Genomic DNA, 57,059 nt, shown 5'->3' on the forward strand with positions numbered 1-57,059 from the left:
GCCGAAGCTGCAGAGCCATCCCCCACCTCCAGATAGAGGTTGCGGCGGGTGGCTGGGTTTTGCAGATCGGGAACCATGCGAGCAATGTTGGCGTGTTGCGCCTGTGCCGTCGCCTGGATCAAGGCCGTTGCCGTCTGTGTGTCGATGTCCTTGGCCGAACCGGGGCCACCCACCATCGGGGTATTCACCGACAAGTAGCTAGTGGCCCCTTGCACGCCAATATCATCCGCCGCAGACATGAACCCGAAAGCCAGGATCACAGCAAAAACAGCAATAACGCAGTGAACAAACTTTACAATCCTGTGAATCATCAATCCCCATCATTGCTAACTCATCACCTGGATCCAAGCGATGCCACAACATCAAGCAAGCTGCCCGAGCATCAAGGCAACGGGACACGACGGCATGCCAGGACGTCTCCATGCCTCGCTGTCAAGGCAAACATTTCAATCAGCATAGCCACGGAACTAAAGACCATTGGGACCGTCGAAGTATTTAGCCATCAAGTAGTGTCCCCGATCTGGGCCCCAGTCCTAGCACGCATCCCGCACACATGAAAAACCATCATCCGCTGACCGCCCAAGCACAACAATTCCACAGACACCCTTCACCTATCCGGGACGGTTCACCCCCCGACTTCTCAGCGAATGATCGCGAGGATCGGGATGCACCATTTTCACGAAATTTCGCTGAGCTGGTTGTTGGGAAAAACAAATTGTTACGGCATCACTACGCTGACTCGTCATCGCCTATCTCATCGCACAACAGGACTCTGCCAGTAACTCGTCTCGGTAGAGGTTCCCCAGTGGGCATGACGCGGCTGGCCTCCACGCCTAGAAGTTTGACTGCCAGAACATACTGGAGGGGGGTGGGAATAAGTGAATGTTTGGTCGAGAGGCGTTGGGTAGTCTTGATTGATGACATCCGGCGACCTTTCCCCTCTTCCCGACGACTATGCCCAGGTGCTGGCTTCGTTGAAGGATCGGGTCCGTGAAGCAAGGATTACTGCCCAGCGCAGAGTCAATACGGAACTCATTAGCCTGTACTGGGGCATTGGGCAGCAAATACTTGCGCATCAAGACAACCAAGGATGGGGTGCCGGCGTCATCCGCCGTTTGGCTGAGGACCTACGCACCGAGTTTCCGCTGATGAAGGGTTTTTCCCAACGCAACCTGCAGTACATGCGGACCATGGCCAGCGCTTGGGGACCTGAGTCAAATGTGCCACAGCTTGTGGCGCAATTGCCGTGGGGACACATCCGCACCATTCTTGACAAGGCAGAAACCCCTCAAGCGCGTGATTGGTATGCCGCCGCCACCGTGGAATTCGGATGGTCCCGCAATGTCCTGCTGAACATGATGATGAACCGGTCCATGGAACGCACGGGGACCGCGCCGTCTAACTTCACGCAGCATTTGGCTGCCGCGGACTCGGAACTGGCACAACAAGTGGCCAAGGACCCTTATGCCTTTGAGTTTCTGGGGCTATCGGGCGAGGTGGCAGAAAGAGACCTGGAACAGGCGCTCATGGACCGTATCGTGGAGACACTGCGGGAATTGGGCCCAGGCTTCGCCTTTGTTGGCCGCCAAGTTCATATGGAAGTGGACGGAGACGACTTTTACATTGATCTCTTGTTCTTCCATGTCGAGCAGCTGCGTTACTTCGTCATCGAACTAAAAACGGGGAAGTTCCAACCCGAATTCGCTGGGAAGCTGAATTTTTATGTCGCGTTGGTCGATGACAAACTACGACGCCAAGCTCACGCGCCGACAGTCGGAATTCTCATCTGCGGTAGCAAGAACGATCACACCGTTCGATACGCCCTTGGACGTTCCACCTCGCCCATGGCTGTGGCCGCTTACACCTATGATCAGCTCACCACCGAGGATCGTGCGATACTCCCACCAGAGGAACAGCTCACCGCGGCCCTCGATACCCTCCCGGAGTGAGCAATCCTGAGCACGGGGACAAAACACCCGGCTAGAAACCCTGTTGGTATATAACCAGCGATAAAGAGCGAAGCCTCGACTGTCCCGCAGGAGGTTCCACATACGGACACGTCAGGGCTGTGCAGACGAGTACTGAAATTCGCGCAGGCGACTCTTGAAAATGACAGCTACGCGAGGGTATCGAGCACAAAGCAGGACCTAGGGCGACAGCTGGCCGCGCTAGAGGCCGAAGGCATCCCAACTGAACTAATCCACGTCGATAAGAAGTCTGGGGCCACTACGGACCGCCCTGGGCTTACGGCGGCGCTAGCTCACGCCAGGGCCGGGGATGTCATCGTGGTGCACACACTGGACAGGCTGGGCCGGACGGTACGAGACACCCTGAACATGATTCACGAACTGGACCAGCGCGGCGTAGGTGTCCGCAACCTGGCGGACCCTATCCGGGTTGACTCATCCAATCCAGCGGACCCCATGAGCCAGCTCGCCGTTGTCATGCTGGCCCTGTTCGGACAGATGGAGCGCACTTATGCTGTCGAACGCGCAGCACATGCGCGTTCTGTTGCGGCAGCTGCCGGTAAGAGGACGGGAAGGCCTTCCGTAGTGGCTCCCGACAGCCTGGAACACGCTGTCTTGCTACGGGACAACGGAGCTACCATGGGCGAAATTGTCACCAAAACTAAACTGTCTAGATCAACCCTTTATCGACACTTGCCGCCGCGCCAGTAGCCTACTCATTCACTCAAAAGATCAAATGAGTTTTTACTCATTAGGCAGTGAGTCAATGTAATCGGTAAGAAACTCCTTGATGCTCTGCCCCTTTCGTGCCGCATTGATCTTTAGTTTGGTGTGCTTGCTTTCGGGTACCTCGAAGTTGACCCGGCGTGAGACTTCTTTGCTCGTGTCGTCTTTCAGGCTTTCCAGAAGCTTGGCTTTTGCGGCATTAGTGACGCTGGGGCGGCCGGTGCTCATCCCCGAGAATTTTGAACTCATTTACTCATTACCTCATTTACTCATCAGGCTGAGAATTTCATTCGTCAGCTCTAAGACTTCTTTGGCACCTTCGGACTTGGGGAAGTCTTCCAGGATTGTGGAGCCCGTGGCTGCGGTGCCAGGGTAATCGACCCTTTGGTGGATCTTGGTTTCCAGAACTGGCAGTTCGTAGCCAGCCAAGATGCCCGAGATTTCCTTTCCTATGTTGGTTCCCGTAATGGCCCTCGAAACCACAAACACCGCTTGGAGTTTGCCGTCTGTAATCTCGATGCGCTGCTTGACCAGTTCAACCAGATCGGAGGTGGCCCAAATGTCATAGGGGGAGGGTTGAACGGGAATGAGGATAAAGTCAGATGCCTTGATAGCCGATACGGCCAAATCAGCCGCCTGGGGTGCCCCGTCGATGATGACGAAATCCACGGGAGCAATGCTCTTTAGGTCTCGCTCGATGGTGGGCCGGTCCATGCCGACAACTGAGAGTGGATGGTCATCACGGACGGCAGCCCAGTCACGGGCACTGCCCTGTGGGTCGGAGTCGATCAGGAGGACAGTGTGGCCGGTCAAGCGGAGCGCGGTTGCGAGATGCGTGGCCAGTGTTGTTTTACCGGCTCCGCCCTTTTGGTTTAAAACGGCTATGACTTTCATGGGTCTCCAATGTGTACGAGTAAAAACTCAAATGAAGCTTTGATGCTTTACTCATTTGAGTATGTCATGAGTAAATGAGTAAAGCAAGGGCATTGGTACCTGTCCCGCTAGCCCAAAATTTTGCACTCATTCACAAGCCACCTCCGTTAGCGTGAATTTACGGGCGGATCTTCCTCAGACCCCAGTTCGTTGTCGGCTCCTCGCCATAGCATTGAAGGATGAGTACATATATTGAGCGAGACAGCGAGAATGGTGCCGAATCTTCCGTTTCCGGACGCGCTTGCGAGGCTTGCACCTTTGACGAGTCGGGGTCTGGCCTGCAGAGGAACAGTGGTTGGCGCTAAGGAATCTGTTTGGGCGGCATAGTTCAGGTGTTGTTGGTGGGCAGGTGGCGGTAAATGGATGCCCGGGAGACTCCCAGGGCTTTGGCGATCTGGGTGGGGCTTTCCCCGTTGGCATGTCTGGCTTGGGCTGCTGCGAGGGTGTCGGCATCTATGACGGTGGGGCGACCTCCAGTGCGCCCTTGGGCGCGGGCTGCGGCGAGGCCGGCCATGGTGCGTTCGCGGATCATGTCGCGTTCAAGTTCGGCGAACGCGGCCATCATAACGAAGAAGAATTTCCCTTCCCCCGTCGGACTGTAGGTTCCTGTCAGGGTTCCGGTGAGAATGCGCAGGCCGACCCCTTGGTCGTGGAGACCGTCGGCCATGGTGAGCACTTCCTTCACCGACCGGCCGAGGCGGTCCAATTTCCATACGCACAGGGTGTCTGTCGGACGGAGATGATCGAGCGCTTCCACGAGTCCAGGGCGGGCGGTGGCGCGGCTGGAGATCTTGTCTTCAAAGATCCGTCCGCAGCCCGCCGCTTGAAGGGCGTCGCGTTGGAGCTGGGAGTCTTGCCCGTTGGTGGAGACGCGGGCGTAGCCGATGAGGTTGAAATGCTGGGTTGCCATGAGTCAACTGTCGCACAACCGTCTCACAACACGACTGTCCGCATGGAGTGTTGTGAGACGGGTTGTGGACGACTTTGGGTCGGCGCGCCACTGAGACCCTGGACCGTCTCAGAATCGGTCGTTACCGGACGAAGCGCAGAAGGCTTGCGGAATTGGCGAATGCAACCTCCGTCGCTGGCGCCCTGTCCATCGGTTTGATTCAGCGGTGACGACAATGCCGGCCATCCCGGACAAAAGTGACCTGGCGCGTCTTTCTACTTTCCAGCGGGACCGTATCCGCTTAACACAAGAACCCGCAGAATGGATGCTCTGCGGGTTCTTGCTGGATGGTCCTTCTTTAGTCCGTGGGCGGAAGCGGCTCTTCTTTGCCTTTGACCGCGAGTTGCCAATAGTCAAGGTCAATGACGTTGTTTGGCAGTTCCCGCTCCAGGCAAACCTTTAGTCGGCTTGCTTCCCTGAAATGCCGGTTCAAGAATTCCAAAGATGGCCAGCCTTCGGATGGATCGTAGTTGTTATCAAAGTCCGCCTGCCAAGAACTGAGAGCATCTTTCAGTTCCTCTGACAGATCCCAATCGTTTGATTCAGTACCAGCGACATCTGCATCGCTCCACAGCGGGAACCCGGCGCCCATGGAATATTCAGCCATCAAACGAACTCTTACGGGTGGTGTATTCATGTTCACTACCTACAATTTCCCGCGGGGTACGACGTAATCACGATCTTGTTATTTGACGAGATAATGATCGTTGGCGAAAGCGTCGCCTTGTCCCCGTTGTTGTGATTAATCATGTTGATCGGGGTTGTATAGCAAACTTTCTCGAACCCTGCCCCATAGATTGCTGACGGGGAACTTAAGGCCGCCTTCGTCACGTAGGCCATGAAGTCATCCCACGAAGATCCACCACCGAAACGATTGATCAGATCCTGCCAATTATTCTTGTGTTGGGCACTGATGTGGTTGTACCCACTAGTCGTTGCCTTGCCACACTGCAAGGCAACATTGCCTTGATACTTCGAGGGCCAAGTAGTGATGACATGGAAGGGGTCATTGGGATTGTTACACGACAGCCAATCGAACGGGTTCAGCAGTCTAGGTTGGATGGTACCTGGTTTCGGGACGAAGCCGATCCCTGAAACATACTTGCTGCCGTCTGGAAATTGGGCTTCCCAGTCAGGGGACGCTGACGCGGGTGTGCTCGTGGTCGCTTGATTTGACGGTTCGGACGGTTCGGACGGTGCGGCGTTGGCGGCGATACCGCCACTGAGGGTGAGCCCCATGGATACTGCAGCGATAGCAGCAAAGGACAGTAAGTGCTTTCGAATTTTTTCATTGCTTCCCCAGATTGTTTGCTTTGAAACTCGAGTTCGACGAGATGATGTCGATCCTATTGGAAGCAGGAGAGCTCCGCTCGCGACAACGAAAGCTCGGCGTGTTGGTCGCCCGACAGAACACGCCGAGCTCTTCATCATGGTGACGGCCGTCAGTGCAGCAATATTGGGCCAGGCAAATACCGGCCACTACAGCGCTCGGTAAACCTTAGCGTCGGATATTTCAATCTTTTACTAGCCACCCTCTATTCGTCGTCGGTTGATGTCGCCGGGTCACGCAGTGGCCGGAGGTGGTCATCGAAGGGGGTGGTGAAGGCGTATCGGCCGTGGACATTGATGTGTGCGTCCCCAAGCGGAGAAAGCCGCGCCACGTCGGCGTCATCCACGGGATGTCCCTGCTCCCGCAGGGCGGTCAGTGCCGCGTCAATGTAACGGGTGTTCCACAGGATGACCGCGTTCAAAACGAGCCCGAGGGCGCCGAGCTGGTCCTCCTGGCCCTCACGGTATCGCTGACGTAGTTCCCCGCGCTGGCCATAGAAGATTTTCCGGGCCATGCGGTGGCGGGATTCCTGAACGGTGAGCTGCACGTGGATCGATCGGCGGTAGCTCTCATCGTCCGGGTCATACATGGCCAGCAGATGCAGGGTCTTGGCGGTACGACCATAGTCGGCGAAGGCTGCCCCGAGCGGGGTGGGGTTGCCGTCGCGCCCCAGCATCCGCAACAGGTCGTAGCCGGCGACTGAACCGCTGTGTAGGGACCCCACAACGCGCAGCATGTCCGCCCATTGCGCCCGAATGCGCTCGGCGGAGAGCTTGTTCGTGGCGACGGCGTTCAGGGAACCATAATCGGCGGCCTGCCTGCCGGGAAGAGTGAGGCGCCAGAGACGCTGGTCGGGCATGTCGGCCAGACGCGGGCTGAACTGGTAGCCGAGCAGGCGGAAGAGCCCGAACACGATGTCGGAGTAGGAGGCGGTATCCGTCGCGATCATCTGCGGTGCGGGTCCGCCGTCACGGTTGAGGATCACGTCCAGGACATGCAAGGAGTCACGCATCGTGCCGGTCACTACTACGGCCCCTATGCCGGAGACCTGGTCGTTGATGGCGTTGAGCCAGGTCACGCCACGGCCCTGGCCGAAATAGTGGGGATTTGGGCCGGCGTCCAGGGTGCGGACCGGGACAACGAATCGCAACCCGTCGACGGAGGCGACCAAGCCACCGCCCCATGCCCGGGCCGTTGGAACACCGGCCTGGGCAGCAATCAGGCGGGCATTGGCGGCGGTGAGGGTGTCGCTGCGCAGGTAGTTCTGTGCCACATGTGAGAGCCGGCGACGGCTTAGGGCCGGATGCCCGTGCTTGATCACCGGCGCGAACCCTAGGTTGCAGCCTTCAGCGATTAGTACCGCGGCCATCGAGGTGGCCAGATCGGCGAGTCTGGAACCGGAAGACTGCCCCGTCATACCCATGTGGGTGAAGTCGTTCAAATAGCCGGTCCATGCGTTCACTTCCAGTAGCACGTCAGGAAGATCCACCCGGGGCAGCATTCGTTCGACGGTGTCCCGCAACGCGGTCAGCGTGTCCGGTTCCGGCACCGCTTCCAGCCGCGGCTGATGGATTCGTGTGCGCCCATCGGGGCCCTTTTCCAAACGAAGAGGGGCAGTGCCCAAAGCTACTTCGGCCGGGCGGATCCGGGCGGCCAGACCCGTGTAGGCCGAATCGAGCCGGGCTGCAAGGTCGCTGAGATGGGCGTCAACGGGGTCCTGTAATCGCAGTGCAGTAAGAACATCAGGGCGGGCCCGTTCCCACGCCTCACCGTCGAGAAGGCGGGCCCTCGGGTCGCCCCACCGGACAGAATCAACGGCGTACACATCCCGGCGACGTAACGCCCGATGCAACGCCTCCAGTACGCACAGCGTGTACGCCCGGTGATCTACCAGTTCTTCCGGCGATTCCGGGCTGGGAAACACCAGTCGCCGCCACGACCCGACCACAACCTCGTCCACGAGCTCTGCCCGGGTCACCCGCTTGCGTCCAACCAGGCTCCCCAAGCCCCTCACCGCGTTCAAAAGCGCAGTGCCTGCCGGCGTTGCGTCCAACGGCAGGACCTCAGCGATCACCGCCACAAAGGGGCGGACGGTGGCGTATCGCTTCACCAGTTCCGCCTGCCCCTGGTCCGCGTCGTCCCCTGCGTCTGGTGCCAGTTCCTCAATGGTCGCAACCGCGGCCATCAGCCGTTCCCGAGATATGGCCGCTTGCAATCGGGTCCAAGCCTCTGCCGGGTCCAACCCCAAGCCTTGGTCCTCGACGCATTCAAGGATGACCTTTGCCGCCGCCGCCAAGGTCACCGACGCCCGCCTCAAGTGGGGCAGGGATCGCATCCGGTCCTTGGCTGATGCACGCACAGCGGGCCCGATGAGCTTGGTCGCCATCAGAACGGGGTCTTGGTAGTAACGGGGACGTATTGAGCGCTAAGCCTTGCGAGGTAGCGTGGTGATATGCCGACTGATCAATATTTGACTGAGGAACAAGCGGTGGTGTTCGGGCGGTTCGTAGGCGAACCATCTCAGGCGGAGCTGGAGCAGTTCTTCTATCTCGACGCGGCTGACCTGGGAAGGATTGCTGAGCGCCGCGGTGACCATAACCGGCTCGGTTTCGCGCTTCACGTTGGGACAGTGCGGTTCCTGGGTGCTTTCTTGTCGGATCCGCTAGATGTTCCGTGGTCCGTGGTGGAATATTTGGCGACACAGCTCCGAATCGCTGATCCGTCGGTGATCAAGCGGTACCCCGAGCGCGTTGCGACTCCGAACGCTCATGCGCGGGAGATCCGCCGGTTCTATGGCTACGGGGACTTCACGGGAACTGCGGTCGAGGACCTGAGCGAGTTCGTTTACGGCCTTGGGGACCAGCGGTACAGTGGTTGGCGCTAAGGCCGACTACACACAAAACACTACTTCCAGGCTCTGACATTCAATTACCCTGGCAAATTCATAACCACCACCAGTTGACCCACGACATAGGCGAGCTGACTGCCTGACACCACTTGCAACCCTGCCCCGCAGCTGCTCAGGCAAATATGTCCACACCAAAACCACGGCACCAGATGAGGCACACACAAAAAGCTGCGCAAGATCCCGAACAACTGCTTAAGGGGAGTGGAGGAATACTACAGGCACCTCGATCCTGATTTCCAACTGCAAAAATTTGTGGAGTAGTCAAGCGGATAAGGCCGCGTATCCGGCTCCGCGGAGGTTTTCTATGAGTCAACGCGGAGTCTATCTTTTCCACTGTCCAGCGTGTTGAATGGGGCAGAGTGCACATCACTGAATGTGTACTCAAGTTACCGGTTGTGGATACGCGAGGCGTATCACCGGTAGGGGGATACGTCAGGGGGAGACGATATGAAGGTCGAATATGTACAGCCGGTTGCTGTGCAGGATGATCCCATCTTTCGAGTTCGCTTGTGGACACCGCCTGCTAGGGACGGCTTTGCGTGGAGCGTGGACGATTGGGAGCTCACCGAGTGCGATCTTGATGACGTGCTCGACTGGGCGAGGCAGCACTCGGAAGGTAACCCGTTTGAGCTGTATGTGCGAGCGGGCTCACCGGATTTCTACCATCTTCGAGGTAGACCAGCTGACGGCGGCGGCACTCAAGAGACCATCATTCTTCACACCGATTAATCGGAAAACCAATGAAAGGTGTACTTATGCGTACTAAGAAGACCAACACTGGCAGACGAGATAGTCGTGCCAGACGCTGGAGAGCCGCGATGGTGGGAACGCTGTCGATAGCCTTTGCCCTCACAGGGCTGACGGTCGTCTCGGCTCCGGCGAACGCTGTTGTTGTCGGTGCCTGCACGATGAAGGCCAACGACCCTCATGCGTCCGTGCACGTCAGCGGAACGATCAACTCCGAAGGCACGTTGAAGTGCACGATCGGTATGACCGAGATCTACCTCCGCACATATCTGGAGAAGTCCGGTGGACCCACCTGGGGTGGCAATACGGAGTCGTGGCTGAACGCCACCGCCGGTAAGACTTACAAGAGCGTCGCGAACACCTCATGTTCGCAAGGTCCCGCCACGTTCCGCACTCGTGTGGCATACACTTTGCAGTCGCCTCCAGGCGTAAGCCCCGCATACACGGCGAACAACATCTACTCCCCGTGGTTTGGCCTGGCCTGTGGAGTTGCCTTCCGCAGTACGCAAGCCGAAGAGTCCAATTCCGAATGGACAACGGAGAAGGCTCTCCCACCAGGTGTAGTGATGCAGAGAACACCTGATGGAGTCCAATTGACATTCGGTGCACAGAACTAAAGAAACGAGTAAACGTTGGGGCCGGACAACTTGTCCGGCCCCAACGTTGCGCTTACTCCCAAGGACTCCGAAAACGCTGAAGTCTTCGTCGAAATGACGCCAGTTCTTTGGTTTACTGTCGGCCAGCAGCTCAAAGCTCCCAGTGATAGATCCGCAGGCCCGACCGGGAATCTGGCATGTTGCTGAAAGAACTTCAACAGTACGGCAAACCCTGCTAGGGTCGCTCCTGACTTCCGAGCCAGCAATGCCAGGGGTCTGACCTGCAGCGGAACAGTGGTTGGCGCTAAGCCTTTGAGATTGGCTTTAGGTTGGTGTCATGCCTGTTGAATTTCTTAGTGATGACCAAGTAGCTGTGTATGGCCGGTTCTCAGGGCCGGTCTCGCAGGGCGAGTTGGAACGGTTTTTCTTTCTTGACGACCGGGATCTGGAGTTGGTTGCTCGCCGTCGTGGCGAGGGTAGCCGGCTGGGTTTCGGGGTGCAGCTTGGAACACTGCGGTTCCTGGGGACGTTTCTTGATGACCCGGTGGCGGTACCGAAAGCGGTTGTTGATTTCATCGCGACGCAACTTGGAATCGTTGATGGTTCCGTTCTGGGAGATTATGTGGAGCGGTCAAAGACGCCCTACGAGCATCGCTGGGAGATAGCCCGGGTCTATGGGTACCGACGTTTGTCGGAGCCCGAGACTGCCACGGAATTCAGGGGTTTCCTGACGGCTCGTGCGTGGACGCGGGCCGAGCGGCCGATTCAGCTCTTTGACCAGGGCGTGGCGTGGCTCCGTTCGGAACGGGTGCTGCTTCCGGGTGTGAGCATGTTAGCCAGGCTCATCGCCGAGGTCAGGGGCGCGGCTGGCGATCGATTGTCTTCGGTGTTGGCGGGACGGGTTTCACCGGATCTTGGTCGTAGTCTTGATCGACTGCTGACGGTGCCAGCGGATTCCCGGTCCTCGGGGTTGGAGCGACTGCGCCGTGCCCCTACCCGGGCATCGGGGCCGGAGATGGTCCGTGCCTTGGAACGCGCTGCAGAGATCGCCAAGCTGGGTGCTGGCGGCGTTGATTTGAGCGAGATTCCGGCGGGGCGCGTCCAGATGCTGGCTCGCTACGGACTGTCATCGGATGCGTCGATGCTGAGGCGCATGCCGGAGCATCGCCGGTGGGCGACGTTGGTTGCAACCGCCGGGGCGCTGCAAGTATCGGCGGTCGATGATGCCCTGGATTTGTTCTCCGTTCTGATGGCGACCAAGCTCATCGGGCCCGCTGTGCGTGCATCAGCCAAGGACCGGATGCGATCCCTGCCCCACTTGAGGCGGGCGTCGGTGACCTTGGCGGCGGCGGCAAAGGTCATCCTTGAATGCGTCGAGGACCAAGGCTTGGGGTTGGACCCGGCAGAGGCTTGGACCCGATTGCAAGCGGCCATATCTCGGGAACGGCTGATGGCCGCGGTTGCGACCATTGAGGAACTGGCACCAGACGCAGGGGACGACGCGGACCAGGGGCAGGCGGAACTGGTGAAGCGATACGCCACCGTCCGCCCCTTTGTGGCGGTGATCGCTGAGGTCCTGCCGTTGGACGCAACGCCGGCAGGCACTGCGCTTTTGAACGCGGTGAGGGGCTTGGGGAGCCTGGTTGGACGCAAGCGGGTGACCCGGGCAGAGCTCGTGGACGAGGTTGTGGTCGGGTCGTGGCGGCGACTGGTGTCTCCCAGCCCGGAATCGCCGGAAGAACTGGTAGATCACCGGGCGTACACGCTGTGCGTACTGGAGGCGTTGCATCGGGCGTTACGTGGGGTCTTGGTAGTAATGGGGACGGATTGAGCGCTAAGCCTCCAGGGTCGCTTTGGCGGTGGGGCGCCGTCCGATGCTTGCCTTATTGAGGTGCCCGTAAATGGTGGAGCGCGGGACCTGGAGAAGGTCGGCGATGCGTTGGACCGTATGGGTCCCCGCGTCGTAGAGCTGCTGGGCGTGGTGGGCCTGGTCGGGGGTGAGCTTCGGGCGCCTTCCTCCTGTTCGCCCGCGGGCACGGGCGGCGGCGAGTCCGTCGCGGGTGTTGGCGACGATGAGTTCTCGTTGGAGTTCGGCCAGGACGGAGAGCATTCCGAACATCGCACGTCCTTCCGCGGTCGTGGTGTCGATGCCTTGCTCGAGGACACGTAATCCCACACCACGCTCGCGGAGGGATGCACCGAGGGTCACCAGGTGGAGTACCGAGCGTCCGAGCCTGTCCAGGCGGGTGATGACCAGCTGGTCGCCGGCCCGGTTGGCCGAGGCGAGTGCCTTGTCGAGCTCGGGCCTGCTGGCCTTGGCACCGCTGGCATGGTCGAGGTAGATGTTTGCCGGGTCGACACCGGCGCGGGCCAGGGCATCTGTTTGGTGCTCAGGGTTTTGGTCAGCGGTGGAGACTCGCGCGTATCCGATCAGCATGTGTCGATAATACCGGTGCTGTATGGTTTGACGACGTTGATTTCTGGCACGGGTTTCCGACATGCTTTCCGCAGCGTGTCGCCGACAGGTTCGGGATGTCGTCAAATGACCGTTTATCGACGCTACGTTCAGCCGCAGTGTGTCCCATTTAGCCGTTAGTTGTCATTTTCAGTACTCGTCTGCACAAATTTCAGTACTCGTCTGCACGGCCTTGAGATGCCCGTAGGCGGAACCCTGAGTGGGACAGGCTTGACCATATTCGCTGCCAGGGGTTCCTGCTAGCGCCCCTGTCCGGCGCCTGTTTGACACCCTACGATCCCTGGAATACCGTTTGGGCATGCACCTTTGTGACTGATCGACGAGACCACGCGAGTCTTTTTGCGCGTTCTTACTTTTCTCGTCTCGATCTCACATTGGATACGACATGACTCAATTACCCCAAAATTCCTATCAGGCTGTCCTCTCGCGCCCGCAAGTGCCACTAACTTTCAGTGCCGCACTTGTTGGGCGTTTGGCCTATCCCTTGGTTTTCATTCCCCTTTTGCTTGCGATCGAAGCGAGCACTGGATCTTTCGCGGTTGCCGGTGCGGCAGTTGCCGGCTATGGCGCTACTGCCGGATTCCTTGCACCGCTTCGGGCCAAGGCAATCGATCTGTTTGGTCCGCGCCGGACCTTGCCGGTCCTTACGTTCTTCTTCTCGGCGTTCCTGATGGCCATCAGGGCGATCACCGCTTCGTCTGAGGCCAGCCCCCTCCTATGTACGGTCTTGGCCGGGCTGGCGGGCGCTTTCGCGCCGCCACTCGGGCCTGTGATGAGGGTGCTCTGGAAACGGCTTACGGATGGGCCGGCGATGCTCAAACGCGCTTTGACGCTCGATGCCGTGATCGAAGAGGTTCTCTATCTCATTGGCCCGGCCGTAGCCGGTCTCCTCATCGCGGTAGTGCCGGCCAACACAGTATTACTGCTTCCAGCAGCTCTAGTCTTAATCGGTACGGTCGGCATGGTGGCCTCAGGTTCTCTCAGTGATGCACCCGGCGGCAACGCAAAGAAGTTCTCCTCGCCCATCGAGGCCCGCCAGAAGCTGCTCGCCTCTCGGCCATTTCTGAGCTTGCTCGCCCCTGTTCTTGGGATCGGCGTTGCCCTCGGCATCATCTATGTAGCGGTGCCTGCATTTGGTGAAGTGCAGGGCAATGTCGCAGCAACCGGTTTAATTCTCGCTACCTTCGCTGCTGGTAGCGCGTTGGGCGGAATCCTGTACGGTCGCTTTGCATGGAGTCTGGCACCCATGCGGCAACTGCCACTCCTAGCTGCCGGGGTTGCGGTGGGGTCAATCGCGATGGCCGTTGCTTCCGGCGTTGTTACCTTGGGGATCATCGCAGCATTGACGGGACTCTTTTTATAGCCAGCGATGATTGCCGCGTATTTTGTAGCCAGCAGATTTGGCTCCGATGAGCAGGCGACGGAGGTCAACACATGGGTAAACACGTCTCAAAACATAGGATTAGCAGCGGGCTCCGCCCTGGCAGGCGTGCTGATAGAAACGTCTGGCACAACCATCAGCTTTTTTTCAGCTGGCGTTGCTGCTTTAGCCCTCGTATTGGTAGGACTATTCCTTGCTCGAGCGACAATCTTCCCGATCAAACAATCCATATAGGTCAGACACTGACTAAGAACCGGCCGACGAACAGTCGACCGAACCCCGCCCCGTAAGCCGGTCGGACACCGGCCCGTGGATTCATGCGGGCGCTGGAGCTGAAAAGTCTCTCCATGGCAGTTCCAGAGGGGAAGGGCTAACGGGAATTCCACTCGCAAGAACAGTCGTTCCGCGCACTTCGACTGTCGGTGGCACCGGGTAGGCTAACGACACCTAGCTAAATTGGAGGCCACTGTGGACCACTCTCATCCGAACGACATTTTCATCGGCGCCGATGGGGACAGGGTCGAAAAACCGTCCCTCGTCATCCACGGGGATAAGACTCTGAGCGGAACACACAATGGATCCGTGTGCGTGCACGACGGGACGCTCACGATCGTTCAAGGCGCGAACCACAACGGTTCGCTGACCGTGCTCGCGTCCGCACACGTCACCATCCACGGCGTGCATAATGGGTCCCTGTCAGTTGGTTCCTCAGCGACGAGTGAAGTCCTCGGTGCACAGAACGGGAGTGTGCACGTCGACGACGGTGGCACCCTTCTAGTGGCAAGCGGCGGCCGCCTCGCCGGATCCTTGACTGTGGCCGGTCGAATTGAGAATGCCGGCGTACGAGGCGGGACAGTAAACAATATCGGTGGAGAGATCATTGACCTTCCGGGGTCGAAGGTTATGGAGCCACAGCTCGGTGCAGATGGAGCGAACGTCTTTCGCTGGTAGCTCAGAGCTGCGATGAGCTCTCGAATCGTTACTTACGGTGAGGCGCATCGTCTATTGCGTGGCGTCCACTTAGCGGAACCTCTAACGGCACGACGGAGCTAGTCGTTGTTGCCTCGTGATGCTGGGGCAGTCTTAGTGTTGGGACTCTCGTGTCAGCGGTTACAGGTCAGCGGTTTGCGACGACGTCGAAGACCTCGCGCCCATGCAAACGGCTTCACGGAAGGCGGCTCAGGGTCAAAGCTGCTCTGGTGCACGGACAAGTTTTTCAATGAGGGATTCCAGATGTTATGTCACGGGCTGACTCTGGCGTACCGGCTCCCTGGATACTCTGGCTCCGCCAGGGGATTCGTATTACGATAGTACTCATGGAACGAAAACTACACGGGCAGCCAGTCTCGGAGGCCGAGATCGACCAGTGGGTCGAGGAAGCCGAGGCAGGCTACGACGTCGAAGACCTCAAGGCCCGCATGGGGCGCCCCGCCAGGGGTGCAACCGCTTCGCAGGTTGTGCCCGTGCGCTTGACCACCGAGGAGCTTGCTGCAGTCATGGAACGCGCTGAGCGCGAGCATCTGAACCGCTCCGAGGCGTTCCGCGCTGCGCTGTCGAGCTGGGCGCACACAGACAACACGCTTACCAGCTCATGATCGTTCGCGGCTCCGCGCACAAGCACGGAATCAGCGATGAGGACGGGATCGAGGCAGCCTCTTGGCCGTTCCGGGAGGTGCCGCTGGATGATGAAGATCCGCGGCGTTTCCTTCGTCTGGGATTTGATACCCGAGGCAGGCTGTTGGAACTCGTGGTGCTGGTCTGGGATGACGGGACCGAAGAACTCATCCATGCGATGAAGTGCCGGCCGCAGTACCTATCGATGCTCGACTGACAGCAACAGCTGGCGAGTATACCAACTCGTGCCCGGCTGGCCATAAGCAACACGTCATAGGGGAACGCTGAGCGGGACGCCTTGCGAGGTGAGCTTCAGGAACATGATCTTCTGAGCTGAGTGGCGGTTTCCGTTTGCAAAAAGTTTCAACGAACTCGAGTTCAGCACTCGTTTAGAAAGTCCGGCTGGGTACCAAGAACTCACAGCGATGCGGTAAGAATGAAGTGTGATGAGAAACCAGCAGCATCCCCCGGGGACCCGTAAGAAAGTACTCATATGGATGGTTGCCTTGTTCGTGCTGTTGGGCCTCGTCGTCGGTTGGGCCGTGGATCGCGCAACAAATCGCGGCGATGCACCAATGGGGAAAGCCGCGTCGGGTAACACCGTCCTCAGCGACATCGCGGGTATCTTTGATGAACAGCTTTCCGGATTTCAGGTGAGTTACACGCCGGCATTTGCCGACTACCTTGCGGCGGTTCGCCCAGGGGCACTGAATAGTGAGGCTTGGCCCGAGGCCGACTACGCCCTGTTCCATGTTCCGCGCACCTATGAATCCGATGCCAAAGCTGTCGGCATCGTGGTGTGGGTTGGCGAACTGGGAACCGCGACCGGGAGGGCAATGCTCTGCGCGGAGGTTGGCGTCGATCGTGCTGGGGCACGGATCCACTTGCAGGAGACGCGCTGCCCGGACAACGTGCCGTCCGAACCAGGACAGACCGACGCACCCCAGGAAAGGGCCGCGGTATTGGATCTGCCTGTAAAGATTCGAAGCAGTCTGGTGACGGGGCAGCCGGCGAAACGCGGCATGACCATGGCAGGGGTCCTCCCAGCGAATCCGGCCCGAGCCGGAGGACAGTGCTCCGCAAATGAACTGGACGCAACCTTTGACTCGGGCAATGCGGCAGGGAATACGGATGACTACATCCTTCGCGTGCAAAACGTTTCGGCAGAACCGTGTGAGCTATCGGAAGCGACCGGTATCGAAATCAACCAAGGCACGGAAATCCTTCGTCCACCATGGACTCAGCGTAGCTCCACCGTGACACTGCAACCATGGGAGTCTGCTGCGTCGGCAATATCATACAGGCCCGACGACATCTCATCGGAACACCAGATCATCACACTGCACCTGCCAGACGGCGATGTGATTGTGGGAGCGCCCGCCGGCCCCTCTGGAAGGGTGCTTGCGGTTTCGAAGTCAACCCAGATCAACGCGACACCATGGGAAGTTGTTGGGTACGGCGTAGGCGTTGGAACATGGGAGAACGGGTACGCCTTTGTCCATATTGCACCGCCTTGTCAGTCCCAGCAACTTGCAGTGACCACACCCCGACCGGAGGGCTCCTCGTCAGAGCAGGACGAGGCAGAGGAGCTCCCGTATCGGCTGTTGAACATCAGCACGGGCACGTGCCGCATTGATGCGGGCAGCTTTGCCGGCCTCGATACCGTGCCACCGTTAGACGTTGCAGCCGCGGTCGTGTTGCAGCCAGGAACCGCCGTCGATCTCGGCATCACTGGCGGGGCCCCGAATCTTTTCGACATCTTGGTCGTTGACGGAGTTCAGGTAAGCACAAGCGTTCGATGAGCGTCTTCGAGCTACTGACGTCCTATTTGGGGAACGTTTACCGGACGTCCTAATTCAGACTTGCTCGGCAAGGTAGTCGTAGCTGAACGGCAAGAGGTCGCTGGCAATAACGCTCACAAGTCCATGTGGCGTATCGAGGATTACGCGGATTCCTGGGTAGTAATCAACAAGAATCTGCCGATCCCGCCCGCACGGGCTTTTCACGCCTCGGTCATGATTTCCAACGGCCACAATGTGAGTTAATTCAGCTGCACCTGCGGAGCGCGCTGCTCCGAGCGCGACGAGCTCAGCGCAGGGACCGCCGGTGAAGTGGTACAGATTCACGCCTGAAAAGGTCCGTCCGTCTTTTGCTCGAACCGCAGCGCCCATTGTGTGCACACCATCTTCCCCAGGTCCGGCATCAGTGGTTGCATTGATTGTCTCGCGTGCCAGGCCGATGAGAGACTGCTCGATCTCTGACAAGGGGAGCGCAGAAGCAGGAAGTGGAGTGGGCATACCCCAATAGTACGAGGGCTAGTGTCCGCATCGGCTGTTCCACTGGGGGAATGTCGTACGGGATGCCCTTGACGGATCCTTCAGTGGGCAGATCTCACCCCGGTGAGAAGCAGCTCGAGGCCGGCAATGAACTGGTCGCGATCGTCGTGGCGGCTGAACTCTGCTGCTACGCGGGTGAGGAATGGGAAGCTGGTGGGCTCGAGCTGCTCCCAACGCTTTGCCCGCTTTGCGAGCCATTCTTCTTGAGATTGGCCGGCTGCGACTTGGGCGTTGCGTGTCATTTGAGCTGCGACGGCGATGACGTATGTGAAGATCGCGGTGGCCATGTTGAACTGCTGTTCCAGCGGTGTCCCGAATGCCTCGAGCGCGCTGCCAATCTGTTCGAGGGCTCGGAGTGTGCTGGGCAGAGTCGGCGCTTGTGCGAGGTGCGTTCCGATCCATGGGTGCTGCTCGAGCAGGTCGAACCAGGCCAGCGCGAGTGCGTGAACCGTGTCGAGAGGCTCGACCTCGACGGCGGTTGACGTCTGTCCCGCGGCGGTGAGTACTGCGTCGCAAGCGAGGTCGAGGAGTTCGTTACGATTCGCGACGTGCCAGTAGATGGCACCAGCGCCGGTGTGGAGGCGTTCGGCGAGCACCCGGAATGTGAGCCCGGACTCACCGGAGGCGTCGAGGATGTCGATCGCTGCTTGAGTGACTGCCTCTTGGGAGAGCGCGGTGGCGCTGGGTCTGCGCCCGCCGCCGCGTTCCTTTGCCATGGCTTCATCTTGACACAAATGGAACTATATTCCAATATGTAGTTATGGAACATAATTCCAATCCCGCTGTTGCGGCATCCTCCCGCCCCAAACCCTTCCCGCCCCAAACCCTTCGCGCCGTCTGGCCCGCTCTCGCCGGCCTCACTGCGGTATTCCTGATCGAGATGCTCGATACGTCCGTGTTGAACGTCGCGTTGCCGACGATCGCAAGGAATCTCTCGGCCACGGCTTCTGAGTTGCAGTGGGTAAGCGGCTCCTACTCGCTCGTCTTCGGCGGTCTGATGCTCGCGTTCGGTGCGATCGCCGACCGATTCGGTCGACGCCGCTTCATGCTGATAGGCCTTGTGTTGTTCGGTGTATCGAGCCTGTCGATTCTCTTGGTGTCTTCGGCAAGCGAACTGATTACGGTCCGGGTGCTGATCGGTATCGCCGCAGCGATGACCGCGCCGGGGTCGATGGCGTTGTCGTTTCGCCTGTTCGATGACGATGCCATGCGCGTTCGTGCGACAGCTCTGATCTCTACGGTCGGGCTCATCGGGCTTGCCGTCGGACCTACGGTCGGCGGACTGATTCTCGCTGTTGCTCCATGGCAGGTGCTGCTGCTGATCAACGTCCCGATCGCCGGGCTGGCGATCGTCGGCATCCGATTCGGGATCGCGGCAGATAAGCCCACCGATCTGCACCGCGTGCCCGTCGACCTCCTCGGCGCGGCACTGGGCACCGGAACAATAGTGCTCGTCCTCCTCACACCCACGCTGTTCGTCAACCTCGGCGGACGGAATCCATGGCCCTGGATCGCAGCAACTACCGCTATCGGCAGTGCGTTCGCGTTCATTGCCCGCCAACGGCACGCCGCACATCCACTCCTGGACGCAGCGCTGTTCACACGCCCCTCGGTCATCACCGGGTTGAGTTACCAAGCGGCAATCGGGCTCGCCACCGCGGGCCTCGGATACACAGTCTCCCTGCAACTCCAGCTGGCGTGGGGCTGGCCGCCCGCCCTCGCCGCGCTCGGCGTCCTCCCGCAAGTACTGACCATGATCTTCATCGGCCCATTCGTCGAGATCATCGTCCGAAAATGCGGCATGGACCGCGCCAGCGTGCTCGGCTCCACCGCAGTCATCGCCGGATTGCTGATCTATGCACTCCTGGGGCGCACCCACTACGTGTGGATCGCATTCGCACTCGTTTTCGTCGCCGCGGGAATGCGCGTGGTTATGATCACCGCCACCATCAACGTCATGCGCGGCCTACCCCCAGAGCGTACCTCCATTGCAGCAGCCCTGAACGACACCAGCCAGGAACTCGCAGCAGGCATCGGCATCGCCGTCACCGGAACGATCATCGCAGCTTTCATCGGCCATGCGCTCACCGAAACCCGCTGGAGCACAGCAACCACCAACGCATTCGAGAACGCCGTCACGCTCGGAGTCCTCACCCTCACCGCCGCCGCCATCGCACTCCTGACCGTCGCTCTCATCCGCGCACGGCACGAGCAGCCAGAACAGCACGGGGCGTAGAGCCCAGCGCAATCCCTGCCCGCTAGGGGAACCTCTACCGGGCTGCATGGCGGATACGGACCGGTGAGTGTGGGTGAAAGCTTGAGAGGGTGAAACTCTAGTGCGCCGGTCAGAGTATTGCGGTCAGTACTCCGCCGTCAGCGCGCACGGCAGTTCCGTTTGTCGCGGAGGAAAGGGGACTTGAGAGATACACGGCGAGGTTCGCGATTTCGGCGGGCTCGATAAAGCGCTCAAGGAGAGATGTCTGGTTGCCACCAATGATCATTGCTTTCATCTCATCCGCTGACATTCGCTGCGACTCAGCGATGTCATGGATGGTACCGGCAACACCGTCAGAGTAGGTCGGGCCACCGAGGATCGTGTTGACCGTCACACCGGTACCGCGGGTGAGCTTGGCGAGACCGTTGCTCAAGGCGAGCATCCCTGCTTTCGTCACGCCGTAGTGCATCATGTCAGCGGGTACGTTTACACCTGATTCGCTGCCTACGAAAATGATCCGACCCCAGCCAGCATCGATCATCCCGGGTAGTAGCTCTCTGGAGAGCCGGACTCCGCTCATCACGTTTACCGCGAAGTAGCAAGACCAGTCATCGTCAGATATTTCAGTGAAGGGCTTTAGCCCGAAGAGACCGACGTTATTGACAAGGATGTCGACGGCCCCGAGCGAGCTGAGTAGCCTTTGCACCGCCGAGGCGTCTGTGAAGTCCGCCGCAATGCCGGCAACGACCCCGCCAGGCACTTCGGCTTGAAGGTTCTTCACCGATTGCTGGAGGCGGCTGGCATCGCGGCCGTTGATAACCACCTCGGCCCCCTCCTGGAGGAGAGCCTTCGCGATCGCGTACCCAATCCCTTGCGTTGAACCGCTTATAAAGGCGCGTTTGTTTGACAGCTGCATGTCCATGGTCGTTCTAGCCTCTCATTATTGCTTGCTCAGTCAAGTAAAGATAGTCAAAATTGTTTGCCCAGTCAAGTAAACAGGTAACCTGTATGCATGACTGATTCCAGCGTCCCAAACCTCCTCAAGGGAGATAACCTCATGTCGTGGGCAGCTCTTGCGACGGTATTGGAATGGCTGCCTGCCGCACTCGATGCGCCTTTGGTTCGTAATTTCGACCTCACGCACTTCGAGTACGGCATCCTCTTTGCCTTGGCTGACGCGCCGAACCAGACGCTGGGGATGACTGTCCTGGCCGGCTATGCCAATAGCTCGCTTTCTAGGCTCTCTCGAGCAGTATCGCGGATTGAGGGTCGCGGTTGGGTGCAGCGCAGTCGGGACCCCTTGGATGGGCGGTCCACCTTGGCCTCCCTGACCGAGGCCGGGCTAGCCATGTTCGAAAAAGCCACGCCCGTGCATTCTCGGACCGTCACGAAATTAGTCCTAGAGCCCCTCACAAACGCCCAACGAGATCAGCTGCGCGATATCAGTCTTCGGATCCAACACGCGATTCGGGAGCAGGAGAGTTGGTGGGCAACAAGCACCCACTCTTCCGACACTGACTAACCTCGATATTTCATTGGCACGGGCAAGGGTCGCTGGATCTCGAAAATAAAAGTAAGTTCCGCCGGAACGCCAATGCATTACGGCTTGATGCTGGCGCCCCACAGCCGTCCCGTATTACGGTCTTCCACCCGAGCGGGTGCAGACGACTTCGGAAATTTGCGAAGCTGTGTGCTTCTGCAGGTGTCACATTCGCGTATACCCGGCCCGAGAAAAAGCCCGGTGATGGGGCGGCAGATTCGATCGATAGAATCCCCCGGGCGCTAACTGGGACACACTGCGGCTGAACGTAGCGTCGAGAAACGGTCATTTAACGACATCCCGAACCTGTCGGCGACACGCTGCGGAAAGCATGTCGGAAACCCGTGCCAGAAATCAACGTCGTCAAACCATACAGCACCGGTATTATCGACACATGCTGATCGGATACGCGCGAGTCTCCACCGCTGACCAAAACCCTGAGCACCAAACAGATGCCCTGGCCCGCGCCGGTGTCGACCCGGCAAACATCTACCTCGACCATGCCAGCGGTGCCAAGGCCAGCAGGCCCGAGCTCGACAAGGCACTCGCCTCGGCCAACCGGGCCGGCGACCAGCTGGTCATCACCCGCCTGGACAGGCTCGGACGCTCGGTACTCCACCTGGTGACCCTCGGTGCATCCCTCCGCGAGCGTGGTGTGGGATTACGTGTCCTCGAGCAAGGCATCGACACCACGACCGCGGAAGGACGTGCGATGTTCGGAATGCTCTCCGTCCTGGCCGAACTCCAACGAGAACTCATCGTCGCCAACACCCGCGACGGACTCGCCGCCGCCCGTGCCCGCGGGCGAACAGGAGGAAGGCGCCCGAAGCTCACCCCCGACCAGGCCCACCACGCCCAGCAGCTCTACGACGCGGGGACCCATACGGTCCAACGCATCGCCGACCTCCTCCAGGTCCCGCGCTCCACCATCTACGGGCACCTCAACAAGGCAAGCATCGGACGACGTCCCACCGCCAAAGCGACCCTGGAGGCTTAGCGCTCAATCCGTCCCCATTACTACCAAGACCCCAGATCGGTGTCGCGGTGGCAGCCTTGCCGTCCCGCACATAGCTGACCTCGACGGCGTCGCCGGCCCGCAGCCCGGCGGCGGCGCTGATTCCAAAGAACGTGAAGGCCACCTTGCCGGGGTTGATGGAGGCCTCCGTTTGGAGGGCGCCAACCAGCGTGGCCGTGGTGCCATTGTCGCTGGGAACAGGTACATCGCGTCCCAGGAGGCTGACAATGCCGGCCGTGACAGAGCTGGAGAGTCCCAGCGGAGCGCCAAGGGCCACCACCGGCTGGCCCACCAACACCTTCGAGGAGTCCCCGAGTGGGTCGGTGGGCAGGTCCTTGTCAGCGGTGACCTGCAAAACGGCCAGATCCGATTCCGGATCCCGGCCCACCAATTTTGCTTCCACGCTGCGGCCATCGCTAAAAACGATATCGATGGTTCCCGCTGTTGAAGCAGCTGAAATTGCGTGGTTGTTGGTGATGAGGTAACCCTCCGGGCGCACAATCACGCCGCTTCCGACGCCGCTTGCCTCACCATTGAGAGGGAGACGGTGACGACGCCGGGCAGCCCACCCTGGGTGTCCTGAACGGCGTCGCACGCCCCGCTGGCCGTGGCGGAGGCGCGTGTAAACCAGTGACCGAGCAAAGCGCCCAGCAGTCCCGCCAACATGGCCAAAACTGTTGCGGCCACAACAATCCATGTGGTCGGGTTCTGCTTGAACCAATCGCGGGGAGGCGGTGCGCATGGGCGTACTCCGATCAGGAAAACCACTGAGCACCTGGGGGTTTCCCCTGCTAGGACATCAGGGCAGAACTTTGCCTGTCGCCGCCCTGCAAATGGGTATCAGCCTGGGGGTTAGATGGCGCAGCCGTCCGGGCCGCACACCTGCGCGTCCGATCCATCAGAGGGAGCCGCGGCCACCATGGTCAACGGGTTGGCCTCCTGCCATGCCTGCTCCAGCGCCTGGCTGAAGACGTCGGCAGGCTGGGCACCGGAGATGCCGTACTTTCGGTCAATGACAAAGAAGGGGACCCCGGATACCCCCAGTGCGCGGGCCTCGGCAAAGTCATGGCGGACGTCGTCGGCATACTTGTCGGTGTCCAGTGCCTCGGTAATTTCGACGGCGGGCAGGCCGGCGTCCGTGCCAATTCGTACCAGTGCCTCGCGGTTGCCGATGTCCACCCCGTGCTCAAAGTGGCCTGACAGCAGGGCTTCCTTAACGGCGTCGCCCTTGCCATTGGCGGCTGCCAAGTGCAGCAGTTCGTGGGCCTTGAAGCTGTTGGCGACCACGACGCCGTCGAACTTATAATGCAGGCCCTCGCCCTCGGCCGCCTCCTTGACATGGCCCAGCATGCCCATGAGCTGGCTGCGGTCCATACCCTTGCGCTCAACGAGATAGTCGAGTTCGCTGCCATCGTAGTGCTCGGGGAGGGTGGGGTCCAGCTGGTAGCTGCGCCATTGCACCTGAACCGAATCCTTGTGCGGGAATGCGTTCAGCGCTGTCTCAAAACGGCGCTTGCCAATGTAGCACCAGGGGCAGGCCACATCGGACCAGATCTCAATCTTCATACTGGCGCAACGGGGCTGGCGCAGAGATTATTCCAGCGGCCGAAGCCGGGACCGGATAGGCTCGACCACTGGAAACGACGGGCTCGACCACCGAATCGGTGATCGAGCCCGTCGAGATCAATATTTAAGGCTGCCCCACCGGAACCCGGATCTCGGGCTTGCAGTGGCGTCGCATCCGGTGAAGGCAACCAAACTTAGACGGCCAGCAGCTGTGCGTCGGCCGTTTCGTGCAGGTAGTTCGAGTAGGCGGAGAGTGTCAGGAAGGTGGGGAATTCCTCGCCTAGTGCCACTGACTCGAAGATTTCCAGGGCGTCCTCGAAGCGGTCGGCGTCAAAGCGGGGCATCTTGGCGAATTCCTCCTCCAGCATCTCCTTGACCCAGTCGAAGGTGATCAGCTCTCCTGTATCGGTGATGGCCTGGCTGTGGATCCACTGCCAGATCTGGGAGCGGGAGATTTCCGCGGTGGCAGCATCTTCCATGAGGTTGTTCAGGGCCACGGCGCCGTGGCCGCGCAGCCAGGACTCGATGTACTGGATACCCACCCAGATGTTGTCACGGATGCCCTGCTCGGTGATGGTGCCTTGGGTGCCGGCGATGTTCAGCAGGGCCCTGTCGTCGAGCTCCACATCCTCGCGGGTGCGGCTGATCTGGTTCGGATTCCAGCCTAGAACCTCGTCGAAAACCTCCATGGCCACGGGCACCAGATCCGGGTGGGCCACCCAGGAACCGTCGAAGCCGTCGTTGGCTTCACGGGTCTTGTCGGCACGGACCTTCGCCATGGCGTTGGCGTTGGCCTCGGGGTCGCGGCGGTTGGGTACGAACGCGGCCATGCCGCCGATGGCCATGGCGCCGCGGGTGTGGCAGGCTCGGACCAACTGCTCCGTGTAAGCGCGCATGAACGGTGCGGTCATGGTGATCTGGTTGCGGTCAGGGAGCACATAGCGGGGGCCGCGGGTGCGGAAATTCTTGATGACCGAGAACAGGTAGTCCCAGCGCCCGGCGTTCAACCCGGCGGCGTGGTCACGGAGTTCGTATAGGATTTCCTCCATCTCAAAGGCGGCTGTGATGGTCTCGATCAGCACCGTTGCCCGGATGGTGCCCTGGGGGATGCCGAGCAGGTCCTGGGCCTGGATGAAGATGTCATTCCAGAGGCGGGCCTCCAGATGGTTTTCAATCTTCGGCAGGTAGAAGTACGGGCCCTTGCCCTGGGCGATGAGGCGGCGGGCGTTGTGGAAGAAGAACAAGCCAAAGTCCACGATCCCGCCGGCCATCGGCTTACCGTTGATGAGCAGGTGCTTCTCCGGCAGGTGCCAGCCGCGGGGCCGGACCACAATGGTGGGCAGCTCCTCCTGCGGCGCCAGCTTGTACTCCTTGCCTTCGGGGCTGGTGAAGTCGATGCGGCGTTCCAGTGCGTCGATCAAGTTCAGCTGGCCACGGATCACATTGCCCCACGTGGGGGTTGAGGAGTCCTCCATGTCGGCCAGCCATACCTTGGCCCCGGAGTTCAGGGCGTTGATGGTCATCTTCTTATCCACCGGGCCGGTGATCTCCACACGGCGGTCCTCCAGGCCCGGGGCCGGAGGGGCCACCCGCCAGCGGGGGTCCTCACGGATGGCGGAGGTGTGGCTGAGATAGCGTGGGTCCGTACCACTGAGGATCTGGCGGCGACGTGTTTGGCGGGCTTCCAGCAATTGTGCACGGCGCGCCGTCGTCGTGCGGTTCAGGGCGGCGATGAAATCCAGGGCCTCGGGGGTCAGGATTTCTTCCTGTCGGTGGATGGGGGGTGCGGTCAAGGTGACGCCGTTAAACGTGATGCCGTTCAGGCTGTTCGTTGAGTTCATTTCGATGCGCTCCAAGTCAAAAGTGCTGCTGGTCGAGCGTGTCGCGACCAAAGATCTCGACACGCTCAACCAGCGGGAAAAGGGTTAGTGGAACTGCTGGGCTTCGGTGGAACCAGCCAAGGCGAGGGTGCCGCTGTTTGGGTTCAGTGCGCTCGCCACCAGATCGAAGTAGCCTGTGCCCACTTCGCGTTGGTGTTTGGTTGCGGTGTAGCCGCGGTCTTCAGAGGCAAATTCGCGCTCCTGCAGTTCGACGTAGGCGCTCATCCCATCCCGGGCGTAGCCGTGGGCGAGGTCAAACATCGAGTAGTTCAGGGCGTGGAAGCCAGCCAGGGTGATGAACTGGAACTTGAAGCCCATGGCGCCGAGCTCGCGTTGGAACTTGGCGATGGTGGAGTCGTCCAAATGCTTTTTCCAGTTGAACGACGGTGAACAGTTGTAGGCCAGCATCTGGTCCGGGAACTCTGAGCGAATGGCTTCGGCAAACTTCTTTGCATGGGCCAGGTCCGGGGTGCCGGTTTCCATCCAGATGAGGTCGGCGTGGGGTGCGTAGGCCAGGCCGCGGGCAATGCACGGTTCGATCCCGTTGCGGACATTGTAAAAACCTTCGGCCGTGCGCTCGCCGGTAATGAAGGGCTTGTCGCGGTCGTCGACGTCGGAGGTGATCAAGGTGGCCGCCTCGGCATCAGTGCGGGCAATGATGACGGAGGGGACACCGGAAACATCGGCGGCGAGCCGTGCCGCGTTCAGGGTGCGCACGTGCTGGGCTGTGGGGATCAGGACCTTCCCACCCAGGTGCCCGCACTTTTTCTCGCTGGCCAGCTGGTCTTCCCAGTGCACGCCCGCTGCGCCGGCGGCGATCATGGATTTCATGAGCTCGTACGCGTTCAGCGGCCCGCCAAAGCCGGCCTCGGCGTCGGCGACGATCGGCACCAGCCAATCTTCCACACTCTGCTTGCCTTCGGAGAATTCGATCTGGTCTGCGCGAAGGAGGGCGTTGTTAATGCGGCGGACCACGGTGGGCACCGAGTTGACCGGGTACAAAGACTGGTCGGGGTAGGTGTTGCCCGAAGTGTTGGCGTCGGCGGCAACCTGCCAGCCGGAGAGGTAGATGGCCTTCAGCCCTGCCTTGACCTGCTGCACAGCCTGGTTGCCGGTGAGGGCGCCCAAGGCGTTGGTGTAGTCCTCGGGTCCGGCGTTGCGCAGCTGGTTCCAGAGCTTTTCCGCGCCGCGCCGGGCCAGTGTCTGTTCCTCGGTGACACGGCCCCGAAGCTTGACGACGTCATTCGCACCGTAGCTACGTTCGATCCCGTCCCAGCGGGGGTTGGCGGCCCATTCAAGTTCGAGAGCGGCGGCTGCCTGGGCGTTGCTCTGCTCCGGCGTCATTGCGGGTTCAAATGCTGCAGTCATGATTGTCGCTCCTTCTTGGAATGTGGTGTTGCTGTGTTCTTCTTCGTGATTTCCACTATTCAGGGGTTTTATCAACACTGCTAGGGGTAAAGGATGGAAAGATTGGCGCTTCTTCACGTATCCTAAAGAAATGACAAATGCAGGCTGGAACCTCACCCCTTCGACGCCTCGGGAGAACGACGGGGGCGCATCCAACGACGAGCTGGACATGATCGCGCTGGGGCGGCGGGTCAGGTTTCTGCGCAAGCAACTGGGTATGACCCTGGATGACCTTGGCGCCAGGGTGGGTGCCGCGCCGTCGCAGCTTTCACTCATTGAAAACGGCAAACGTGAGCCCAAGCTGACGTTGCTCCAGCATCTGGCCGGGGCACTCGGCGTCGGACTTGAGCAACTGCTGGGAGCCGAGCCGCCCAGCCGGCGGGCCGCCCTGGAAATCGAGCTGGAAAGGGCGCAGCGGGGGCCGCTGTACCAATCGCTGGGACTGCCGAAAGTCCGCGTCAGTTCGCGGCTTTCCACGGAGGTGCTGGAATCGCTGGTGGGCCTGCAACACGAACTGGAACGGCGGCTGGATGAGCAGTCGGCCACACCCGAGGAAGCCCGCCGGGCTAATGTTGAGCTGCGTATGGAAATGCGCGCCCGCAACAACTACTACCCTGAGATTGAAAGCCAGGCGAAGGACTTGTTGAAGGCCGTGGGGCACGACCGCGGGCCACTGTCCCACCACGTGGCCGCGGACATTGCCGAGCACCTCGGCTTTGCCCTGCACTATGTGGGGGATTTGCCGCATTCCACCCGTTCGGTGACGGACTTGAAGAATCACCGAATTTACCTCACGCAGGGCCAGCGCTCCGACCACGACCCCCGTTCCGTGCTGCTGCAGGCCCTGGGCCACTATGTGCTGGGGCACCAGACACCGCGGAACTATGCCGACTTTTTGCGCCAGCGCGTCTACACGAACTATTTTGCCGCCTCCTTGTTGATGCCGGAGCGGGCCACAGTGGACTTCCTCAAGGAGGCCAAGGCGGCGAAGGAACTGGCAATCGAGGACATCCGGGACGCTTTTGCTGTCTCCTACGAGACCGCCGCGCACAGGTTTACCAACCTGGCCACCGAACATTTGGGCATCACCACGCACTTCCAAAAGGTGCACGAGTCCGGGATCATTCACAAGGCCTACGAGAATGACGGCGTGAACTTCCCGGGCGACCATACTGGCGCCATCGAGGGGCAGGCCGTCTGCCGGTTCTGGACCTCGCGGGCCGTGTTCGAGGTGCCCGATAAGTTCCGGGCCTTCAATCAATACACTGACACGGCCGTGGGCACGTTCTGGTGCACGGCCCGGACCGAACGGCACTCCTCGGGGGAGTACTCGCTGAGCATCGGGGTGCCCTATGCGCATGTGAAGTGGTTCCGCGGCCGGGACACCACCGAGAGGTCGCAGTCCAAATGCCCGGACCCGGCCTGCTGCCGCCGCCCGCCGGTTGCGCTGTCGGCGCAGTGGGCCGGGAACGCCTGGCCCTCCACCCGCGCCAACTCACACCTTTTGGCTGCCATGCCGCAGGGCGCCTTTCCGGGCGTCGACGAAACAGAGGTGTACAAGTTCCTGGCAGTCCACGAAGGGCGGTAGTGCCGGAGGTTTCACGGATCGTTGCCTGACGTTCACCTGGTAAAGGTTCGCAAGCCCTCGCAGGAGCATAGCGTGAAGGTGTCAACAGCACCACGGCTCCCTAAAGTGAGGAACTACCATGACCACGAACCGGCTCCCCGTTGTTTTGACCCCAGAGCCTGCCAGTGATGAGGACGTTGTTGGCAGCAACGTTTCGGTTGTGAACGCGATGTACCAGGCTCTTTTGACCGCCGAGGAGATGGCCCCCGAAGCGCTGCACAGCTACTTCGTTGACTTTTACCTGGCACAATCACTCGACGGCGGATTCGCCCAGTACGTCTTCATGACCCCGGACCGGGTGGAACTGGACGGCTACATCCGCGAAGGGCTCGCCGCGATGGGAGCCTCAGGCCATCTGGAACTATTCAACCGCGCCACGGCGTTCTTCGACTCGCTCTCCGATGCCGACAAGGATGCCTACCTTGAAGGCGAGGCCATCGCGGATGAGCGCCCCGACGGCGTCACCGCCATGGAAGCCCTGGACAACGAGTTCGAGGAACTGCTGGAAACCGAGGACGTCACGGGCCTGAACGCCGCCTGGCTGCGCAGCCAGGATGGACTGCTGGTCCTGGACGGTGCCGAACTGGCAGCGCACATCGCCGCACGTGTTGCCGAAATCCCGGACCTGGCAGAGCGCCAGGCCGAGGCCGACAGCGCGAACACCCCCGAGTTTGAGGCCATCATCGGCGAGCTCTGCGCCCTCGCCGGGCACGACCTGGAGAAGATCACCATGGGGGACCCCAATTTCGAGCACAACGGCAAAAACGTGCTGGCCTGGCACTTCACCACGGATAAAGGCAGCTTCATCATGATCGAGGAGGAATCCGAAGCCCTCATGATCAACCCGGAAACCAAGGACGTCATTGCCCTACTCGAGTTCGATGAAGACGAGTTTGCCATCGCGTAGGGGCGCGCCGGGACGGCCAGAGGCGATTCTTTTGCGCAGATAAAGTCGGTGTGCGTGCCATACACCCGCTTTATCTGCCCAAACGATGGTGGAACCTCTCGGAATATGGCCGGACCCACAACTCCATAACAGCCGGGCCGGAACTGGACAGCAGCCAGGCCGTTTGTGCCACGGGCGGCACCCGCTGGGGGCGACGCGAAAAGCGGGTGCCGCCGTCAATTGCCGTATGGTCGAACCCATGAATGATCTCAAATGGACCGCCATCACACCTGCCAAAACCGCGTGGCAGTCGATGCCCTTTGCCCCCGGCATCTACAACATTTACCTGACAGGCGGTCTGCCCAAAAACGTGGAGTGGCCCGCCGAGTTGAAGCCCTTGAAGCGCGGGGACCTGATCTATGTGGGACGGGCGACGAACCTGAAAAGCCGGGCCCGACACCACGATGTGCAAACCTCAAAATCCACTTTCCGCCGCTCCCTGGCAGCCATTTTGGGGCTCCAAGCCCAGTGGCATGGAAAATCGGCACACCCGCGGCTGACGGACACCGACGAGGAACTGCTGAGCGCCTGGATGGTGAGCAACCTGGGCACCTCATTTTGTGTGGCGCCAAAGCTGGAGCTTGTCACGGACCTCGAAGATGCCATGCGCGCCGAACTCTGCCCGCCGTTCAACCGTGACGGACGGACACCGGAACAATTGTATGTTTCGGATGCAGCCGCCGCCGCGCAGCGCAACGCCCTGCGCGAGAGGGGCAAGCCGTCCGGGGACTGATCCCTTGACCTTGGCCGTAATCCCCAGCATGCTTTCAGTTACCAGCCGGTAGCCGGACCAGCCGAGGAATCGGCCTGGCCACGGCCCACCGTCTGGTCGCCGAGGGTGCCCACGTTTCTAACTCCGTACTCCGCGCCTTGGCTGGGTCAAGATCTATCCTTCGACAGAGCGGAGAAGCACATGAGCGGCGTTCCTTTCGCGGGCGGGATCGGCCCGGGCGCGAGCTTCCCGGATGAGGTCCAGGAGCTGCGCGCTCGCACACGGAACTTCATTCGCAGCACCGTCATCCCGGCTGAGCCGCGGCCGGGCCAAGCACTGAACCTTGCCGTCCGGCGCGAGCTGTCCGAGGCTGCTAAGGCTGCCGGGGTGTATGCCCCGCACGTTTCCAAGGACTTTGGCGGGCAGGGGCTGGCGGTGGAACATTGGTCACCAGTGTTCCAGGAGGCCGGCTATTCCCCGATTGGTCCGGCGGTGCTCAATTGCATGGCTCCGGATGAAGGCAATATGCACATGCTGCACCTGATCGGCACGGCGGAACAGCAGCGCAGGTACCTTGCACCCCTAGCCGCAGGCGAGATCAGCTCCTGTTTTGCCATGTCGGAGCCGCACCCCGGCGCCGGTTCAGATCCGGATGCCCTCCTCACCACTGCCATCCGCGACGGCAAGGGCTGGGTCATCAACGGCCGCAAACGGTTCACCAGCGGGGCCACATTTGCCAGCTTCGCGATTGTGATGGCCAGGACCGCCGAATCCGGGACCGCACCGGCCGGGGCCACCATGTTCCTGGTGCCCATGGCGACCCCCGGCGTCAGCCTGGGAGCGCCCATCCACACCATGGACAAGTACCTTCCAGGCGGCCACCCGCATGTGGATTTCGACGACGTCAAGGTCCCCGCCGCCGCCGTGCTGGGGGAGCCGGGGATGGGCTTCAAACATGCCCAGGTCAGGCTGGGGCCCGCCCGGCTGACACATTGCATGCGATGGTTGGGCCTGGCCCGCCGCGCCCTGGACATAGCCCTGGACAGGACCAACAGCCGCGAAATCTTTGGCACCCATATTTCGCAGTTGGGCATCGCGCAGGACATGATCGCCCAGTCGGTCATCGACATCGAGACCTCGGATGCCATTATCACCCAATGTGCGGCCTTGCTGGGAGTCGATCCCAGGTCCGGGTCAGCGCTGTCGTCGGTGACCAAGGTGCACTGCTCCGAGGCCGTCTACCGGATCATCGACAGGGCGGTCCAGCTGTGCGGCGGCGACGGCGTCTCCGACGGACTCCCTCTAGCCCAGTATCTGAACGAGGTGCGCCCGTTCCGCATCTATGACGGGTCCACCGAGACCCACAAGTGGGCCATCGCCCGGCGTGCGTCCGCTGCCAGGCGCCACGCCGTGGAGGCCGGCGAGCCATTCCAGGGCACGGTCAACGCTGACAGGTGGCAACGCTGATGGGTGCCCGCCAAGACGTGGTGGACACCACGGCGGAGGCGCAACGTCTTACAACGCCGCCCCTGCTGATCGTGGAGCGCGTGGAAGAGTTCTTAGACGGCGCAGGCCTGGGGGCGGGGCCCCTGCACATCCGCCGGATTGGCGAGGGACAGTCCAATGTGAGCTTTCGGATCATCCGGCGAGGGGCCGATGTCGTGCTTCGCAGGGGCCCGCGCCCGCCGCTGCCCCCGTCGACCCACGACATGATCCGCGAAGCCCACCTGCAACAATTGCTGGCGCCGCTGGGTGTGCCGGTCCCGAAAATCCTTGCCGTATGCGCCGACACACACGTCCTGGGCGTGCCGTTTTACGTCATGGATTTCCTCGAAGGCGACGTGGTGACGGACAGGATTCCGGCGCACCTGGACTCGCCGGCGCAGCGCAGAGAGAGCGGGGAGGCCGTTCTTGACATGCTGGTGCGGCTACATTCGGTGGACACCAGCCACGGCGAGATTGCAAAAGTTGGGCGCCCCGAAGGGTACCTGAAACGGCAGGTGGAACGCTTTGCCGGCCTGTGGGAGATGGGCGCCACGAGGGAACTGCCGCAGGTCCGGGCGCTGGCGCAGTGGCTGGAGGCGAACCGGCCGCAGACGCAGCGCACGTCCCTGATCCACGGCGACTACAGGATGGGCAATCTGATGTTCCGCAGCCACGGGGCCGTGCGCGTGCAGGCGGTCCTGGACTGGGAGATGGCCACGCTCGGGGACCCGCTGGCCGACTTGGGCTACCTCAGCGCAACGTGGGCGCAGGCAGGAACGCCGGCCACGTTGATGGAGCTGACCACCGTGACCTCCCAACCCGGCTACCCCACCCGGGAACAGCTGGCAGCCCGGTACAACGAGCATTTCGGGCTCGATTTATCCGCGCTGCCCTGGTATCAGGCGCTGGCCCTGTGGAAGGCGGCGATCTTCAGCGAGGCGATCTACACGCGGTGGCGCCAGGGTGAAGGCGGCGGGCACGACGGCGGCCAGGACGTTGGTGCGGTGCTGGAGGAGGGCGTGCCGCGGCTTCTGGACGTGGCCGCTGCCCACGCAGCGCGTTTGTAGGCTGCGGTCCGGATCAGGTGTGGATTGTGCCTGGGCCAACATCGATCAACCGGCGTTGGCTGACGGCTAGGACGGCCACGAGTCCGGCGATGGCGAGGGCCCAGCCGATGCTGACCGGGCCGGACCCCCAGTCCAGGCCGCCTCGCTGGTGCGAAACGGCCATCCAGTCCGCAAACGAGGCGCCGAGCGGGCGGGTGAGGACATAAGCCACCCAAAATGCCGGGACCGCAGGCAGGCCCAGCTTCCAGTACGCGAGCGCCGGGACCGCCATGGCAACGGCAAACAGGACGCCGGAACCCAAGTAGCCCAGGTTGAAGGTCATGGCGGTGAGATCACCGGCAGCGGTGCCCAGGGCAAAGGTGGCCAGCACGGTGGCCCAGTAGAACCCTTCACGGCTTCGGGAGGTGATGCTGTGGATGGACAGGGTCCCTTCCTTGCGCTTCCACAAGATGAACACAGCAGCAAGCACGGCGGCGTAGAAAACGGTGGACACCAGGTAGGGGACGCCGAGCCCTACATGGAGGACATCCGCGGCCATGGTGCCGAAAATGCTGACCATGACCACGGCCAACCAGTAGACCCACGGGATGTAAGCTTTCACGGCGAATTGCAGGCCCAGTGCGGCCGCAAACGCCAGTGCGCCAAGGCCGACGGCGAGTGCCGGGTCCAGGGTGTGCGCCAGGTAGTCGCTGGTGGTTTCGCCCATCCCGGTGGTCAGGACCTTGGTGACCCAAAAGATCGCCGTCACCTCGGGAACCTTTGAAATTAGCGGGGTCGCTGGCCGCGCGACCGTTGATCCGGGCCCATCCGGTGAAATCTCCTCAAGCATGATTTGGATTCTGCGCCAATTGGCTGGGAGCTACCCGTGAAGGGCGGCGACGATTACCGGAGCAGGGCCTTCAACCGCTTTGCGAGCGCACCCGCGTCAAAATGCTCCGGGTCGATGTTCTGGCCCTTACGCAGTCCCAGCCAGGCGCGGATGTTCTTGTGGTCGGGATGGCCTGGATCACGGGAAATGGCGAGCTTGTCCATCCAGCCATGCGCCCCGAACGAATCTTCCTGCGGTGCGTGGCCGCCGCCGTCGGTGCACCGGGGCAGCTCCCCGGGGGCGGCTGGCGGCAGGATGGCTTCCAGCGTGATGGTGTGCTCCCAGTCGTCGCCAAAGTCGTAATGGTAGTGCAGGGCTGAACCTGGTGCGGTCAGTAAGGAGTTCAGCGCAACATCCCTTTCGTCTAGGGGAGGTGTGCCCCAGTGATCGGCGTCGGGGTCGTCGGGGGCGTAGCGGACACCGGTGGCATGGTCTCCGATCCGGAATTCGTGCAGGTGGCGGTCTTCCCAGGCAAACAGGTGTTGGAGGAGGTCGTGGAGCTCGTCGAGGGCAATCTCGGCCGGGACCTCCACGCGGCGCCAGACGGGCGAGGTGATGTCATCGATTTGGATCTTCAGCTGGTAGGTGGCTTGTGACGGCGCACGGTTCGCGGACCTGGCAGCGGCCGCGGCCTCCGCTGCGAGTTCCTCGATCTTGTCATCGAGGAGCTTGAGCGCCGAGGCCAGCGGGCTGCGCAGCACGGGCGGGACCGTGATGTGTGTTCCGATTTCCACCAGGCCCTCCTCGGCGAACTTCCGTATCTGCGAGCCCACCATGATGGCCTCAAGTGCCTTGGGACCAGCGAGTGCGCTTGGTCCAAAGAGGAGCTCGGATTTCATCGGTTTGTTGGACGCCGCATCCGCCAGGGACAGGGCAACCATGACGTTCACTGATTTCTCGGGGTCGAAGGCCGCGTACGGAATGATGGAGTCGTAGAACAGGAAGTAGGCCAGCACCGCAGTGTCGTGGTCTGCTCCGGCCGGATTCTCGCGTAGCGCCTGGCCGATCTTGGTCAGCTTGACGTGGTTCGCGCTGACAGTGATCAGCCTGGTGTCGATCAATGCCTGCCAGTACTCCATCAGGGGTGGCAGCTGGATCATGGAGGTCACCGGTCTCGGCGCATCGGCAGCCGCCGTCGGGTCAGCCTTGGTGGTGGCGGCTCCCACGGCGTTCACGCCTACACAGGCCGCTGCCTCGGCAATGTCCTTGCGGGGCAGGAGCCGTGTGTCCGTCAACTTGCGACCCTCGCCAATCCAGGCCAGCAACGCCACGGCCCGGCGGACATAGACCAGCTGCGCCCGGGTCTCGCCGGCCTCCTGTGGGGTGAGTGGTGGAACGCTCACGTACTGCGACAGCTTGAGGCCAACCGCCGCGGCACGCTCCGGGTCCGTCATTCTCAGAAGTTGCGCCAAGTCGTTTTGCGTCCCCGCCCATGTCAGCGTGTTTTCCAGGAACTTCAGGAACGTGTGCAGGGCCAGGCCAATGCCCAGCCGCATCTCGGGGTGGAAGTCCGCCGCCGATCCCAGGATCTTGCTGGTCAGGGGGACGTCTATGTTCGTCGCATCGACGGCGGGGACGCTTTGGGCGTAGTTCTTGAAGAAATCCGCCAGCAGGCTGCAGAGCCAGTCCAGCTGTTCGGGATCCACTCCGGCTGCGGTGGCCCACGCGCGGAACCCGGGTGTTAGGGGTTCTAGGGCCCGCCGCGCCACGACGTCGGTGAAGGAGAGCACCGTCTTTGCGTCGGCGGCCGTGACCGGATTGCCAAAGCGGGACTTCTTGGACTTCGTGGCCACGGGATTCCTTCGCAGATGGAGACTGTATCCCTCAACCGTAGCTGGACGACGGCGGGTGGGGACATTTGCGCCTTGACGAGTCCCGCCGTCGTGATGAACGTATTGCCACTTGCGTGTGGCGCCGCACACATTTATGCTGATTGTGCACTATTAGAACAGTCCGTTCAGATAGTGAACAAGTGACACTGGCGGCGACTGAGCCGCACAATGTAGTGAGGAGCCCTCCTGTGCAGTTCCACCACCACGGCTATGTATCCGGTGACCCGCGCATCCAAGCAGCAGCGGGGACCGGAATTGACCGTCCCGCGGAGCTTCCCGACGAGGTGGACGTGCTCATTGTGGGCTCCGGCCCGGCGGGCATGCTGGCGGCGGCCCAACTCTCGCAGTTCCCCGGAATCACCACCCGCATGGTGGAGCGCCGCGATGGGCGCCTGGTAATCGGCCAGGCCGACGGCATCCAGGCCCGCAGCGTCGAGACGTTCCAGGCGTTCGGGTTCGCCGAACGCATCATCGCCGAGGCCTACCGAATCACCGAGATGGCGTTCTGGCGCCCGGATATAAAGGACCCCACACGCATCATCCGTGGCGGCCGCGCCGTCGACGACGCCACGGGCATCAGCGAATTCCCGCACCTGATCGTGAACCAGGCCCGTGTGCTGGACTACTTCGCCGAGGTTGCGGCCAACTCGCCAACGCGTCTGACTGCCGACTACGGCTGGGACTTCCAAGGTGTCGAGGTCACGGATGGTGTCGAGTACCCCGTGGCTGTGACGCTGGTCCGCAGTGCCGGGCCGGACGAAGGTGCCGAGCGCATTGTGCGGGCCAAGTACGTGATCGGATGTGACGGTGCCCGCAGCAAGGTACGGGACTCGATCGGCTGCACCATGGCCGGGGACAAGGCCAACCACGCGTGGGGGGTCATGGACGTCCTGGCCCGCACCGACTTCCCGGACATCCGCACCAAGTGCGCCATCCAGTCCCACGACGGCGGATCCATCCTGCTGATCCCGCGCGAAGGTGGCCACCTCTTCCGCATGTATGTGGACCTGGGCGTGGTGCCCGAGGACGACAACGGCGCCGTGCGAAACACCTCCTTGGAGACGATCATCGCCAAGGCCAACCAGATCCTACAGCCCTACACGCTCGATGTCCGCAACGTCGCCTGGCACAGCGTGTACGAGGTGGGGCACCGCCTTACCGACAGGTTTGACGACGTCCTTCCGCAGGATGTGGGGACCCGCACGCCGCGCGTTTTCATCACCGGCGACGCCTGCCACACTCACAGTGCCAAGGCCGGCCAGGGTATGAATGTCTCCATGCAGGACGGCTTTAATATCGCGTGGAAGCTCGCCCACGTCCTGGAGGGCCGCAGCCCGGAGAGCCTGCTGTCCACATATTCGGCCGAGCGCCAGGTGGTGGCGAAGAACCTCATCGACTTTGACAAGACCTGGTCCTCGCTGATGGCCAAGAAACCCGAGGAGTTCGATGACCCCTCGGAGCTGGAGGACTTCTACGTGCGCACCGCCGAATTCCCCGCGGGATTCATGACCGAGTACGCGCCGTCGCTGATCACCGGTGCTGCCACCCACCAGGGCCTGGCCACCGGATTCCCGGTCGGCAAACGCTTTAAATCGGCCATGGCCTCCCGAGTCTGCGACACCAACCCGATCCATCTGGGTCACCATGCCACGGCCGACGGCCGGTGGCGCATCTACGTCTTCGCCGACGCCGCCCCGGCCGGTGCCGCGTCACCCGCTTCGGAGTTGGCGCATTGGCTCGCCACCGCGCCCGAATCGCCCCTTGCGGCAACGCCGCAGGGGCTCGACGCCGACGCCTGGTTTGATGTGAAGGTCATCTACCAGCAGCGGCACGAGGACATTGACATCAACGCCGTGCCCGCGGTCTTCAAGCCGTTCGTGGGACCGTTTGAGCTCACCGACTACGAAAAGGTGTATGGGACGGTTTCCGGAGATGACATCTTCGATGTCCGTGGACTTAGCCGCGACGGCGTGGTGGTGGTGGTCCGCCCGGACCAGTACGTGGCTGCCGTGCTGCCGCTGACCGCGACCGCGGAGCTGGGCGATTTCTTCGGGCAGGTCCACACGGGTCAGAACGTCTAAAAGGCACGGGAAAGGGGCAGGTCCGGCAGTGGGTTCACTGCGGGACCTGCCCCTTTCGGCTGGGACTTTTGCTTGGGGCTTTTGCTTGGGATCTGCCGGGGCTACCCTAAGTCGACGACCTGGAATTCGAGCAGGTCCATGCCGCTGGCCACCGGTGCCTGGTCCGAGTGGTCGTGGCCGGCCCGCTTGGCGCGCCAATCCTCAAAGTCTTCCCGGGTTGCCCACTGCGTATAGACGAAGTAGCGGTCTTCACCGGAGACGGGGCGCAGCAGCTCGAATCGCTCAAATCCGGGGGAACCGTCCACCGAGTGCTTGCGGGCAGCGAAGCGCGCCTCCAGTTCGGACCCGGCCTCCACGGGGACGTTGAGTGCGTTTATGACAACGATGGACACGTGTGCTCCTTCCGGGATCCGGATCCGCCGGACCACCTGTCCTTCCACGCTACCGCAACACGGCCCCCGGCCATCTAGCCGGTGCCAAGATACCCCGCTCTCACGAACACGGTCCCAACCCGCGAACGCACCGCAAAGATACACCGCCCGCGCGGGTTGGCCCCTGTTTCGGCCCGCGAAATTCACGCGGCGACGGGTTGGCCCCGTTCCCGGTGGAACAACGGCGGAGCGGAGCCCTGGACTAGTAGCTGGCGGTAGTACCGGGGCCGGCCTCTGGAATGTACTTTGCGGCGAGGGCTTCGCTGCCCCGGGCCAGCAAGGCCACGTCGGCCCCGACCAGGATGAAGTCCACGCCTGCTTCGAGATAGCGGCGCGCGGTGGCCTCGGCGAACGCGTTGACGCCCACGGGCTTGCCGGCAGCCTTGGCCACCGTGATGCAGTGTTCGACGGCGGCGACAACGTCTGGATGCTCCTGCTGGCCCAGCAGCCCCATGGAGGCGGCAAGGTCCGAGGGGCCGATGAAGACGGCGTCCACGCCGTCCGTGCCCGCAATGGCGGCGGCATTCTCCACGGCCTCGCGCGATTCGATCTGGACCATGACGGTGATGGTCTCCGAGGCCCGTGCCAGGTAGTCCGGGATTCGGTTCCAGCGGGCGGACCTGGCCAGCGCCGAGCCTACACCGCGGATCCCGAGCGGCGGGTAGTGGGCAGCTGCAACCGCGGCAGCGGCGTCGTCGGCCGTGTGGACCATGGGGATCAGCAAGGACTGCACGCCCAGGTCCAGGTACTGCTTGATCAGCACGGCGTCGTTGACTGGGGGCCGGACGACGGCGGTGACGGGGTAGCTGCGCACTGCCTGCAGCTGCGCCAGGATGGCCTCCAGCCCGTTGGGGCTGTGTTCGGCGTCGATCAGCAGCCAGTCCAGGCCGGAACCGGCGCAGATCTCGGCCACCAGCGGGCTGGCTGAACACACCCACATCCCAGCCAGCGGGCGGTCCGCCGCCGCCAAGGCGTCCTTGAAGGACGCGTCCGGTGCTACTCGAATCGGCATGTGATGGTGCCCATCTTTCCGTAGTCGGCAAACACGGTGTCACCCGGGTGAACCCACATGGGCCGGGTGAAGGAGCCGGCCAGGATGAGCTCCCCGGCCTTGAGCACGTCCCCGTGCGGTGCGATCTTGTTGGCCAGCCAGGCCACCCCCGACGCCGGGTTGTTCAGTACGCCGGCTGCCACACCGGTCTCCTCCACCACCTGGTTCTTGTAGAGAATGGCCGCCACCCAGCGCAGGTCCACGTCGTGCGGGCGCACAGGTGTCCCGCCGATGACCATGGCCCCCATGGCGGCGTTGTCGCAGATGGTGTCCACAATGGTGCGGCTCTCCATCTCGATCCGCGAATCCAGGATCTCCAATGCCGGCACCACGTATTCGGTGGCGCGCAGGACGTCGAAGATCGTGGCGTCGGGGCCGCTGACATCCTCCTTGAGCAGGAATGCCAGCTCCACCTCGATGCGCGGGTGAGAGTATTGTTTCCACTCCACCGTGGCGCCGTTCTCCAGGATCATGTCCTTGAAGATGATCCCGTAGTCCGGTTCGGTGATGCCCGTGGCATACTGCATGGCCTTGGACGTCAGACCGATCTTGTGCCCGCCCAGCACCCGCCCGGCAGCCTCGCCGCGCTGGCGCCACAAGTTCTGCACCCGGTAGGAGTCCTCCACGGTCATGTCCGGGTACCGCGCCGTCAGCCGCGGCATCGGCGTCCGGGTGCGGCCGGCGTCGACCAGCTCGTCGGCAATGCGCGCAATGGTGTCATCATCAAGCATGGTGTCTCCTTTTAGAGTTGGTTGCCCAGCTTGAAGCCGCGGTCCTCGCCCGGTTCGCGGGTGTAGGAGAAGCCGTCGGCGCCGACGGTGACAGCCATTTCGGAGGCGTCGGAGCGCTGGATGACCGGCTGCGGATTGCCGTCCAGGTCCAGGACCAGGGAGGCCTCGGTGTACCAGGACGGTACGACGGCGTTCCCCCACCAGTCGCGGCGCTGGTTGTCATGCACGTCCCACGTGATGGTGGGGTTGTCCGGGTCGCCAGTGTAGTAGTCCTGAGTGTAGATTTCCACGCGGTGGTCGTCGGGGTCAAGGATGTACAGGTAAAAAGCGTTGGAGACGCCGTGCCGGCCGGGGCCGCGCTCAATGCGGTCGGAGATGCGCAGGGCACCCATTTTGTCGCAGATCTGGATGATGTTGTGCTTCTCGTGCGTGGCAAAGGCGACGTGGTGCATGCGTGGGCCGTCGCCGCCGGTCAGGGCGGTGTCGTGAACGGTCTGCTTGCGGTGCATCCAGGCTGCGTAGGTGACGCCGTCGGAGTCCTTGATGTCCTCGGAGACCCGGAAGCCCAAATCCTCCAGGTAAGCCCGGCCCTTGGGGACATCCGGGGTGACCTGGTTGAAGTGGTCTAGGCGGACCAGCTCACCGGCCGTGTAGAGGTCGTAACGCTGGGTCAGGCGCTCCACGTGCGTGGTCTCGTAGAAGAACTCGTAAGGGAAGCCCAGCGGGTCCTCAACGCGGACGGAATCGCCGATGCCCTTGACGAAGCCGTCCCGCCGGCGCTCGGTTCGGCAGCCCAGCTCCTTGTAGTAGGCCTCGGCGGCGTCCACCTCGGCCGGTGACTTCACCCTGTAGGCGAAGGCGGCGACGGCGGCCACCGGGCCCTTGCGCAGCACCAGGTTGTGGTGGATGAACTCCTCCAGGGAGCGCAGGTAGATGGCGTTCTCGTCTTCTTCGGTGACGTGCAGGCCCAGCACGTCCACATAGAACTCGCGGGACTTGGACAGATCGGTGACCACGAGTTCCATGTAGGCGCAGCGGACGATGTCCGGGGCGGGCACGGAGGGGGTGTGGATGAAGTCAGTCATGGCGTTACTCCTCTTTGAGCGGGGGTGGTCAGTTGGCGGCGGAAGCGCCGAATTTGGGGGTGTGGACGGTGCCCAGCGTGATGTGCACGGCCTGCTGGTCGGTGTAGAAGTCGATCGAGCGGAAGCCGCCCTCATGGCCCAGTCCGGACGCCTTCACACCGCCAAACGGGGTGCGCAGGTCGCGGACGTTGTGGCTGTTCAGCCACACCATGCCGGCCTCTACGCTCTGGGCGAAGTTGTGGGCGCGGGTGAGGTTGTTCGTCCAGATGTAGGCGGCCAGGCCGTACTTGACGCCGTTCGCCAAAGCCAGCGCCTCGTCGTCGTTCTCAAAAGGGGTGATGGCAACCACCGGGCCGAAGATCTCCTCCTGGAAGATCCGCGCGTCGGGCGACACGTCCGCAAAGACGGTGGGGGAGACGTAGTTGCCCGTATCCAGGCCCTCCGGGCGCCCGCCTCCAGCCAGCAGCCGGCCCTCGGACTTGCCGATCTCCACGTAGCTCATGACCTTGTTGTAGTGCTCCGGGTGGACCAGCGCACCCACCTCGGTCGCCGGGTCGTGAGGGTCACCCACCACAATGTTCCTGGCCCGAGCCGCAAACTTCTCACAGAAGTCGTCGTAGATGCTGCGTTCCACCAGGATGCGCGAGCCGGCCGTGCAGCGCTCGCCGTTGAGGGAGAACACGCCGAAGAGGGCGGAGTCGATCGCGGCGTCAACGTCGGCGTCGGCGAACACCACGCAGGGGCTCTTGCCACCCAACTCCATAGACAGGCCTTTGAGGTTGGCCGCGGCGTTGCGGAAGATGGTCTGCCCCGTGGTGGTCTCGCCCGTGAAGGAGATCAGCGGCACGTCGGGGTGCTTGACCAGGGCATCGCCGGCGTCCTCGCCCAGGCCGTTGACCAGGTTGAACACACCGTGCGGCAGCCCGGCTTCCTCAAAGATGGTGGCCCACAGCGAGGCGGAGAGCGGGGTGAACTCGGCGGGCTTGAGCACCACGGTGCAGCCGGAGGCCAAAGCCGGGGCCAGTTTCCAGGATTCGAGCATGAACGGGGTGTTCCAGGGGGTGATGAGCCCGGCGACGCCGATCGGCTTGCGGTTGACGTAGTTGATCTGGGTGCCGGGAACCTTCATGGCGTCGTCGAACTGGGCCACGATCAAGTCCGCGAAGAAGCGGAAGTTCTCCGCTGCCCGCAGCGCCTGGCCGCGGGCCTGGGTGATGGGCAGGCCGGAGTCAAAGGACTCCAGCTCGGCAAGCCGGGACTCCTGGGCTTCGACGGCGTCGGCGATCTTGTTCAGGACGCGGGAGCGCTCCCGCGGCTTCATCCGCGGCCACGGACCGTTGATGAACGCTTCGCTTGCTGCGGCCACGGCGAGGTCGATGTCCGCCTTCTGCCCGGCCGCGGCCGTAGCGTAGTTGGCGTTGGAGACCGGGTCCAGCACGTCAAAGGTTTCCCCGCCAACAGACTCAACAAATTTGCCGTCGATGTAGTGCTGGATGTGGGTGGGGAGGTTATTGGGAAGGTAATGCGCGGTCATGGGTTGTTTCCTTTGCATCGGTTACGGAAGATTGGTGCGTTAGTGAAGTTGGGCCAGGGTGGCCGGTGCGTCGCGGTGGCTGTGTGCCAGATAGGCGTCGAGGGTGGCGGCACGGTGGGCGCGGGCGGCACGTTCTATGTCATCCGTCCCCGCCCCGCTTTCCAGCAACTCCAGCAGCGCCTCGTGCTCGGCCACAGATTCCTGGGCCCGGCCCGGGACGTAGCTGAAGGTGGAGGAGCGCAGCGTCTTGAGCCGGTTCCAGCCGCGGTGGACCAGGTCCAGGATGTGCGGGTTGGGACAGTTTTCAAACAGGACGCTGTGGAATTCCAGGTTCAGCGCCGTAAAGCGCAGGGGGTCGAAGTGCTCCAGGCAGGAACGCATTTGGGCGTTGATGGCCCGCGCGCGTGCAATGTCCCCCGGCGTGATGAGCGGTGCGGACAGTGCGGTTGCCGCTCCCTCCACGATGGACAGAGTCTGCATGGTGAACAGGTATTCGGTGGGCTCGATCCCAGCCACCGTGGCGCCAACGTTGCGTTCAAAGGTGACGAAGTCCTCGGCCTCCAGCCGGCGGATGGCCTCCCGGACCGGGACCACGCTGAAGCCGAGGTCCTCGGCGAGCTTGGCCAGCACCAGCCGGTAGCCGGGGGAGTACTCGCCACCTAAGATTTTTTCCTTGATGGCGGCGTAGGCGCGTTCTGACTTGCTGCCGGTTTCCTCGCTCACGGCTGTGCCGCCGGGTGGGGATGCGTGGCGGCCCACTGCGCAAACTTTGCCTTCCACGCCGCGTTCATCGGGTACAGGCCCTCCACGCCGTGGCCCTCGGCGACCATCTCGGCGATGAACGTTTCCTCGTGCTCCTGGGAGATGGCGGCGTCGGCCACCTCTTGCGCCAACGACGGCGGGATGACCAGTACGCCGTCGGCGTCGCCGACGATGATGTCACCGGGCTGGACGGTGGCACCGCCGCAGGAGATGGTCAGGTCCGTGTCCCAAGGGATGTGTTTGCGTCCCAACACCGCGGGGTGGGCGCCGGTGAAGAAGGTGGGCATGTCCAGGGCCGCGACGGCGGCCACGTCGCGGACGCCTCCGTCGGTGACGATGGCCGCGGCACCTCTGACCTGTGCACGCAGGGCCAAGATGTCGCCCACGGTGCCTGTGCCGGGTTCGCCGCGGGCCTCCATGACCAGGACGTCGCCGTCGTTGAGGGTGTTGATGATGCGCTTTTGGGCGTTGTAGCCGCCGCCGTGCGTCTTGAACAGGTCCTCACGGTTGGGCACGTAGCGCAGGGTGCGGGCGGTGCCGGCGATCCGCAGTTCGGGGCGGGTTGATTTGAGCCCGTCGATGCTGACGTTGTTCAATCCGCGCTGGCGCAGCTGGGCGCTCAGCGTGGCTGTGCCGACGCTGGTCAACTTGCGTTTGAGCTCCGCACTGAGGCCCTTCGGAGCCAGGCCGGCAGCCTCGGCGGAACCGTACGCGTCCTCACGGTCCGTGTCGGTGGCCTTGGGGCCGTTGCCGAATTCGGCCAGTTCCGTGGTCCCCTGCACGACGGCGGTACGCAGCCGGCCGGTGCTCAGACCTTGGGCCGGCGCGTCGACTTCAACCTCAAGGACGTCGCCGGGGACGGCCACAGAGGAGCCTGCGGGGGTGCCGGTCAGGATGACGTCGCCGGGTTCCAAAGTCATGAGCTGGGAGAGGTCGGCAATGATCTGGCTGAACGGGAAAATCAGCCCGGCCGTGGTGTCTTCCTGGACCAGTTCCCCGTTAACCCAGGTGCGCACGCGCAGGGCCGCCGGGTCGATGTCCGCAGCCGGAATGAGGGCCGGCCCGAAAGGGGTGAAGCCGTCGCCGGACTTGGAACGGACGTTGGAGCCCTTGTCCGCGTACTTGAGGTCGTAAACACCCAAATCGTTACTGGCGCTCACCTGCCCGACATGCGACCAGGCTTCCGCGGGGCTGACGCGCCGGGCCGCGGTGCCGATGATCAAGGCGATCTCACCCTCGTAAGCGAGAAGCTCGCAGCCGGCCGGGCGTTCGATGTCCGAGCCACTCAGGCTCAACGACGAGGAGGCCTTCAGGAAATAGGATGGCTTGGCTGGCGTGCGGCCGCGCTGATCGGCCCGCGACTGGTACGCCAGGTGGACGGCGATGACCTTGCCTGCGGCCTTGATGGTGGCTGCGGTGACTTGTTCCACGAAACACTCCTGGGCTGAAGAATCGGCTTGAATGACGCCGGGTTGATCAAGTACGAAATCGTATACGATCAGCCTAGTCCTGTTGTCTGCGTCACGTCAACCGTTGAGCGCACATGTTTTATGGGGACGGCCCCGTGGGATTGCTTGGGAGGGGCCGTTATGGTGATTCGCCGCTGGTTGGCCACCATCGAATAACCACAATGGCCCCCGGGCGGCCTGTTTCGGAAGCGAGCCACGCCAGCCGGGAGCGGCGCAGCTTGCTGCCCACCACGGATAATGGAGCTATGAAAGTTGACGCACTGGATGCCGCGATTGTTGAGTTGTTCACGGCCGAGCCTGGAATTGGCGTGCTGGAGTGCTCGCGGCGGCTCAAGATCGCCCGCGCCACGGTGCAGGGCCGGCTCGACCGGCTGCAATTGGGCGGCGTCATCACCGGGATCATTCCGCAGATTGACCCCGCAGCCCTGGGCTACCCCATCATCACGTTTTGTTCCATCGAGATCGCCCAGGGGATTGGCCACGGCGTTGTCTTTGACGCCATTTCTGCGATTCCTGAAATCCTGGAGATGCACACGGTTTCAGGAGCCAGCGACATCCTGGTCAAGATCGTGGCCAAGTCCACCACGGATCTCCAATTGGTGCTCGACATCTTGTCCCAGACGCCCGGCGTTGCCCGCACCTCCACTGTGATTGTCCTGGAAACCCACATGCAGAACCGGCACCTTCCCTTGTTCAAGGCCGCAGCGCGAATCTGACCCGCCATTCCCTGTTGGCGGTCAGTAGGTAGACAAATTGTCTAGTCCTCGACGGCAGCAACCGGTCATTATGTACAGGTTGACCGGCTGATCTGCTGACGGTTGCGCACTCTTGGGTGGAGTCTCTACATTGTGATTGGAATCTTATTCTTGGTGCTTTGGTCGACAGCAGCGCAGAAGCGGCAGCGGCCATCATGCTGATCTTCCTCTGTAATCCCAACAATGTGCATGGGGCGTATTGAGCGCCGACGCCGTGGACTAGCTGCCACGGGGCTGCCCGCGCTATAACCCACTTTTTCGAAGGAAACAAGAAATGACGCAAACACCAACCATCTCCGACGTCGTTGCCGACGTGTGTGCCCGGCACACGGACACCGTCTTTGGCCTCATGGGCAACGGCAACGCATTCTTTACCAGCAACGTCACCAGTCGCGGACTGCGCTACATCAGCGCCCGACATGAGGCTGGCACCGTTGCCATGGCCGACGCCTACCACCGGGCCTCCGGGGAGATCGCCGTGGCCACGGTGACCTATGGGGCGGGCTTCACCAATTGCCTCACCTCCCTGGCCGAGGCCGCCAAGGCCCGCATTCCCATGGTGGTGGTGGTCGGCGATGTTCCCACCACCGGCCCCCGCGCCTGGGACATCGACCAGGCGATGGTGGCCCGGGGTCTCGGCGTGGAGACGCTCACGGTTGCCCCGGACAGTGCCATGGCCGTAACGGAGCGGGCCTGGGCGTTGGCCGCCCGTGATCAACGTCCTGTGATTGTGGCGATCCCCTATGACCTCGCCGCAGCTGACGCCGGGGCCCAGGTTCCTGCGGTTCCCGTGGTAGGGCTTGTTCGTCCCGCGTCCAACGACGCCGACACCCGGGACGTGCTCCGGGTCCTGGCCGGTGCCGCCCGGCCCTTGATCGTTGCAGGCCGAGGTGCCGTGGTAGCGGGGGCGGGAGCTGCTTTGAGGGAACTCGGCGACGGGTTAGGGGCACTTTTTGCTACCTCGGCTATGGCAAGGAACGTCTTTAAGTCACCCTGGGATCTGGGGATCGCCGGCGGGTTCGCCAGGATGGCGGCTGCGGAGCTCATGCGACAGGCGGATGTGGTGCTTGTGGTGGGCGCCAGCCTGAATACCTTCCAAACCCGGTACGGGACCTTGTTCGACGCCGGTGCAACCGTGATCCAGGTGGATCTCGGCGAGACAGCCACCAGCGCCTGCGTCTCCCGGTTTGTGCGCGCCGATGCGGCCGAGTACACGGCATCACTGCTGGCCGCCGCACCCACAGTGTCCGGTGGGGGGTGGCGTAAGCAGCACCCGGAGGTTGCAGACGGCTCCTTAGCCATGGAGCTTGCCGAAGAAGAATTTGCCCTGGACGGCAGGCTGAACCCACGCGCGGTAGCCCAAATGCTCGATTCGGTACTCCCGGCCAACCGGACCATCGTCCAGGACGGCGGGCACTTCATTGGCTGGGCGCCCATGTACTGCAAAGTTCCTGATCCGCACGCCCTGATGATGGTGGGCACCGCATTTCAGACCATCGGCCTGGGCCTGCCGTCGGCCGTGGGGGCCGCGGCCGCCCGGCCTGAGCGGCTCACCGTGCTGGTATCCGGCGACGGCGGGGCGCTCATGGGTTTGGCTGATCTGGACACGGTGGTGCGGACCGTGGCGAGCGGTGTCATGGTGGTGTTCAACGACGCCGCCTACGGGGCGGAGCTGCACCAATACGCCGTGCGCGGCCTCGATGATACCGCCATGCAAATTGACGAGGTGGACTTTGCCGCCCTGGGCAAGGCGCTGGGCGCGTCAGGCACCAAGATGCGCTCACTGGCGGATCTTCAGGAACTGCGCGCCTGGCTGGACGACGGCGCCCGGGGACTCTTTGTCTTGGATGTGGCCGTTTCTCAGACGGTGGTGGCCGAATATATGCAAGAAAGCATGGCCCCCATCCTGGCGGCGCTGACGAACTAGTTCGGTGCGGGCAGGTGGCTCAGTGGGCCGTGCGGGGTGCCGCCTGCCCGTGGTGTGGGCGCCCGAAATTAACGCACTGTGAGATGTCCCACAGTGCGTGGTACGATGACCCGAAGCTATTTACCGTCCGACCGTTCGGTAAATATTTGACCGATACGCCACCGCGCCTACGCGCCGAACGATGGAGTTCGCATGCCCCACTCATCAACAGTTACACCAACGAGCACCTCCGCGGCTCGCCGGGTCTTAGCCGGGACACTGGTCGGCACCACCATTGAATGGTACGACTTTTTCATCTTTGCCCAGCTCACGGCGACGCTGCTGACCCCGCTCTTCCTCAAACCGTTGAGTGAGAGCAACCCCGGGCTCGGCCAGATCCTGGCGTTCGCCATGATCGGCATCTCCTTCCTCTTCCGTCCGCTTGGCGCCATTGTTGCCGGGCATTTGGGAGACAAATACGGCCGCAAGCGGATACTGGTGTTCACCCTGATCCTCATGGGTGCGGCCACCGCCTTGATCGGTCTGCTTCCCACCTATGATCAGATCGGCCTGTTGGCCCCGCTGCTGCTGGTGCTGCTACGCGTTATCCAGGGCTTCTCCGCCGGTGGCGAGTGGGGTGGGGCCGCGCTGATGGCCGTCGAACACGCCCCGGCCAACAGGCGCGGCTACTTTGGCGCCTACCCGCAGATCGGCGTGCCTCTGGGCATGATCCTGGCCACCGGCATGCTGTTCATCTTGCGTACCGCCATGACGCCGGCCCAGTTCATGGAGTGGGGATGGCGCATCCCGTTCCTGCTCTCGGTGGTGCTCGTTGTGGTCGGCTACGTGATCCGCAAGGCAGTGGAAGAGTCTCCTGTCTTCAAGCAGCTGGCACTTCGGAAGGCTTCCGAGCACACCCCGCTCAAGCAGCTGTTCCAGACCAATACCAAGCAGGTCGTCCAGGCGGCGCTGATCTTCGTCTCCAACAATGCCGCGGGTTACCTGGTTATCGCTTTCTTCATCGCGTACACCACCAAGGTGCTGAAAATGCCGGTAGCACCGGTTCTGCTGGCCACCACCATCGGCTCGGTCGGCTGGCTGATCTTCACCCTCGTTGGTGGCTGGCTCTCGGACAAGATCGGCCGCCGTGCCACATTCTTGGCCGGATATGCACTGGTGTTCATCTGGATGATTCCCATGTTTGCGCTAATCGACACCGGTAGCGTCTTCCTGTACGGTGTCGCCGTGTTCGTGCTGACCATCGGGCTGGGGTTGTCCTACGGGCCGCAGTCGGCAATGTATGCCGAGATGTTCCCGGCGCACATCCGCTACTCGGGCATCTCCATCGGGTACGCCATCGGCGCGATTCTCGGCGGTGCGTTCGCGGCCATGGTTGCGGAGATGTTGCTGCAGAAGACCGGCTGGTCCGGCTCCATCGCGTTGTACATCATGGCGTTGACGGTCGTCTCCATGGCCGCCGTGCTGTGGGTTGGTGAGACGCGCGGGCGCAACCTGCATGTCGAAGATGTCGACCCGGAGCTCGTGCGGCTGGCCGACGAGCAAGTGGCTACGGGAAAGTAACGCCGCTTCTGTCACTGAAACGCTAAGGGCGGCCCGGCATATGCCGGGCCGCCCTTAGCTTTGACCATGGAGCGCTCAGGCGGAAGTGTCGTCCGCCCCGCCAAAGCCGATGCCCTGGTAGATCTCCGGGCGGGTCTTCTTTAGCCGCAGCCCCCACAGCAGTCCGACGATGCCCGGCACAACGGCCAGGGCCGGCAGGATCCAGGACAAGGGGGAGAACCCTTCCGTGCCGATCAACACATTGAAGTTCACCACGATCAGCACAAAAACGGTACCCAGGCTGAGTGTGGCTAGGCCCGGCGCAATGACCCGCGTCCACACCGAATACCCCGAATCATGTTTACGGAAGTAACCGATGACGGCGATGGAGATCAGAACCAGCAACAGCACCAGGCCAAAAGCGGCGGTGTTGGTCAGCCAGGTAAAGAAGGTCAGCACGGGGTACATTACTCCCAGCTCGGAATCTGTCCCGGCGATGGCGAAGACCACCAGCATGACCAGGGCCACGGCGGACTGGGTCAGGGAACCGGCCACTGGTGCATGCCGGGCGTTAACTCGGGCAAATCCTCGCGGCAGCACGCTTTCACGGCCCAGCGAGAAGACGTACCGGGCCACCGCATTGTGGAACGCGATGAGGGCGGCCAGCAAGCTGGTGATGAACAAGACCTGTGCGATGTCCGAAATTAGCACTGCGCCGTGCTCGGAGAGGAAAACAAACAGCAGGTCGGGGCCGAATTCCTGCGCCTGGCCAACCACTTGGCTCGGTCCGGTGCCGACGGTCATGGCCCAGCCGGAGAAGGCGTAGAAAAGGGCGATAATGCCGACAGCGATGTACGTGGCCCGGGCGATGGAGCGGGTGGGATCCTTTGCCTCTTCGCTGTAGATGGCCGCCGATTCAAAGCCCATGAACGCCGCCATGCTGAACGCCAGCGCCGCGCCGACTCCCGCTGTGAACAGGCTCGACGGCGCCAGGCCGGCACCGCTGAAGCCTTCCGGGCTGACCGCGAAGGCGACAACGTCAAAGACGATCACGGCGAGGAATTCCAGGCCGACGAGCACGCCGATGACCTTGGCCGAGAGGTCAACCTTGTTGATACCCAACCAGCCGACGATGACAAAGCCCACCAATGCGGCCACCCACCAGGGGATGTTCAGACCAAATTTCCCGTTGACGAAGGATGCCGACGCGAAGCCGAAGAGGCCGTAAATGCCGACCTGCATAGCGTTGTAGGAGATCAGCGCAACCCAGGCGGCGCCGACACCCGTGGCCCTGCCCAGGCCTTGGGCGATGTAGGCATAAAATGCGCCGGCGTTGCGGATGTGTGCACTCATGGCCGCATATCCTGCGGTGAAAAGCACCAGGCAGACGCCCAGGACAATGAACGACAGCGGGATGCCGATATTTCCGGTGACGGCGAAGTTGCTCGGAATACCTCCGGCGACCACCGTCAAGGGTGCGGAGGCGGCGATGATCATGAACACTAAGGATGGAACACCGAGGGTGCGTTTGCTCAGTCCCCGGCCGGATCCGCCGTCGGTGGTGGTGCTGGGGGGTGGGACGGTTTGTTCGCGTGACATTAAAACCTCCAGTGGGAGAATAAAGACAGCTTAAGTGTGGCATTCATCACAATGAATCTCTTGTTGTTGACGGCATGGGCATTGACTGCCAGTGCAAGAACTCTGGGGTGTCCGCCGTCGGCGAGCAGACGCGGAAGGCCGCCACCACATGCGTGGCGACGACCTTCCCAAGCGCGTGCGCTGCTAGCCGTTGATGACCTGAGGGACGCCGAGCGCCTTGAGGCCTTCGACGCCGAACTCGAGTCCGTAGCCGGACTGCTTCGCCCCGCCGAACGGAATGCGGGGGTCCACGGCGCCGTGCTTGTTGATCCAAACGGTGCCGGCCTGCAAGCGTGCCGCCACGCTGCGCGCCGCATCCAGATCGGCGGACCAGACGGATGCGCCAAGGCCCACATCGAGGGCGTTGGCCATGGCGACCGCCTCGTCAACAGTGCTGTAGCGGATGATGGGCAGGGCCGGGCCGAACTGTTCTTCCGTCACCAAGGGGTTGTTGTGCTCGATGTCGGCAATGAGCGTGGTCGGGTAGAAGTAACCGGGCTGCTCGGGGGTAGGATTCCCGCCCAGCAACACCCTGGCGCCGGAGTCCTTGGCCGCCTCCACCAGCCGCGCCACGATGTTGTACTGCTGCTGGTTCTGCAGGGGACCCAGGACGTTGGTCTCGTCCAGGCCAACACCCATCGGCATGGCGGCGGCGACAGAGGTCAGCGCCGCACAGACGTCGTCGTAAATGTCATCGTGGACATACAGCCGCTTCAGCGCGGCGCAGGTCTGGCCGGTGTTGATGAAGGCGCCCCAGAACAAGTCCTCGGCGATGGCCTTCGGATCCGCGTCGGGGAGCACGATCCCGGCGTCATTGCCGCCCAGCTCAAGGGTGAGCCGCTTGACGGTGTCCGCGGAGGACCTGATGATCGCCTTGCCGGTGGCCGTGGACCCGGTGAACATGATCTTGCCGATCGCCGGGTGCTCGGCAAGCCGGGCACCCACGTCCCTGCCGCCGCAGACCACCGAGAGCAGCCCTTCGGGAAGTTCCGTGTTCAACACCTGGATCAGGGCTAGGACGCTCAGCGGGGTGTACTCGGAAGGCTTGACCACCACGGCGTTGCCCATGCGCAGGGCCGGGGCCACTTGCCACACCGTGATCATCATGGGCCAGTTCCAGGGCCCGATGGCGCCGACTACGCCGATGGGACGGTAGTGAATTTCGGCGTGCGTCTGGCCGTCGTCAACCACTGTTTCGGCGGTCAGCTCGGTTGCGGCGGCAGTGCGCAGCCATGCGGCACAGGCGCCAACCTCAAAGCGGGCGTTGGGGCCGTTCAACGGCTTGCCCTGCTCGCGGGAGAGAAGATGGGCGAGGCTTTCGGCGGAGCGTTCGACGGCGTCGGCCGCCCTGAGCAGGGCGGCGCTGCGAGCCTCATGGCCGAGGGCGGCCCAGGCGGGCTGGGCTGCCGTGGCTGCGGCGACGGCACGCTCCAAGTCCGCAACATCGTGAACCGGCGCCTCACCGACAGCGTCCCCCGTGGCCGGGTCCAGGATGGTTCGCATCTTGCCGGAAACCGGGGCGATTGCCGTGAGGAGGTCAGCGTACGTTTCCATGAAAACTCCACTTCGAGTCAGTTGGTGCAAGGCCGGGCGGCACTGCCCTTGTCTTCCCAAGTCTGCTTCGCCGCTGGCGCTTTGTTTTGTCGATCCGCGAAGGCCGGTTGTCCTTTCGTGAACAAACCCGCCCCGCCGTGCGTCGACGCGTGCTTAGCGTTTACCGCCATCCATGCGCCACTTTGAAAGGGGCGCATGGATGCCAGTGAACGGTGCGCAGGAATCGAAGTGCAGCTGGGACACGCCACTAGATATTGCCAGCCCGGCGGTAGGCGCTTGGCGGTTCGCCGAAGGCGGCCCGGAAGATGCGGCTGAAATGGGCGGCATCCACAAACCCCCACCGTGCGGCGACGTTGCTGACCGGGCGGTGCGCCATCAGCGGATCGCGCAGCTCGCGCCGGCAGTTCTCCAGCCTTCTGGAACGGATCCAACTGGCCACGGTGGTGCCGGCCTCCTGGAACACATTGTGCAGATGTCGTGTCGAGATGAAATGGGCGCCGGCAACGCTGGCCGGTGATAGGTCGGGATCTGCCAGGTTGGCTTCGATGTAGCGGCGAATGTTGGCGAAGAGCTCGTCGTGGGGCCTTTCGGAGCTGATGCCTTCCCGGTCCAGTTCGGCGGAAAGCAAGGTACTCAGCAGGTCCACGGTGTTGTGGGCGAGCCGGTGCCCGCTGGGTCCGGAGAGGATGTCGAGATTCTCTGCCAGCTGGGTCATGAAGGGGCTGATCATTCGCCCCAGGCCCCGGTCCGAGGGTAACCGCCTGGCCGTCAGCCGCCCGACCGACCCCACGGGCATCTCCAGTGCGTCATGGGGAAACATCAGTACCAGTGTGCGGAAGTCCGACGCAAAGGCCAGCGTGTAGGGCCGGTTCGTGTCGTAGATGGCCAGATCGCCGGGGAGCAAGAGCGCCTCGCGCTGATCCTGCACCAGGATGCCCGTTCCCGAAAGTTGTAGATTGAGCTTGAAATAGGGGCGGTCCGAGCTGTCAATGAGGGACGGGGTGCGGTGCACGCTGTGTCCTGTGGCGGTGACCTCGACGATGGAGAGCTCGTCCAGGAGGCGGGATCGCAGTCGTCCGTGGAAGTGCTCCGCGTCGGTGGAGCGCACGTGCAGCGGAACGAAGGATGCCGAGATCAGATCGTGCCATGCCGAGAAGGAATCGGCGACGGCGGTTTGGACGGCGCTGGCGGTTCCGTGTGCGGTGGTGGCGGACATGGCTGTTCCTTTGGTGATGCAGGGCCCATGGCGGGCGACATTTTTCACCACTCTAGTGGCAAGTGTGTCCGGTGTCACTTGTTTTTCGACGATCGGCGAATAAAGGCCGTTCACCTACCCGTGAGAATCGCTCGATACCGGGTGTAGCAGTAGGAGGTAGGCCTCCAGCTGTGCGCTCAGTTGGGCGGGCAAGTGATCGTGGGGTGACATGGCGGCGATGATCTGTGCCCCCAGTAGCATGCACATGAGTTGGTTGACGATGTCCTCATCGCGGGTGTCTGCCGTAACTTCCCCCCGCTCCCGCGCGTGGCGCAAATGCTGCTCCATGGCGGCACGCCACTGGTTCATCGACGTCTCGTGCAGCTCGGCCTTGGCGGCACTGGTCAGGGCCTTCTGCCAAAACGGAATGACGATGCGGGCCTCGTTGATGCGGTCCTCGTCAAGGGGGAGGACCTCCTGGCAGAACGCGCGCAGGGCCGCCAAGCCCACCCGGCCGGCAGTCTGCGTGGTGATTCTCTTGTTGGTCCTGTTGAAAACGTGCTCGAAGGCGAGCGCGATCAGGTCATCTTTGGTGTGGAAGTACGGCTTGAGTGCCCCGTTGGCAAATCCGGCCTCGGAAGCAATCTCGCGCATGGTGGCCCCCTCGATCCCGTGCCGGGCAATGATGCGCCACGTGGCATCCACCAGCTCAAGGCGGCGCTGGTCGTGGTTGACGATCTTTGGCACTTAATTCCTCTCGATGGGCCCAAGTATTAAATACTTTTTGGACCAAACCCTTGTGATGCATCTTACGCGTGGGTATTCTCTACATTCATAGAATAAAAACTTTTCATGGCCGTGTCCTGGCCGCCACACAACAAGAGAGGGTAGCCATGACTGCCTCCATCGACGTCGACGTCGCTTCTTATTCACCCGTCACATCACAGGAAGTGACGGCCGTGCGGGACATCTTGCAGGCCGCCGGACTGCTGGGGGATGCCGTGCGGATTGCCTACTTGGGGCTGCTAGACCCGCAGCGTGGGCGGCCCTTCGATGCCCCGGTTGACCGCCGGTTCCGCGTCTTCCTGCATGACGTTTCCGGGGCCGCACCCCGCGACGTGGTGGTGTCCGCGACGAACGGCGCGGTCGAGTCCGCCGTCGAGCTCGATACCGCCGAAACCGGGGAACTGCCCGTGCTGGAGGAGGAATTTGATGTGGTTGAGCGGATCCTTGCCACCGATCCGCAGTGGCTTGCGGCACTGGCGGCACGGAACTTGGATGTTGCCAAGGTGCGGGTGGCCCCTTTGTCCGCGGGTGTCTTTGAGTACCCTGAAGAGGTGGGCCGGCGCATCCTGCGAGGGCTCGCCTTTGTCCAGGACTTCCCGGAAGACAGTGCCTGGGCGCACCCAGTGGACGGGCTCGTGGCCTACGTCGACGTCGTTAGCAAGACAGTGGAGAAGGTGCTTGACTTCGGCGTGGTCCCGGTGCCCGCCGAACACGGCAACTACACCGACCCGGAGCTGACGGGCCCGCTGCGGAAAACGCAGAAGCCGATCAACATCAGCCAGCCCGATGGCCCCAGCTTTGCCGTAACCGGTGGCAACCATGTCGAGTGGGAGAATTGGAGCTTGGACGTTGGCTTCGATGCCCGTGAAGGCATCGTCTTGCACAATCTGGCCTTCAACGACGCCGGTCGGAAACGGCCCATCATCAACCGCGCCTCGATCGCGGAAATGGTGGTCCCCTACGGTGACCCGTCGCCCGTCCGGTCCTGGCAAAACTACTTCGACACCGGCGAGTACCAGGTGGGACAGTACGCGAACTCACTGGAACTGGGCTGCGACTGCCTAGGCGAGATCACCTACCTGAGCCCCGTGATCAGCGATGCGTTTGGCAACCCCCGCCAGATCCACAACGGCATCTGCATGCACGAAGAGGACTGGTCCATCCTGGCCAAGCACTCCGACCTGTGGACGGGCATCGACTACACCCGCCGCAACCGCCGCCTGGTGATCTCCTTTTTCACCACCATCGGCAACTACGACTACGGCTTCTACTGGTACTTGTACCTGGACGGCACCATCGAGTTCGAAGCCAAGGCAACCGGCGTGGTCTTCACCAGCGCCTACCCCGGAAAGGGCTACCCCTACGCTTCGGAATTGGCCCCGGGACTTGGCGCCCCCTACCACCAGCACTTGTTCGGTGCACGCCTGGACATGGCCATCGATGGATGGGTGAACAGGGTTGAGGAGGAGAACGTGGTGCGGGTGCCGATGGGCGAGGGCAACGAACGCGGCAATGCATTCACCCGCCAACGCACCGTCCTGGCCACGGAATCCAGTGCCGTCCGTGAGGCGGACATGCGCAGCGGCCGGACCTGGGTGATTTCGAATCCGACCTCGCTGAACCGGCTCGGCGAGCCGGTGGCCTACAAGCTGCATCCCCAGGGCCAGCCCATGCTGCTTGCCGATCCGCAATCGTCGATTGCCAAGCGGGCAGCGTTTGCCACGAAGGACCTGTGGGTCACCCAGTTCGCGGAACAGGAGCGCTACCCCACGGGGGACTTCGTCAACCAGAACCGCGGCGGGGCCGGGCTGCCTGCCTATATCGCCGCCGACCGCAACATCGACGGCGCGGACCTTGTTGTGTGGCACACCTTCGGGTTGACCCACTTCCCTCGCGTGGAGGACTGGCCGATCATGCCCGTTGACTCGGTGGGCTTCAAGCTGCGACCCGAGGGCTTCTTCGACCGCAGCCCCGTACTGGACGTCCCCGCCAGCATCAAGGGCGGCCATGAGAACGGAACTGACGGTGGCGACAGCTGCCATTGCTGACGCGCGCCGCCGCTCCCCGGCAAAGGTCCGGGGAGCGGCGCGGCTGTGTGCCGCCATTGCTTTTGGCTCGGTGGCAGCCCACCTGTGGATGGCATGGGCGCACAGGGCTATGCCGTGGGAGGCGGCGCTCATGCTGCTCATGGCTGCAGTGTGCCTGCCCTGCGCGGTGGCCGTGTGGGGTGGCGCCCACGAACGTGCGGTGCGGGCCCTCTTCGCCATGTCCCTGACCATGGTCGCGGTGCACGCGGCGTTGCTCATGGGCCAGGGTGCCATGGGAGGGCACCGGCACGGTGCCATGGGTGCCATGGATGAGATGGGTGCGGCCGCGACCACTGCGGACCCGCTCGCCG

General features: G+C 62.3%; 51 protein-coding genes and 2 pseudogenes (2 of these 53 cut by a window edge). 24 read left to right on the forward strand and 29 right to left on the reverse strand.

Annotated features, from left to right (window positions below; genetic code table 11):
* A protein-coding gene (locus tag AOC05_RS17365) for a hypothetical protein (protein WP_197277850.1) crosses the window boundary here: on the reverse strand, positions 1–239 show its 5' portion. The gene continues 1,783 nt to the left of window position 1, outside the view; 239 of the gene's 2,022 nt are visible here — the first part of the coding sequence; the start codon lies at positions 237–239; its stop codon lies off the left edge, out of view.
* A gap of 678 nt (positions 240–917) precedes the next feature.
* Between AOC05_RS17365 and AOC05_RS17370 the strand changes: the two genes are divergently transcribed.
* Positions 918–1,949, forward strand: a complete 1,032-nt coding sequence (locus tag AOC05_RS17370; RefSeq protein WP_062008730.1) for a PDDEXK nuclease domain-containing protein — start codon at positions 918–920, stop codon at positions 1,947–1,949.
* 210 nt (positions 1,950–2,159) lie between these two features.
* Positions 2,160–2,678: a recombinase family protein gene (locus AOC05_RS17375; protein ID WP_231687238.1), complete on the forward strand. Its 519-nt coding sequence runs from the start codon at positions 2,160–2,162 to the stop codon at positions 2,676–2,678.
* A gap of 33 nt (positions 2,679–2,711) precedes the next feature.
* Here AOC05_RS17375 and AOC05_RS17380 read toward each other — a convergent pair whose 3' ends face one another.
* The 6 genes and pseudogenes from AOC05_RS17380 to AOC05_RS17405 form a co-directional block, all read right to left on the reverse strand.
* The gene (locus AOC05_RS17380; protein ID WP_082358060.1) at positions 2,712–2,942 is read right to left on the reverse strand and encodes a plasmid partition protein ParG; all 231 of its coding nucleotides are present in this window, start codon (positions 2,940–2,942) and stop codon (positions 2,712–2,714) included.
* Between the two features lie 12 nt (positions 2,943–2,954).
* Positions 2,955–3,587, reverse strand: a complete 633-nt coding sequence (gene parA / locus AOC05_RS17385) for a ParA family partition ATPase (protein ID WP_062008736.1) — start codon at positions 3,585–3,587, stop codon at positions 2,955–2,957.
* 367 nt (positions 3,588–3,954) lie between these two features.
* Complete coding sequence (locus tag AOC05_RS17390; RefSeq protein ID WP_062008738.1) at positions 3,955–4,536, reverse strand: recombinase family protein; 582 nt, start codon at positions 4,534–4,536, stop codon at positions 3,955–3,957.
* A gap of 337 nt (positions 4,537–4,873) precedes the next feature.
* Positions 4,874–5,212, reverse strand: a complete 339-nt coding sequence (locus AOC05_RS17395; RefSeq protein ID WP_186760485.1) for a hypothetical protein — start codon at positions 5,210–5,212, stop codon at positions 4,874–4,876.
* Between the two features lie 5 nt (positions 5,213–5,217).
* The gene (locus tag AOC05_RS19600; RefSeq protein ID WP_157375018.1) at positions 5,218–5,814 is read right to left on the reverse strand and encodes a hypothetical protein; all 597 of its coding nucleotides are present in this window, start codon (positions 5,812–5,814) and stop codon (positions 5,218–5,220) included.
* 296 nt (positions 5,815–6,110) lie between these two features.
* Positions 6,111–8,297, reverse strand: a pseudogene (locus AOC05_RS17405) (Tn3 family transposase); the annotation flags it as partial.
* A gap of 60 nt (positions 8,298–8,357) precedes the next feature.
* On the opposite strand from AOC05_RS17405, the pseudogene AOC05_RS17410 reads away from it, so the two are divergent.
* The 3 genes and pseudogenes from AOC05_RS17410 to AOC05_RS17425 all read left to right on the forward strand — a co-directional run.
* Positions 8,358–8,753, forward strand: a pseudogene (locus AOC05_RS17410) (DUF4158 domain-containing protein); the annotation flags it as partial.
* An 878-nt stretch (positions 8,754–9,631) separates the two neighbouring features.
* Entirely contained in the window at positions 9,632–10,177 is a 546-nt protein-coding gene (locus AOC05_RS17420) for a hypothetical protein (protein WP_062008748.1), read from the forward strand.
* A 316-nt stretch (positions 10,178–10,493) separates the two neighbouring features.
* On the forward strand, positions 10,494–11,987 hold the full coding sequence (locus AOC05_RS17425) for a DUF4158 domain-containing protein (protein WP_231687141.1): 1,494 nt from the start codon (positions 10,494–10,496) through the stop codon (positions 11,985–11,987).
* 3 nt (positions 11,988–11,990) lie between these two features.
* Here AOC05_RS17425 and AOC05_RS17430 read toward each other — a convergent pair whose 3' ends face one another.
* Positions 11,991–12,593 (reverse strand): recombinase family protein, encoded by a 603-nt coding sequence (locus AOC05_RS17430; RefSeq protein ID WP_062008750.1) that lies wholly within the window; start codon positions 12,591–12,593, stop codon positions 11,991–11,993.
* Between the two features lie 424 nt (positions 12,594–13,017).
* Here AOC05_RS17430 and AOC05_RS17435 point away from each other — a divergent pair, with 424 nt between their 5' ends.
* The 5 genes from AOC05_RS17435 to AOC05_RS17455 all read left to right on the forward strand — a co-directional run bounded on the left by AOC05_RS17435 (position 13,018) and on the right by AOC05_RS17455 (position 17,429).
* Positions 13,018–13,995, forward strand: a complete 978-nt coding sequence (locus tag AOC05_RS17435) for an MFS transporter (protein WP_062008752.1) — start codon at positions 13,018–13,020, stop codon at positions 13,993–13,995.
* A 486-nt stretch (positions 13,996–14,481) separates the two neighbouring features.
* Entirely contained in the window at positions 14,482–14,964 is a 483-nt protein-coding gene (locus tag AOC05_RS17440; protein WP_062008754.1) for a hypothetical protein, read from the forward strand.
* A 365-nt stretch (positions 14,965–15,329) separates the two neighbouring features.
* Positions 15,330–15,608 (forward strand): ribbon-helix-helix protein, CopG family, encoded by a 279-nt coding sequence (locus tag AOC05_RS17445; protein ID WP_062009995.1) that lies wholly within the window; start codon positions 15,330–15,332, stop codon positions 15,606–15,608.
* Positions 15,605–15,844, forward strand: coding sequence for a hypothetical protein (locus tag AOC05_RS17450; protein ID WP_062008756.1), 240 nt, complete (start codon positions 15,605–15,607; stop codon positions 15,842–15,844). Before AOC05_RS17445 ends, AOC05_RS17450 begins: the two co-directional genes overlap by 4 nt.
* 229 nt (positions 15,845–16,073) lie before the next feature.
* On the forward strand, positions 16,074–17,429 hold the full coding sequence (locus AOC05_RS17455) for a DUF4232 domain-containing protein (protein ID WP_082358061.1): 1,356 nt from the start codon (positions 16,074–16,076) through the stop codon (positions 17,427–17,429).
* 54 nt (positions 17,430–17,483) lie between these two features.
* On the opposite strand, the gene AOC05_RS19110 is transcribed toward AOC05_RS17455, so the two are convergent.
* Both AOC05_RS19110 and AOC05_RS17460 read right to left on the reverse strand, forming a co-directional pair.
* Positions 17,484–17,924 carry a cytidine deaminase family protein gene (locus AOC05_RS19110; protein WP_082358062.1) on the reverse strand — a complete coding sequence of 147 codons (441 nt, stop codon included), beginning with the start codon at positions 17,922–17,924 and terminating at the stop codon, positions 17,484–17,486.
* An 80-nt stretch (positions 17,925–18,004) separates the two neighbouring features.
* Positions 18,005–18,679, reverse strand: coding sequence for a TetR/AcrR family transcriptional regulator C-terminal domain-containing protein (locus AOC05_RS17460; RefSeq protein ID WP_062008761.1), 675 nt, complete (start codon positions 18,677–18,679; stop codon positions 18,005–18,007).
* A 44-nt stretch (positions 18,680–18,723) separates the two neighbouring features.
* On the opposite strand from AOC05_RS17460, the gene AOC05_RS17465 reads away from it, so the two are divergent.
* Positions 18,724–20,199 (forward strand): MFS transporter, encoded by a 1,476-nt coding sequence (locus AOC05_RS17465; protein ID WP_062008763.1) that lies wholly within the window; start codon positions 18,724–18,726, stop codon positions 20,197–20,199.
* A gap of 109 nt (positions 20,200–20,308) precedes the next feature.
* On the opposite strand, the gene AOC05_RS17470 is transcribed toward AOC05_RS17465, so the two are convergent.
* Positions 20,309–21,100 carry an SDR family NAD(P)-dependent oxidoreductase gene (locus tag AOC05_RS17470; protein WP_062008765.1) on the reverse strand — a complete coding sequence of 264 codons (792 nt, stop codon included), beginning with the start codon at positions 21,098–21,100 and terminating at the stop codon, positions 20,309–20,311.
* Positions 21,101–21,190: 90 nt separating this feature from the next.
* On the opposite strand from AOC05_RS17470, the gene AOC05_RS17475 reads away from it, so the two are divergent.
* Together AOC05_RS17475 and AOC05_RS17480 are read left to right on the forward strand one after the other, a co-directional pair.
* On the forward strand, positions 21,191–21,700 hold the full coding sequence (locus AOC05_RS17475; protein WP_062008767.1) for a MarR family winged helix-turn-helix transcriptional regulator: 510 nt from the start codon (positions 21,191–21,193) through the stop codon (positions 21,698–21,700).
* 412 nt (positions 21,701–22,112) lie between these two features.
* The gene (locus AOC05_RS17480; protein ID WP_062008750.1) at positions 22,113–22,715 is read left to right on the forward strand and encodes a recombinase family protein; all 603 of its coding nucleotides are present in this window, start codon (positions 22,113–22,115) and stop codon (positions 22,713–22,715) included.
* On the opposite strand, the gene AOC05_RS17485 is transcribed toward AOC05_RS17480, so the two are convergent.
* The 5 genes from AOC05_RS17485 to aceA form a co-directional block, all read right to left on the reverse strand.
* A complete protein-coding gene (locus AOC05_RS17485) occupies positions 22,660–23,238 on the reverse strand; it encodes a S1C family serine protease (RefSeq protein ID WP_062008769.1) in 579 nt (192 codons plus the stop codon). The genes AOC05_RS17480 and AOC05_RS17485 overlap by 56 nt on opposite strands.
* Complete coding sequence (locus tag AOC05_RS19880; RefSeq protein WP_062008771.1) at positions 23,235–23,420, reverse strand: hypothetical protein; 186 nt, start codon at positions 23,418–23,420, stop codon at positions 23,235–23,237. The genes AOC05_RS17485 and AOC05_RS19880 overlap by 4 nt, the downstream gene beginning before the upstream one ends.
* Positions 23,421–23,585: 165 nt before the next feature.
* A complete protein-coding gene (locus AOC05_RS17495) occupies positions 23,586–24,299 on the reverse strand; it encodes a DsbA family oxidoreductase (protein ID WP_062008773.1) in 714 nt (237 codons plus the stop codon).
* Between the two features lie 194 nt (positions 24,300–24,493).
* A complete protein-coding gene (gene aceB / locus AOC05_RS17500) occupies positions 24,494–26,140 on the reverse strand; it encodes a malate synthase A (protein WP_062008775.1) in 1,647 nt (548 codons plus the stop codon).
* A gap of 84 nt (positions 26,141–26,224) precedes the next feature.
* A complete protein-coding gene (gene aceA / locus AOC05_RS17505; protein ID WP_062008777.1) occupies positions 26,225–27,547 on the reverse strand; it encodes an isocitrate lyase in 1,323 nt (440 codons plus the stop codon).
* Between the two features lie 130 nt (positions 27,548–27,677).
* Between aceA and AOC05_RS17510 the strand changes: the two genes are divergently transcribed.
* The 5 genes from AOC05_RS17510 to AOC05_RS17530 all read left to right on the forward strand — a co-directional run bounded on the left by AOC05_RS17510 (position 27,678) and on the right by AOC05_RS17530 (position 33,423).
* A complete protein-coding gene (locus AOC05_RS17510; protein WP_062008779.1) occupies positions 27,678–29,174 on the forward strand; it encodes a helix-turn-helix transcriptional regulator in 1,497 nt (498 codons plus the stop codon).
* Between the two features lie 118 nt (positions 29,175–29,292).
* Positions 29,293–30,120: a DMP19 family protein gene (locus AOC05_RS17515; protein WP_062008781.1), complete on the forward strand. Its 828-nt coding sequence runs from the start codon at positions 29,293–29,295 to the stop codon at positions 30,118–30,120.
* Between the two features lie 238 nt (positions 30,121–30,358).
* The gene (locus AOC05_RS17520; RefSeq protein ID WP_154604828.1) at positions 30,359–30,892 is read left to right on the forward strand and encodes a GIY-YIG nuclease family protein; all 534 of its coding nucleotides are present in this window, start codon (positions 30,359–30,361) and stop codon (positions 30,890–30,892) included.
* 180 nt (positions 30,893–31,072) lie between these two features.
* Positions 31,073–32,338, forward strand: coding sequence for an acyl-CoA dehydrogenase family protein (locus tag AOC05_RS17525; RefSeq protein WP_062008785.1), 1,266 nt, complete (start codon positions 31,073–31,075; stop codon positions 32,336–32,338).
* Positions 32,326–33,423, forward strand: a complete 1,098-nt coding sequence (locus tag AOC05_RS17530) for a phosphotransferase family protein (protein WP_231687142.1) — start codon at positions 32,326–32,328, stop codon at positions 33,421–33,423. Before AOC05_RS17525 ends, AOC05_RS17530 begins: the two co-directional genes overlap by 13 nt.
* A 13-nt stretch (positions 33,424–33,436) precedes the next feature.
* Here AOC05_RS17530 and AOC05_RS17535 read toward each other — a convergent pair whose 3' ends face one another.
* Entirely contained in the window at positions 33,437–34,252 is an 816-nt protein-coding gene (locus AOC05_RS17535) for a hypothetical protein (RefSeq protein WP_082358064.1), read from the reverse strand.
* A gap of 53 nt (positions 34,253–34,305) precedes the next feature.
* Positions 34,306–36,084: a plasmid pRiA4b ORF-3 family protein gene (locus tag AOC05_RS17540; RefSeq protein WP_062008789.1), complete on the reverse strand. Its 1,779-nt coding sequence runs from the start codon at positions 36,082–36,084 to the stop codon at positions 34,306–34,308.
* 227 nt (positions 36,085–36,311) lie between these two features.
* On the opposite strand from AOC05_RS17540, the gene AOC05_RS17545 reads away from it, so the two are divergent.
* Positions 36,312–38,204 (forward strand): FAD-binding monooxygenase, encoded by a 1,893-nt coding sequence (locus AOC05_RS17545; RefSeq protein WP_062008791.1) that lies wholly within the window; start codon positions 36,312–36,314, stop codon positions 38,202–38,204.
* 101 nt (positions 38,205–38,305) lie between these two features.
* On the opposite strand, the gene AOC05_RS17550 is transcribed toward AOC05_RS17545, so the two are convergent.
* The 7 genes from AOC05_RS17550 to AOC05_RS17580 all read right to left on the reverse strand — a co-directional run bounded on the left by AOC05_RS17550 (position 38,306) and on the right by AOC05_RS17580 (position 45,228).
* Complete coding sequence (locus AOC05_RS17550) at positions 38,306–38,596, reverse strand: antibiotic biosynthesis monooxygenase family protein (protein WP_062008793.1); 291 nt, start codon at positions 38,594–38,596, stop codon at positions 38,306–38,308.
* A gap of 241 nt (positions 38,597–38,837) precedes the next feature.
* Positions 38,838–39,647, reverse strand: a complete 810-nt coding sequence (locus tag AOC05_RS17555) for an HpcH/HpaI aldolase family protein (RefSeq protein WP_186760113.1) — start codon at positions 39,645–39,647, stop codon at positions 38,838–38,840.
* Positions 39,632–40,417: a 2-oxo-hept-4-ene-1,7-dioate hydratase gene (gene hpaH, locus AOC05_RS17560; RefSeq protein WP_062008795.1), complete on the reverse strand. Its 786-nt coding sequence runs from the start codon at positions 40,415–40,417 to the stop codon at positions 39,632–39,634. Before hpaH ends, AOC05_RS17555 begins: the two co-directional genes overlap by 16 nt.
* Positions 40,418–40,428: 11 nt before the next feature.
* Positions 40,429–41,502 (reverse strand): 3,4-dihydroxyphenylacetate 2,3-dioxygenase, encoded by a 1,074-nt coding sequence (gene hpaD, locus AOC05_RS17565; protein ID WP_062008797.1) that lies wholly within the window; start codon positions 41,500–41,502, stop codon positions 40,429–40,431.
* A 28-nt stretch (positions 41,503–41,530) separates the two neighbouring features.
* Positions 41,531–43,036: a 5-carboxymethyl-2-hydroxymuconate semialdehyde dehydrogenase gene (hpaE, locus tag AOC05_RS17570; RefSeq protein WP_062008799.1), complete on the reverse strand. Its 1,506-nt coding sequence runs from the start codon at positions 43,034–43,036 to the stop codon at positions 41,531–41,533.
* A gap of 39 nt (positions 43,037–43,075) precedes the next feature.
* Entirely contained in the window at positions 43,076–43,759 is a 684-nt protein-coding gene (locus tag AOC05_RS17575; RefSeq protein WP_157375019.1) for a GntR family transcriptional regulator, read from the reverse strand.
* Positions 43,756–45,228: a fumarylacetoacetate hydrolase family protein gene (locus AOC05_RS17580; protein ID WP_062008803.1), complete on the reverse strand. Its 1,473-nt coding sequence runs from the start codon at positions 45,226–45,228 to the stop codon at positions 43,756–43,758. The genes AOC05_RS17575 and AOC05_RS17580 overlap by 4 nt, the downstream gene beginning before the upstream one ends.
* Before the next feature lie 284 nt (positions 45,229–45,512).
* On the opposite strand from AOC05_RS17580, the gene AOC05_RS17585 reads away from it, so the two are divergent.
* The 3 genes from AOC05_RS17585 to AOC05_RS17595 all read left to right on the forward strand — a co-directional run bounded on the left by AOC05_RS17585 (position 45,513) and on the right by AOC05_RS17595 (position 49,509).
* A complete protein-coding gene (locus AOC05_RS17585; protein WP_062008805.1) occupies positions 45,513–45,983 on the forward strand; it encodes an Lrp/AsnC family transcriptional regulator in 471 nt (156 codons plus the stop codon).
* Between the two features lie 313 nt (positions 45,984–46,296).
* Complete coding sequence (locus tag AOC05_RS17590; RefSeq protein WP_062008807.1) at positions 46,297–47,949, forward strand: thiamine pyrophosphate-binding protein; 1,653 nt, start codon at positions 46,297–46,299, stop codon at positions 47,947–47,949.
* Between the two features lie 192 nt (positions 47,950–48,141).
* Positions 48,142–49,509: an MFS transporter gene (locus AOC05_RS17595; RefSeq protein ID WP_062008809.1), complete on the forward strand. Its 1,368-nt coding sequence runs from the start codon at positions 48,142–48,144 to the stop codon at positions 49,507–49,509.
* Between the two features lie 75 nt (positions 49,510–49,584).
* Here the strand turns inward: AOC05_RS17595 and AOC05_RS17600 are convergent, their stop codons facing one another.
* From AOC05_RS17600 to AOC05_RS17615, 4 genes are all read right to left on the reverse strand, one after another.
* Positions 49,585–51,087 carry an APC family permease gene (locus AOC05_RS17600; RefSeq protein WP_062008811.1) on the reverse strand — a complete coding sequence of 501 codons (1,503 nt, stop codon included), beginning with the start codon at positions 51,085–51,087 and terminating at the stop codon, positions 49,585–49,587.
* Positions 51,088–51,270: 183 nt separating this feature from the next.
* The gene (locus AOC05_RS17605; protein WP_062008813.1) at positions 51,271–52,680 is read right to left on the reverse strand and encodes an aldehyde dehydrogenase family protein; all 1,410 of its coding nucleotides are present in this window, start codon (positions 52,678–52,680) and stop codon (positions 51,271–51,273) included.
* Between the two features lie 247 nt (positions 52,681–52,927).
* Positions 52,928–53,896: a helix-turn-helix domain-containing protein gene (locus AOC05_RS17610; RefSeq protein ID WP_062008815.1), complete on the reverse strand. Its 969-nt coding sequence runs from the start codon at positions 53,894–53,896 to the stop codon at positions 52,928–52,930.
* A gap of 114 nt (positions 53,897–54,010) precedes the next feature.
* Entirely contained in the window at positions 54,011–54,622 is a 612-nt protein-coding gene (locus AOC05_RS17615) for a TetR/AcrR family transcriptional regulator (protein ID WP_062008816.1), read from the reverse strand.
* A 146-nt stretch (positions 54,623–54,768) separates the two neighbouring features.
* Here AOC05_RS17615 and AOC05_RS17620 point away from each other — a divergent pair, with 146 nt between their 5' ends.
* Together AOC05_RS17620 and AOC05_RS17625 are read left to right on the forward strand one after the other, a co-directional pair.
* Positions 54,769–56,709, forward strand: coding sequence for a primary-amine oxidase (locus AOC05_RS17620; protein ID WP_062008818.1), 1,941 nt, complete (start codon positions 54,769–54,771; stop codon positions 56,707–56,709).
* A protein-coding gene (locus AOC05_RS17625) for a hypothetical protein (protein ID WP_154604839.1) crosses the window boundary here: on the forward strand, positions 56,669–57,059 show its 5' portion. Its footprint extends 92 nt past the window's final position; 391 of the gene's 483 nt are visible here — the first part of the coding sequence; it begins with the start codon at positions 56,669–56,671; its stop codon lies off the right edge, out of view. The genes AOC05_RS17620 and AOC05_RS17625 overlap by 41 nt, the downstream gene beginning before the upstream one ends.

This window comes from Arthrobacter alpinus (assembly GCF_001294625.1).
Lineage (GTDB): Bacteria > Actinomycetota > Actinomycetes > Actinomycetales > Micrococcaceae > Specibacter > Specibacter alpinus_A.

What these genes read in the sequence shown, in the direction of transcription:
- AOC05_RS17370 (WP_062008730.1), top strand. Translation starts at nt 918, where the DNA reads ATGACATCCGGCGACCTTTCCCCTCTTCCCGACGACTATGCCCAGGTG.
- AOC05_RS17380 (WP_082358060.1), bottom strand. Translation starts at nt 2,942, where the DNA reads ATGAGTTCAAAATTCTCGGGGATGAGCACCGGCCGCCCCAGCGTCACT.
- parA (WP_062008736.1), bottom strand. Translation starts at nt 3,587, where the DNA reads ATGAAAGTCATAGCCGTTTTAAACCAAAAGGGCGGAGCCGGTAAAACA.
- AOC05_RS17390 (WP_062008738.1), bottom strand. Translation starts at nt 4,536, where the DNA reads ATGGCAACCCAGCATTTCAACCTCATCGGCTACGCCCGCGTCTCCACC.
- AOC05_RS17395 (WP_186760485.1), bottom strand. Translation starts at nt 5,212, where the DNA reads ATGAATACACCACCCGTAAGAGTTCGTTTGATGGCTGAATATTCCATG.
- AOC05_RS19600 (WP_157375018.1), bottom strand. Translation starts at nt 5,814, where the DNA reads ATGGGGCTCACCCTCAGTGGCGGTATCGCCGCCAACGCCGCACCGTCC.
- AOC05_RS17420 (WP_062008748.1), top strand. Translation starts at nt 9,632, where the DNA reads ATGGTGGGAACGCTGTCGATAGCCTTTGCCCTCACAGGGCTGACGGTC.
- AOC05_RS17425 (WP_231687141.1), top strand. Translation starts at nt 10,494, where the DNA reads ATGCCTGTTGAATTTCTTAGTGATGACCAAGTAGCTGTGTATGGCCGG.
- AOC05_RS17430 (WP_062008750.1), bottom strand. Translation starts at nt 12,593, where the DNA reads ATGCTGATCGGATACGCGCGAGTCTCCACCGCTGACCAAAACCCTGAG.
- AOC05_RS17435 (WP_062008752.1), top strand. Translation starts at nt 13,018, where the DNA reads ATGACTCAATTACCCCAAAATTCCTATCAGGCTGTCCTCTCGCGCCCG.
- AOC05_RS17445 (WP_062009995.1), top strand. Translation starts at nt 15,330, where the DNA reads ATGGAACGAAAACTACACGGGCAGCCAGTCTCGGAGGCCGAGATCGAC.
- AOC05_RS17450 (WP_062008756.1), top strand. Translation starts at nt 15,605, where the DNA reads ATGATCGTTCGCGGCTCCGCGCACAAGCACGGAATCAGCGATGAGGAC.
- AOC05_RS17455 (WP_082358061.1), top strand. Translation starts at nt 16,074, where the DNA reads ATGAGAAACCAGCAGCATCCCCCGGGGACCCGTAAGAAAGTACTCATA.
- AOC05_RS19110 (WP_082358062.1), bottom strand. Translation starts at nt 17,924, where the DNA reads ATGCCCACTCCACTTCCTGCTTCTGCGCTCCCCTTGTCAGAGATCGAG.
- AOC05_RS17460 (WP_062008761.1), bottom strand. Translation starts at nt 18,679, where the DNA reads ATGGCAAAGGAACGCGGCGGCGGGCGCAGACCCAGCGCCACCGCGCTC.
- AOC05_RS17465 (WP_062008763.1), top strand. Translation starts at nt 18,724, where the DNA reads ATGGAACATAATTCCAATCCCGCTGTTGCGGCATCCTCCCGCCCCAAA.
- AOC05_RS17470 (WP_062008765.1), bottom strand. Translation starts at nt 21,100, where the DNA reads ATGGACATGCAGCTGTCAAACAAACGCGCCTTTATAAGCGGTTCAACG.
- AOC05_RS17475 (WP_062008767.1), top strand. Translation starts at nt 21,191, where the DNA reads ATGACTGATTCCAGCGTCCCAAACCTCCTCAAGGGAGATAACCTCATG.
- AOC05_RS17480 (WP_062008750.1), top strand. Translation starts at nt 22,113, where the DNA reads ATGCTGATCGGATACGCGCGAGTCTCCACCGCTGACCAAAACCCTGAG.
- AOC05_RS17495 (WP_062008773.1), bottom strand. Translation starts at nt 24,299, where the DNA reads ATGAAGATTGAGATCTGGTCCGATGTGGCCTGCCCCTGGTGCTACATT.
- aceB (WP_062008775.1), bottom strand. Translation starts at nt 26,140, where the DNA reads ATGAACTCAACGAACAGCCTGAACGGCATCACGTTTAACGGCGTCACC.
- aceA (WP_062008777.1), bottom strand. Translation starts at nt 27,547, where the DNA reads ATGACTGCAGCATTTGAACCCGCAATGACGCCGGAGCAGAGCAACGCC.
- AOC05_RS17510 (WP_062008779.1), top strand. Translation starts at nt 27,678, where the DNA reads ATGACAAATGCAGGCTGGAACCTCACCCCTTCGACGCCTCGGGAGAAC.
- AOC05_RS17515 (WP_062008781.1), top strand. Translation starts at nt 29,293, where the DNA reads ATGACCACGAACCGGCTCCCCGTTGTTTTGACCCCAGAGCCTGCCAGT.
- AOC05_RS17520 (WP_154604828.1), top strand. Translation starts at nt 30,359, where the DNA reads ATGAATGATCTCAAATGGACCGCCATCACACCTGCCAAAACCGCGTGG.
- AOC05_RS17525 (WP_062008785.1), top strand. Translation starts at nt 31,073, where the DNA reads ATGAGCGGCGTTCCTTTCGCGGGCGGGATCGGCCCGGGCGCGAGCTTC.
- AOC05_RS17535 (WP_082358064.1), bottom strand. Translation starts at nt 34,252, where the DNA reads ATGCTTGAGGAGATTTCACCGGATGGGCCCGGATCAACGGTCGCGCGG.
- AOC05_RS17555 (WP_186760113.1), bottom strand. Translation starts at nt 39,647, where the DNA reads ATGCCGATTCGAGTAGCACCGGACGCGTCCTTCAAGGACGCCTTGGCG.
- hpaH (WP_062008795.1), bottom strand. Translation starts at nt 40,417, where the DNA reads ATGCTTGATGATGACACCATTGCGCGCATTGCCGACGAGCTGGTCGAC.
- hpaD (WP_062008797.1), bottom strand. Translation starts at nt 41,502, where the DNA reads ATGACTGACTTCATCCACACCCCCTCCGTGCCCGCCCCGGACATCGTC.
- hpaE (WP_062008799.1), bottom strand. Translation starts at nt 43,036, where the DNA reads ATGACCGCGCATTACCTTCCCAATAACCTCCCCACCCACATCCAGCAC.
- AOC05_RS17585 (WP_062008805.1), top strand. Translation starts at nt 45,513, where the DNA reads ATGAAAGTTGACGCACTGGATGCCGCGATTGTTGAGTTGTTCACGGCC.
- AOC05_RS17590 (WP_062008807.1), top strand. Translation starts at nt 46,297, where the DNA reads ATGACGCAAACACCAACCATCTCCGACGTCGTTGCCGACGTGTGTGCC.
- AOC05_RS17595 (WP_062008809.1), top strand. Translation starts at nt 48,142, where the DNA reads ATGCCCCACTCATCAACAGTTACACCAACGAGCACCTCCGCGGCTCGC.
- AOC05_RS17600 (WP_062008811.1), bottom strand. Translation starts at nt 51,087, where the DNA reads ATGTCACGCGAACAAACCGTCCCACCCCCCAGCACCACCACCGACGGC.
- AOC05_RS17605 (WP_062008813.1), bottom strand. Translation starts at nt 52,680, where the DNA reads ATGGAAACGTACGCTGACCTCCTCACGGCAATCGCCCCGGTTTCCGGC.
- AOC05_RS17610 (WP_062008815.1), bottom strand. Translation starts at nt 53,896, where the DNA reads ATGTCCGCCACCACCGCACACGGAACCGCCAGCGCCGTCCAAACCGCC.
- AOC05_RS17620 (WP_062008818.1), top strand. Translation starts at nt 54,769, where the DNA reads ATGACTGCCTCCATCGACGTCGACGTCGCTTCTTATTCACCCGTCACA.